47 protein-coding genes (1 of these 47 running past the window's edge) are annotated in these 57,671 nt (G+C 62.1%); 20 read left to right on the top strand and 27 right to left on the bottom strand.

Annotation, left to right across the window (positions count from 1 at the left end; genetic code table 11):
* From K5E37_RS13680 to rarD, 5 genes are all read left to right on the top strand, one after another.
* A protein-coding gene (locus tag K5E37_RS13680) for a ComF family protein (RefSeq protein ID WP_085609071.1) crosses the window boundary here: on the top strand, nt 1–501 show its 3' portion. 240 nt of this gene lie to the left of the window's left edge; only the last 501 of its 741 coding nucleotides appear in the window; the start codon falls outside the window, past its left edge; it ends in the stop codon at nt 499–501.
* Between the two features lie 58 nt (nt 502–559).
* Entirely contained in the window at nt 560–1,324 is a 765-nt protein-coding gene (locus K5E37_RS13675) for a TOBE domain-containing protein (protein ID WP_085609070.1), read from the top strand.
* A 69-nt stretch (nt 1,325–1,393) separates the two neighbouring features.
* Nucleotides 1,394–3,295 (top strand): PhoX family phosphatase, encoded by a 1,902-nt coding sequence (locus tag K5E37_RS13670; RefSeq protein ID WP_085609069.1) that lies wholly within the window; start codon nt 1,394–1,396, stop codon nt 3,293–3,295.
* A gap of 116 nt (nt 3,296–3,411) precedes the next feature.
* The gene (locus K5E37_RS13665) at nt 3,412–4,386 is read left to right on the top strand and encodes a serine/threonine protein kinase (RefSeq protein ID WP_221534103.1); all 975 of its coding nucleotides are present in this window, start codon (nt 3,412–3,414) and stop codon (nt 4,384–4,386) included.
* A 66-nt stretch (nt 4,387–4,452) separates the two neighbouring features.
* Entirely contained in the window at nt 4,453–5,340 is an 888-nt protein-coding gene (gene rarD, locus K5E37_RS13660; protein WP_007959831.1) for an EamA family transporter RarD, read from the top strand.
* Nucleotides 5,341–5,563: 223 nt separating this feature from the next.
* Here rarD and K5E37_RS13655 read toward each other — a convergent pair whose 3' ends face one another.
* Nucleotides 5,564–6,082 carry a glycine cleavage system protein R gene (locus K5E37_RS13655; RefSeq protein WP_007959830.1) on the bottom strand — a complete coding sequence of 173 codons (519 nt, stop codon included), beginning with the start codon at nt 6,080–6,082 and terminating at the stop codon, nt 5,564–5,566.
* A 454-nt stretch (nt 6,083–6,536) separates the two neighbouring features.
* Between K5E37_RS13655 and K5E37_RS13650 the strand changes: the two genes are divergently transcribed.
* The gene (locus K5E37_RS13650; protein WP_221534101.1) at nt 6,537–8,714 is read left to right on the top strand and encodes a malate synthase G; all 2,178 of its coding nucleotides are present in this window, start codon (nt 6,537–6,539) and stop codon (nt 8,712–8,714) included.
* Between the two features lie 70 nt (nt 8,715–8,784).
* On the opposite strand, the gene K5E37_RS13645 is transcribed toward K5E37_RS13650, so the two are convergent.
* A complete protein-coding gene (locus K5E37_RS13645; RefSeq protein WP_085609066.1) occupies nt 8,785–9,231 on the bottom strand; it encodes a response regulator in 447 nt (148 codons plus the stop codon).
* 253 nt (nt 9,232–9,484) lie between these two features.
* Here K5E37_RS13645 and K5E37_RS13640 point away from each other — a divergent pair, with 253 nt between their 5' ends.
* From K5E37_RS13640 to K5E37_RS13605, 8 genes are all read left to right on the top strand, one after another.
* The gene (locus K5E37_RS13640) at nt 9,485–11,425 is read left to right on the top strand and encodes a putative nucleotidyltransferase substrate binding domain-containing protein (RefSeq protein ID WP_045121910.1); all 1,941 of its coding nucleotides are present in this window, start codon (nt 9,485–9,487) and stop codon (nt 11,423–11,425) included.
* Nucleotides 11,422–12,129, top strand: a complete 708-nt coding sequence (locus tag K5E37_RS13635) for a PolC-type DNA polymerase III (RefSeq protein ID WP_221534099.1) — start codon at nt 11,422–11,424, stop codon at nt 12,127–12,129. Before K5E37_RS13640 ends, K5E37_RS13635 begins: the two co-directional genes overlap by 4 nt.
* Before the next feature lie 110 nt (nt 12,130–12,239).
* A complete protein-coding gene (locus K5E37_RS13630; protein ID WP_045121909.1) occupies nt 12,240–12,758 on the top strand; it encodes an RNA polymerase sigma factor in 519 nt (172 codons plus the stop codon).
* Nucleotides 12,755–13,726, top strand: coding sequence for a FecR family protein (locus tag K5E37_RS13625; protein WP_085609064.1), 972 nt, complete (start codon nt 12,755–12,757; stop codon nt 13,724–13,726). Before K5E37_RS13630 ends, K5E37_RS13625 begins: the two co-directional genes overlap by 4 nt.
* Before the next feature lie 201 nt (nt 13,727–13,927).
* A complete protein-coding gene (locus tag K5E37_RS13620; RefSeq protein ID WP_221534097.1) occupies nt 13,928–16,354 on the top strand; it encodes a TonB-dependent siderophore receptor in 2,427 nt (808 codons plus the stop codon).
* A gap of 74 nt (nt 16,355–16,428) precedes the next feature.
* Nucleotides 16,429–17,559: a PepSY domain-containing protein gene (locus K5E37_RS13615; protein ID WP_221534095.1), complete on the top strand. Its 1,131-nt coding sequence runs from the start codon at nt 16,429–16,431 to the stop codon at nt 17,557–17,559.
* Entirely contained in the window at nt 17,556–17,735 is a 180-nt protein-coding gene (locus tag K5E37_RS13610) for a hypothetical protein (protein WP_085609062.1), read from the top strand. Before K5E37_RS13615 ends, K5E37_RS13610 begins: the two co-directional genes overlap by 4 nt.
* A 64-nt stretch (nt 17,736–17,799) precedes the next feature.
* Entirely contained in the window at nt 17,800–18,429 is a 630-nt protein-coding gene (locus tag K5E37_RS13605) for a glutathione S-transferase (protein ID WP_039768114.1), read from the top strand.
* A gap of 87 nt (nt 18,430–18,516) precedes the next feature.
* On the opposite strand, the gene creD is transcribed toward K5E37_RS13605, so the two are convergent.
* The 4 genes from creD to K5E37_RS13585 all read right to left on the bottom strand — a co-directional run bounded on the left by creD (nt 18,517) and on the right by K5E37_RS13585 (nt 22,643).
* Nucleotides 18,517–19,887 (bottom strand): cell envelope integrity protein CreD, encoded by a 1,371-nt coding sequence (gene creD, locus K5E37_RS13600; protein WP_221534093.1) that lies wholly within the window; start codon nt 19,885–19,887, stop codon nt 18,517–18,519.
* A gap of 82 nt (nt 19,888–19,969) precedes the next feature.
* Nucleotides 19,970–21,385 (bottom strand): two-component system sensor histidine kinase CreC, encoded by a 1,416-nt coding sequence (gene creC / locus K5E37_RS13595; RefSeq protein ID WP_221534091.1) that lies wholly within the window; start codon nt 21,383–21,385, stop codon nt 19,970–19,972.
* Entirely contained in the window at nt 21,385–22,065 is a 681-nt protein-coding gene (creB, locus tag K5E37_RS13590) for a two-component system response regulator CreB (RefSeq protein WP_007959816.1), read from the bottom strand. Before creB ends, creC begins: the two co-directional genes overlap by 1 nt.
* A 74-nt stretch (nt 22,066–22,139) precedes the next feature.
* Entirely contained in the window at nt 22,140–22,643 is a 504-nt protein-coding gene (locus K5E37_RS13585) for an ATP-dependent zinc protease (RefSeq protein WP_007959815.1), read from the bottom strand.
* A gap of 265 nt (nt 22,644–22,908) precedes the next feature.
* Between K5E37_RS13585 and K5E37_RS13580 the strand changes: the two genes are divergently transcribed.
* Nucleotides 22,909–23,796 (top strand): acyltransferase, encoded by an 888-nt coding sequence (locus K5E37_RS13580; RefSeq protein WP_221534088.1) that lies wholly within the window; start codon nt 22,909–22,911, stop codon nt 23,794–23,796.
* A gap of 1 nt (nt 23,797) precedes the next feature.
* Here the strand turns inward: K5E37_RS13580 and K5E37_RS13575 are convergent, their stop codons facing one another.
* The 9 genes from K5E37_RS13575 to K5E37_RS13535 form a co-directional block, all read right to left on the bottom strand.
* Entirely contained in the window at nt 23,798–24,355 is a 558-nt protein-coding gene (locus K5E37_RS13575; RefSeq protein ID WP_007959813.1) for a DUF2780 domain-containing protein, read from the bottom strand.
* 247 nt (nt 24,356–24,602) lie between these two features.
* On the bottom strand, nt 24,603–25,802 hold the full coding sequence (gene fdhA / locus K5E37_RS13570; protein ID WP_007959809.1) for a formaldehyde dehydrogenase, glutathione-independent: 1,200 nt from the start codon (nt 25,800–25,802) through the stop codon (nt 24,603–24,605).
* 205 nt (nt 25,803–26,007) lie between these two features.
* Nucleotides 26,008–26,865 carry a formyltetrahydrofolate deformylase gene (gene purU / locus K5E37_RS13565; RefSeq protein ID WP_007959808.1) on the bottom strand — a complete coding sequence of 286 codons (858 nt, stop codon included), beginning with the start codon at nt 26,863–26,865 and terminating at the stop codon, nt 26,008–26,010.
* Nucleotides 26,866–26,878: 13 nt separating this feature from the next.
* Nucleotides 26,879–27,511: a sarcosine oxidase subunit gamma gene (locus tag K5E37_RS13560; protein WP_064599941.1), complete on the bottom strand. Its 633-nt coding sequence runs from the start codon at nt 27,509–27,511 to the stop codon at nt 26,879–26,881.
* Nucleotides 27,512–27,643: 132 nt separating this feature from the next.
* A complete protein-coding gene (locus tag K5E37_RS13555) occupies nt 27,644–30,661 on the bottom strand; it encodes a sarcosine oxidase subunit alpha (protein ID WP_221534087.1) in 3,018 nt (1,005 codons plus the stop codon).
* Nucleotides 30,658–30,987: a sarcosine oxidase subunit delta gene (locus K5E37_RS13550; protein WP_007959805.1), complete on the bottom strand. Its 330-nt coding sequence runs from the start codon at nt 30,985–30,987 to the stop codon at nt 30,658–30,660. The genes K5E37_RS13555 and K5E37_RS13550 overlap by 4 nt, the downstream gene beginning before the upstream one ends.
* A 13-nt stretch (nt 30,988–31,000) precedes the next feature.
* Nucleotides 31,001–32,251, bottom strand: a complete 1,251-nt coding sequence (locus tag K5E37_RS13545) for a sarcosine oxidase subunit beta (RefSeq protein WP_003206307.1) — start codon at nt 32,249–32,251, stop codon at nt 31,001–31,003.
* Between the two features lie 20 nt (nt 32,252–32,271).
* On the bottom strand, nt 32,272–33,525 hold the full coding sequence (gene glyA / locus K5E37_RS13540) for a serine hydroxymethyltransferase (protein WP_007959804.1): 1,254 nt from the start codon (nt 33,523–33,525) through the stop codon (nt 32,272–32,274).
* A 156-nt stretch (nt 33,526–33,681) separates the two neighbouring features.
* On the bottom strand, nt 33,682–34,392 hold the full coding sequence (locus K5E37_RS13535) for a TraX family protein (RefSeq protein WP_221534085.1): 711 nt from the start codon (nt 34,390–34,392) through the stop codon (nt 33,682–33,684).
* A 128-nt stretch (nt 34,393–34,520) separates the two neighbouring features.
* Here K5E37_RS13535 and K5E37_RS13530 point away from each other — a divergent pair, with 128 nt between their 5' ends.
* Nucleotides 34,521–35,561: a low specificity L-threonine aldolase gene (locus K5E37_RS13530; RefSeq protein WP_085608919.1), complete on the top strand. Its 1,041-nt coding sequence runs from the start codon at nt 34,521–34,523 to the stop codon at nt 35,559–35,561.
* A gap of 122 nt (nt 35,562–35,683) precedes the next feature.
* On the top strand, nt 35,684–36,508 hold the full coding sequence (locus tag K5E37_RS13525) for an NAD(P)-dependent oxidoreductase (RefSeq protein ID WP_221534083.1): 825 nt from the start codon (nt 35,684–35,686) through the stop codon (nt 36,506–36,508).
* Nucleotides 36,509–36,561: 53 nt separating this feature from the next.
* Here K5E37_RS13525 and gbcB read toward each other — a convergent pair whose 3' ends face one another.
* A complete protein-coding gene (gbcB, locus tag K5E37_RS13520; protein WP_007959796.1) occupies nt 36,562–37,662 on the bottom strand; it encodes a glycine-betaine demethylase subunit GbcB in 1,101 nt (366 codons plus the stop codon).
* 293 nt (nt 37,663–37,955) lie between these two features.
* Between gbcB and gbcA the strand changes: the two genes are divergently transcribed.
* Nucleotides 37,956–39,248 (top strand): glycine-betaine demethylase subunit GbcA, encoded by a 1,293-nt coding sequence (gene gbcA, locus K5E37_RS13515; protein WP_127800304.1) that lies wholly within the window; start codon nt 37,956–37,958, stop codon nt 39,246–39,248.
* 49 nt (nt 39,249–39,297) lie between these two features.
* Here gbcA and K5E37_RS13510 read toward each other — a convergent pair whose 3' ends face one another.
* From K5E37_RS13510 to K5E37_RS13470, 9 genes are all read right to left on the bottom strand, one after another.
* Entirely contained in the window at nt 39,298–40,542 is a 1,245-nt protein-coding gene (locus K5E37_RS13510; RefSeq protein ID WP_085608916.1) for a metallophosphoesterase, read from the bottom strand.
* 25 nt (nt 40,543–40,567) lie between these two features.
* The gene (locus K5E37_RS13505; protein ID WP_221534081.1) at nt 40,568–42,436 is read right to left on the bottom strand and encodes a hypothetical protein; all 1,869 of its coding nucleotides are present in this window, start codon (nt 42,434–42,436) and stop codon (nt 40,568–40,570) included.
* A 163-nt stretch (nt 42,437–42,599) separates the two neighbouring features.
* Nucleotides 42,600–46,052, bottom strand: a complete 3,453-nt coding sequence (locus K5E37_RS13500; RefSeq protein ID WP_221534079.1) for a GMC family oxidoreductase N-terminal domain-containing protein — start codon at nt 46,050–46,052, stop codon at nt 42,600–42,602.
* A gap of 992 nt (nt 46,053–47,044) precedes the next feature.
* A complete protein-coding gene (locus tag K5E37_RS13495) occupies nt 47,045–47,815 on the bottom strand; it encodes an electron transfer flavoprotein subunit beta (RefSeq protein ID WP_064380237.1) in 771 nt (256 codons plus the stop codon).
* Nucleotides 47,816–47,824: 9 nt separating this feature from the next.
* Nucleotides 47,825–49,045 (bottom strand): electron transfer flavoprotein subunit alpha/FixB family protein, encoded by a 1,221-nt coding sequence (locus K5E37_RS13490; protein ID WP_221534078.1) that lies wholly within the window; start codon nt 49,043–49,045, stop codon nt 47,825–47,827.
* The gene (gene dgcB / locus K5E37_RS13485) at nt 49,045–50,994 is read right to left on the bottom strand and encodes a dimethylglycine demethylation protein DgcB (protein WP_074692124.1); all 1,950 of its coding nucleotides are present in this window, start codon (nt 50,992–50,994) and stop codon (nt 49,045–49,047) included. The genes K5E37_RS13490 and dgcB overlap by 1 nt, the downstream gene beginning before the upstream one ends.
* A gap of 159 nt (nt 50,995–51,153) precedes the next feature.
* Nucleotides 51,154–53,214 (bottom strand): dimethylglycine demethylation protein DgcA, encoded by a 2,061-nt coding sequence (gene dgcA, locus K5E37_RS13480; RefSeq protein ID WP_011336289.1) that lies wholly within the window; start codon nt 53,212–53,214, stop codon nt 51,154–51,156.
* Between the two features lie 15 nt (nt 53,215–53,229).
* Nucleotides 53,230–53,760, bottom strand: a complete 531-nt coding sequence (locus tag K5E37_RS13475) for a DUF5943 domain-containing protein (protein ID WP_007959778.1) — start codon at nt 53,758–53,760, stop codon at nt 53,230–53,232.
* A 77-nt stretch (nt 53,761–53,837) separates the two neighbouring features.
* Nucleotides 53,838–54,815 (bottom strand): dipeptidase, encoded by a 978-nt coding sequence (locus tag K5E37_RS13470; RefSeq protein ID WP_039768004.1) that lies wholly within the window; start codon nt 54,813–54,815, stop codon nt 53,838–53,840.
* Nucleotides 54,816–55,049: 234 nt separating this feature from the next.
* Here K5E37_RS13470 and K5E37_RS13465 point away from each other — a divergent pair, with 234 nt between their 5' ends.
* Nucleotides 55,050–55,451, top strand: a complete 402-nt coding sequence (locus K5E37_RS13465) for a lysozyme inhibitor LprI family protein (RefSeq protein ID WP_039768003.1) — start codon at nt 55,050–55,052, stop codon at nt 55,449–55,451.
* A gap of 47 nt (nt 55,452–55,498) precedes the next feature.
* Nucleotides 55,499–55,915 (top strand): DUF3010 family protein, encoded by a 417-nt coding sequence (locus K5E37_RS13460; protein ID WP_221534077.1) that lies wholly within the window; start codon nt 55,499–55,501, stop codon nt 55,913–55,915.
* On the opposite strand, the gene K5E37_RS13455 is transcribed toward K5E37_RS13460, so the two are convergent.
* Together K5E37_RS13455 and K5E37_RS13450 are read right to left on the bottom strand one after the other, a co-directional pair.
* Entirely contained in the window at nt 55,916–57,088 is a 1,173-nt protein-coding gene (locus K5E37_RS13455; RefSeq protein ID WP_221534076.1) for an ATP-binding protein, read from the bottom strand.
* A 68-nt stretch (nt 57,089–57,156) separates the two neighbouring features.
* The coding region (locus K5E37_RS13450; protein WP_221534075.1) for a GlxA family transcriptional regulator at nt 57,157–57,671 on the bottom strand (515 nt) is incomplete at its 5' end.

Raw genomic sequence — 57,671 nt, 5'->3', positions numbered from 1 at the left:
GTTTATGGCTTTCCGGTGGACACGCTGATCACCCGTTTCAAGCACAACGGCAAATGGCCGCTTGGCCACTTGCTCGCCGACGTTCTCGGCGAGTTCCTGCAACATCGCTTCGAAGAAGACCTGCCTCGCCCGGACGCCCTGCTGCCGGTACCGCTTGCACCGAAACGCCTGCGCCAGCGCGGCTTCAACCAAGCAGCGATGCTGGCGCAGTGGCTGGGCAAGTCACTCGACCTGCCTTGCGAGGAACACAGCCTGTTGCGCGTGCAGGATACCGACGCCCAGCAGGCCCTCAACGCCAAAGCGCGTAAACGCAATCTGCGACACGCCTTCGCCTTGAGCCCCGATGCCCAGGTGAAAGGCCGGCACCTGGCCCTGGTCGACGACGTGCTGACCACCGGCGCCACCGCCCAGGCGCTGGCCCGGTTGCTGATGGACGCCGGCGCCGCGCGGGTGGATGTGTACTGCCTGGCCCGCACGCCAAAACCCGGCGACGCGGCTTGACGGATACGCCTCGAGCCGCCAACGTCCTCCCTCAACCTTTCAGCACAAAGCGTCCGCCATGTCCCTGCCCTCTCTGTTGTCCCAGCACATCGTCCGCCGTCCGCAGCGCATCGCCTTGCTGCAACACATCGCCGAACAGGGTTCGATCACCCGCGCTGCGAAAAGCGCCGGCCTGAGTTACAAGGCGGCGTGGGACGCCATCGATGAGCTGAACAACCTCGCGCAAAAGCCTCTGGTCGAGCGCGCGGTCGGCGGCAAGGGCGGCGGTGGCGCCAAGCTGTCGAGCGAGGGCGAGCGAGTGCTGCGTCTGTATCAGAAGCTGCAAGCCTTGCAGGCCCAGGTGCTGGAAGCGGCCGAGGACGCCAGCGATCTGGACCTGCTCGGTCGGCTGATGCTCAGGACCAGCGCGCGCAATCAGTTGCACGGCAAAGTTGTGCTGATCGAAGGTCAGGGCCGCAACGATCTGATCCGCCTCGAACTGGCCGAAGGCCTGTCGATCGACGCACAGATCACCCACGACAGCACCTTGCACCTGGAGCTGCAACCGGGCACCGAAGTGGTGGCGCTGATCAAGGCCGGCTGGCTCGAACTGCTCGCGCCAGAGGCCACGCCCGCCGTCGGCCATAACCTTCTGAGCGGTCGGATCGAGGCGATTCTCGACGCCGAAGACGGCCCGAGCGAAGTGCGCATCGCCCTGCCCAACGGCCAGACCCTGTGTGCGCTGGCAGAACCGCTGGACTTGCGCACTCGTGGCCTGACGGTCGAGCAAGCGGTGCAGGTGCAGTTTTCCCCGTCCAATGTGCTGCTCGGAACACCGCTCTAAACAGCGCTGCAACGAAAGCGTCATCGACCCGCATTAAGGTGGCTGCCAAAACCATGCAGGGAGCCTGATGTGAGCCTATTAGAAGAAAACCAATCCACAGACCTGGAAAAAATGGTCGGCCTGAGCCGTCGCGGTTTCATCAGCGCCGGCGCGCTGTGCGGCGCGGCGATGTTCCTCGGCGGCAACCTGCTGAGCCGCAGCGTACTGGCCGCCAGTGTCAGCGCCGGCAACAGCCGTCTGCTCGGCTTCGACAGCATTCCGGCTGCCACCACCGACACCATTAGCCTGCCCAAAGGCTACAAGTCGTCGGTGCTGATCAGCTGGGGCCAGCCGTTGCAAAAGAACGGCCCGGCCTTCGACCCGAGCGGCAACGGCACAGCGGCTGCGCAGGAAGTGCAGTTCGGCGACAACAACGACGGCATGAGCCTGTTCGAATTCCCGGGCGAGAAAAACCGTGCGTTGATGGCGATCAACAACGAATACACCAACTATCGCTACCTCTATCCGCACGGCGGCATGCCGCAGTCGGCCGAGGACGTGCGCAAGGCCCTGGCCTGCGAAGGCGTGTCGGTGATCGAAGTCCAGCGCAAGAACGGCCAGTGGCAGTTCGTCCAGGGCTCGCGCTACAACCGGCGCATTCACGGCAACTCGCCGCTGCGTATCAGCGGCCCGGCAGCCGGTCACGAGCTGATGAAAACCAGCGCCGACAAGCACGGCAAGAAAGTTCTCGGCACCTTCCAGAACTGCGCCAACGGCAAGACGCCGTGGGGCACTTATCTGACCTGCGAAGAGAACTTCACCGACTGTTTCGGCAGCAGCAACGCCCAGCAACAGTTCGACCCGGCGCAGAAACGCTACGGCGTGTCGGCCGCCAGCCGCGAGATCAACTGGCACCCGTTCGATCCGCGCTTCGACATGGCGAAGAACCCCAACGAACTCAACCGCCACGGATGGGTCGTGGAGATCGATCCGTTCGACCCGCAATCGACCCCGGTCAAACGCACCGCGCTGGGCCGCTTCAAACATGAAAACGCCGCACTGGCCGAGACCGACGACGGTCGCGCCGTGGTGTACATGGGCGACGACGAACGCGGCGAGTTCATCTACAAATTCGTCAGCCGCGACAAGATCAACCACCGCAACGCCAAGGCCAACCGCGACATCCTCGATCACGGCACGCTGTACGTGGCCAAGTTCGATGCCGGCGACGGCAACCCGGACCATCCGAAAGGCCAGGGCCAGTGGATCGAACTGACCCACGGCAAAAACGGCATCGACGCCAGCAGCGGTTTCGCTGATCAGGCTGAAGTGCTGATTCACGCGCGTCTGGCGGCGAGTGTGGTCGGCGCCACGCGCATGGACCGTCCGGAATGGATCGTGGTCAGCCCGAAAGACGGCCAGGTTTATTGCACCCTGACCAATAACGCCAAGCGCGGCGAAGACGGCCAACCGGTGGGCGGGCCGAATCCTCGGGAGAAAAACGTCTACGGCCAGATCCTGCGCTGGCGCACCGACCGCGACGATCACGCGTCGAAGACTTTCGCCTGGGATCTGTTCGTGGTGGCCGGCAACCCGGGCGTCCATGCCGGTACGCCGAAGGGCGGTTCGTCGAATATCACCCCGCAGAACATGTTCAACAGCCCGGACGGCCTCGGTTTCGACAAGGCTGGCCGACTGTGGATTCTCACCGACGGTGATTCGAGCAACGCTGGTGATTTCGCCGGGATGGGCAACAACCAGATGCTCTGCGCCGATCCTGCGACCGGTGAGATTCGCCGGTTCATGGTCGGGCCGATCGGCTGTGAAGTCACCGGGATCAGTTTCTCGCCGGATCAGAAAACCCTGTTCGTCGGGATTCAGCACCCGGGCGAGAACGGCGGTTCGACCTTCCCCGAGCACCTGCCGAACGGCAAGCCACGCTCATCGGTGATGGCGATTACCCGTGAGGATGGCGGGATCGTCGGCGCCTGATTTGACGACGCTCTGATCGTTCCCGTGCGCTGCACGGGAACGATCCCACTCAAGACAGCCCGTCTGCGCTACCATGCTGAGCCGGACGCGGCAGCCTGCTGCGCGCAGGAGTCAGCATGGCCCACCCGTTTGAAACCCTCACCCCAGACCTCGTGCTCGATGCCGTCGAAAGCATCGGCTTCCTGAGCGACGCGCGCATTCTGGCGCTCAACAGTTATGAAAACCGCGTCTATCAGGTCGGCATCGAAGACTCGGAACCGCTGATCGCCAAGTTCTATCGCCCGCAGCGCTGGACCAACGAAGCGATCCTGGAGGAGCACCAGTTCACCTTCGAACTGGCCGACGTCGAAATCCCGGTGGTGGCGCCGCTGATCCACAACGGCGAAACCCTGCACGAACACGCCGGTTTTCGTTTCACCCTGTTTCCCCGTCGCGGTGGCCGGGCGCCGGAGCCGGGCAATCTCGACCAGTTGTATCGCCTCGGCCAGTTGCTCGGGCGCATGCACGCGGTCGGCGGGACCAAACCGTTCGAGCACCGCGAAGCGTTGGCCGTGAAGAACTTCGGCCATGACTCGCTGACCACTTTGCTGGAAGGCAACTTCATCCCGAAAAGCCTGCTGCCGGCCTACGAATCGGTCGCCCGCGATCTGCTCAAGCGTGTGGAAGACGTCTACGCCAACACGCCGCACCAGAACATCCGCATGCACGGCGACTGCCACCCCGGCAACATGATGTGCCGCGACGAGATGTTCCACATCGTCGACCTCGACGACTGCCGCATGGGCCCGGCGGTGCAGGACATCTGGATGATGCTCGCCGGCGATCGTCAGGATTGTCTGGGACAACTGTCGGAGTTGATGGACGGCTACAACGAATTCCACGACTTCGATCCGCGCGAACTGGCGCTGATCGAACCGTTGCGCGCCCTGCGCCTGATGCATTACAGCGCGTGGCTGGCCCGACGCTGGGACGATCCGGCGTTCCCCCGCAACTTTCCTTGGTTCGGCAGCGAGCGGTATTGGGGCGATCAGGTGCTGGCGTTGCGCGAGCAACTGTCGGCGCTGAACGAAGAGCCGTTGAAGCTTTTCTGACACGACACGTCTATACAACTGCCCGTACAATCGCTGCTTTGTTAGCTGCCTAAGCAAGGATTCTGCATGCAAGCCGCCAACCCGCGTCGCGGGTACATTCTGGGCCTTAGCGCCTACATTATCTGGGGACTGTTCCCGCTCTACTTCAAAGCCATCGCCGAAGTGCCGGCGGTGGAAATCATCATCCACCGGGTGCTGTGGTCGGCGCTGTTCGGCGCGCTGCTGTTGATGGTGTGGAAGCATCCCGGCTGGTGGCAGGAACTGCGCGACAACCCGAAACGCTTGGCGATTCTTGCGCTCAGCGGCACCTTGATCGCGGCCAACTGGCTGACCTACGTCTGGTCGGTGAACAACGGCCGGATGCTGGAAGCGAGCCTCGGTTACTACATCAACCCGCTGGTGAACGTGCTGCTGGGCATGCTGATCCTCGGCGAACGCCTGCGGCGCATGCAGTGGCTGGCGGTCGGTCTGGCGGCGGTCGGCGTTGCGCAGCAGGTCTGGCAGGTGGGCAGTCTGCCGTGGGTGTCACTGGTGCTGGCGCTGACCTTCGGTTTCTACGGGCTGATCCGCAAGCAGGCGCCGGTCAAGGCGCTGCCGGGGCTGGTGGTGGAAACCTGGATGCTGGTGCCGATCGCGCTTGCGTGGCTGCTGTTCAATCCGACCGCAACCAGTGCTCAGGCCGAGTTCTGGACCACCTCCGAAGCCTGGTGGCTGGTGGCAGCCGGTCCGGTGACGCTGGTGCCGCTGGTCTGCTTCAACGCGGCGGCGCGGCACCTGCCCTACACCACCCTCGGTTTCCTGCAATACCTGGCGCCGACGCTGGTGCTGCTGCAAGCCGTGCTGCTGTTCGGCGAGCACTTATCGTCCAGCACGCTGATCGCCTTCATGTTTATCTGGGCCGGTCTGGCGGTGTACAGCGTCGATGCGTGGCTGAGTCTGCGCCGGCGCAGCTGATCAAAAAACGCACAAACCTCCACAGGCCACGGTTCTCGTGGCCTGCATCGTTCCTTCCCAAGGTTATCCACAGCGTGATCCCCGCCGTTTGTGCGCAAGTCACTGAATGCTGGCGGTTTTTTGATCAATCTTCGCCAAGCCACGGCGGACGTGGTCTGGCGCTCAGTCTCTACAGGTTATCCACAGGCAGGTGCACGTTTAAACTGGATAACCCGATCCGTTCTCAGGGATCGGTGCGCAGCACCAGTTCCACCATCAAGTCATCGGCAAGGGTTTCCAGGCGCGATTGCAGCACGTCCAGCGACAAGGTCAGCGGCACCGCGAGAATCGCCTCGGCGTGGAACAGCGGTTCACTGCTCATCGGTGCCGGGCGCACTTCGGTTACCAGCCGTTCGAGGTTGACGCCCTGCTCGCTCAGCAACCGGGTGATGTCACGCACGATGCCTGGTCGGTCATTGCCCACCAGTTCCATGGCGATCGGTTTCCAGGTGCAGGCCTGCTCGATACCGCTTTCGGCCACCAGCACGCGAATGCCCTGTGCCGACAAAGCTTGTAGGGCATCGACTAATTCGTCGTAAGCCTCCGCCGGCACACCGACCCGCAGGATCCCGGCGAACTGCCCGGCCATGCGTGACATGCGGCTTTCCAGCCAGTTGCCGCCGTGTTCGGCGATGCATTGGGCGATGCGCTCGACCTGCCCGGGCTTGTCCGGTGCGAAGACGGTGAGTACGAGGTGATCCATGGCGCAGCCCTCTTGTCATGACTTTTGTTATAGAAAAGCAAGTATAGGCAAGCGTTCGACAGACGCCTCAGACGCTCGAAATCACAAATCGTGTACAACTTTTTATATTTAACTGGAACAATCCATTGGTTTTTTGAGAACATCCCGTTCCGCGCCGTGACCGCAATGCGTCATGGGGTCGCAGAACGACGTAATTAGTCTGATTTTCACAACCGCAACTCATCATGTAGTATGCCGCAGCGCGCACTACATAACGCTGGATCGATGTCTGCCCAAGGCACGTTCGCAACCCTGAAAGCCCCGTCAGCAAGGCCCCCAAGCCGTTGATTGGTCCCAGCCCAGCCGCCAGCGATGGCATGTACTGGTCGAGGGGTTTGTGGTTTAAATGGCCAGAGGCTTCATTGTTAAATTGAAGAGCTGAAAAGCGAAATAGCTGAGCAGAGTGAGGCAAGCAATGACTGAACACGTTCAAGTCGGTGGCCTGCAGGTCGCCAAAGTCCTGTTCGACTTCGTGAACAACGAAGCCATTCCCGGTACCGGCCTCACCGCCGACAAATTCTGGGAAGGTGCCGACAAGGTCATTCACGACCTGGCGCCGAAGAACAAAGCCCTACTCGCCAAACGCGATGACTTCCAGGCTCGTATCGATGGCTGGCACCAGAGCCGTGCCGGTCAGCCGCACGACGCCGTGGCCTATAAAGCCTTCCTGCAAGAGATCGGTTATCTGCTGCCAGAAACGGCTGATTTCCAGGCAACGACGCAAAACGTCGATGACGAAATCGCCCGTACCGCCGGCCCGCAACTCGTGGTTCCGGTGATGAACGCCCGCTTCGCCCTCAACGCCTCGAACGCCCGCTGGGGTTCGCTGTACGACGCCCTGTATGGCACCGACGCCATCAGCGAAGCCGGCGGCGCGGAAAAAGGCAAAGGCTACAACAAGGTACGTGGCGACAAAGTCATCGCCTTCGCCCGTGCGTTCCTCGACGAAGCCGCGCCACTGGCGACCGGCTCCCACGTCGACTCCACCGGCTACAAGATTGCTGACGGCAAACTGGTCGTCACCCTCAAGGGCGGCAGCACCAGCGGCCTGCGCAACGAAGCTCAGTTGATCGGCTTCCAGGGCGACACCAATGCGCCGATTGCGATCCTGCTGAAAAACAACGGCCTGCATTTCGAAATCCAGATCGATGCCAGCACCCCGGTCGGCCAGACCGATGCCGCCGGCGTCAAAGACATCCTGATGGAAGCGGCGCTGACCACCATCATGGACTGCGAAGACTCCGTCGCTGCCGTCGATGCCGACGACAAGGTTGTGATCTACCGCAACTGGCTCGGCCTGATGAAGGGCGATCTGGCGGAATCCGTGTCCAAGGGCGGCCAGACCTTCACCCGTACCATGAACCCGGATCGCACCTACACCAAGGTCGACGGCAGCGAACTGACCCTGCACGGCCGTTCGCTGTTGTTCGTGCGTAACGTCGGTCACCTGATGACCATCGACGCGATCCTCGACAAGCACGGCAACGAAGTGCCGGAAGGCATCCTCGACGGCCTGGTGACTTGCCTGGCGGCGATGCACAACCTGAGCGGCAACACTTCGCGCAAGAACACCCGCACCGGTTCGGTATACATCGTTAAACCGAAGATGCACGGCCCAGAAGAGGCGGCGTTCACCAACGAGCTGTTCGGTCGCATCGAAGACGTGCTGGGCCTCAAGCGCAACACCCTGAAAGTCGGGATCATGGACGAGGAGCGCCGTACCACGGTCAACCTCAAGGCCTGCATCCAGGCCGCCAGCGAGCGCGTGGTGTTCATCAACACCGGTTTCCTCGACCGCACCGGCGACGAAATCCACACCTCCATGGAAGCCGGCCCGATGGTGCGCAAGGCTGACATGAAGGCCGAGAAATGGATCGGCGCCTACGAGAACTGGAACGTCGATATCGGTCTGAGCACCGGCCTGCAAGGTCGTGCGCAAATCGGTAAAGGCATGTGGGCGATGCCCGACCTGATGGCAGCGATGCTCGAACAGAAAATCGCTCACCCGCTGGCCGGCGCCAACACTGCCTGGGTTCCGTCGCCGACCGCCGCTGCGCTGCACGCGCTGCACTACCACAAGGTCGACGTGTTCGCCCGTCAGGCCGAGCTGGCCAAACGTGCCCGCGCTTCGGTCGATGACATCCTCACCATCCCGCTGGCGGTCAACCCGAACTGGACCCCGGAGCAGATCAAGAACGAACTGGACAACAACGCCCAGGGCATTCTCGGTTACGTGGTGCGCTGGATCGACCAGGGCGTGGGTTGCTCGAAAGTGCCGGACATCAACGACGTCGGCCTGATGGAAGACCGTGCGACGCTGCGTATCTCCAGCCAGCACATCGCCAACTGGCTGCGCCACGGCGTGGTGACCGAAGCACAAGTGATGGAAAGCCTCAAGCGCATGGCGCCGGTGGTGGACCGTCAGAACGCCAACGACCCGCTGTACCGTCCGCTGGCCCCGAACTTCGACAGCAACATCGCCTTCCAGGCGGCGGTCGAACTGGTGATCGAGGGCACCCAACAGCCGAACGGCTACACCGAGCCGGTCCTGCACCGTCGTCGTCGCGAGTTCAAGGCTGCGAACGGCCTGTAACCTGCGCTGATGCCGGACATGAAAAAGCCCTGATCTTTGGATCAGGGCTTTTTTGTTTGCGCCGGATTGGCTAGGGCTCGATGCCCAGCTCATGTCTGACGAGACCGAGCAACTTGGCGGTATCGATCGGTTTGAGCAGGAAATCCACCACGCTCAGATGCATCGCCGCAATCGCGTCCTTCACGTCCGCATCGCCCGAGACAATGATGATCGGCATCGCTGCCCTTACCGACTCGCGCACCTGCCGGATCAAGTCCAGCCCACCGACATTGCCCATCCGCAGATCGGTAATCACCAGGCCAATGGAAGGTTTTTCTTCGAGCATCTTCAGGGCGGACTCACCGCTGGCCGCGGTCAGGCAGCGAATGCCATCCAGTGCCAGGATCTCCGACAACAACTCGCGGGCATCCTTGTCGTCGTCGACGATCAGTACCCGCTGCGGTGGCAGGTCGGGTTCCAGCATGACGGCGCTGAGCGCTTCGCGCTCGGCGTCGCTCAAAATATCGTGGTCGGACATGGCGTTCTCTACGTTTTCAAATCGATCCCCTGGCACAGTGGTCAGACATCGCTGGGCAGAGCTTCAATGTGCACTTCGTCGGATTTTTTTCCAAGGGGCGAACCGAAGAATTTCCGACTGATTTTGTAGGGCATATCCGAAAACTCCCCAACGGCATGCCCAACCTAGACTTACGTCCAATGGGCACCCCGCGCGATGGGGTCGACCATGGCTGCAACGATCCGACAACAACAATTCGAAAAAGACTGCGGTAATGGTTATGAGTAAAGCGGACGCCTTCACCCAGGCAGGGAAAACCGCGGTGTTGCAGAACATTCAGGGCACTTTGCAATTCCTCCAGCGCTTCCCCCCTTTCAATCAAATGGAACACGCCCACCTGGCCTATCTGGTGGAGCAATGCCAGCTGCGCTTCTACGGTCAGGGCGAAAGCATCATCAAACCCGCCGACGGGCCGGTCGAACACTTCTACATCGTCAAGCAGGGCCGGGTGGTCGGCGAACGTCCGCACACGGCCAAGGGCGGCACCGAAACCACGTTTGAAATCACCACCGGCGAGTGTTTTCCCCTCGCCGCGCTGCTCGGCGAACGGGCGACTCGCACCGAACACCTGGCCGGCGAAGACACCTTCTGCCTGCAACTGAACAAACTGGCGTTCATCAAGCTGTTCGCCCTCTCCAGCACCTTCCGCGATTTCGCCCTGCGCGGGGTCAGCAGCCTGCTCGATCAGGTCAATCAGCAGGTCCAGCAAAAAGCAGTGGAAACCCTCGGCACTCAATACTCGCTGAACACTCGCCTCGGCGAATTGGCCATGCGCCATCCGGTGACCTGCAGCCCGTCTACGCCTCTGCGTGAAGCGGTGAAATTGATGCACGAACAACAGGTCGGCAGCATCGTCGCGGTGGACGAGCAAAAGGCGCCGCTAGGGATTTTTACCCTGCGCGACCTGCGCCATGTAGTGGCTGAAGGGGTTGGCGATTTCAGCGAGCCGATCGAACGCCATATGACCCGCTCGCCGTTCTATCTGTCGCCGGATCACAGCGCCTTCGACGCGGCGATTGCCATGACCGAACGGCACATCGCCCATGTGTGTCTGGTCAAGGATCGACGCCTGTGCGGTGTGGTTTCCGAGCGGGATCTGTTCTCGCTGCAGCGGGTCGATCTGGTGCACCTGGCGCGGACTATTCGCAGCGCCCAGCGGGTCGAACAACTGGTGACCCTGCGCGGCGAGATCGGCCAACTGGTGGAGCGCATGCTCGCTCACGGCGCCTCGTCGACCCAGATCACCCACATCATCACCCTGCTCAACGATCACACCGTGTGCCGGGTAATCGAACTGACCCTCGCCGAGAAAGGCGACCCCGGCGTACCGTTCAGCTGGCTGTGCTTCGGCAGCGAAGGCCGGCGCGAGCAGACGCTGCACACCGATCAGGACAACGGCATTCTGTTCGACGCGCGGGATGCGGCCCATGCGGCGGAGATTCGCGGCAAGCTGCTGCCCATCGCCCAGCAGATCAACAACAGTCTGGCGCAATGCGGTTTCACTCTGTGCAAGGGCAACGTCATGGCCGGTAATCCGCAGCTGTGCCTGTCCCGCGCCGAATGGGCCAGACGCTTTGCCGCGTTCATTCGCGAGGCAACGCCGGAGAACCTGTTGGGCTCAAGCATCTATTTCGACCTGCGCGTGGTCTGGGGCGATGAACAGGGCTGCGAGCAATTGCGCCGGGGGATTCTCGATCAGGTCGCTGATAACCGACTGTTCCAACGGATGATGGCCGAGAACGCCTTGCGCAACCGCCCACCAGTGGGGCGTTTCCGTGAGTTCGTGCTCACGAAAAAGAACGGCGAGAAAGCCACGCTGGACCTGAAAATTCAGGGCCTAACCCCGTTTGTCGACGGTGCCCGCCTGCTGGCGCTGGCCCATGGCATCGATGCCAACAACACCCTCGAACGCTTCCGCCAGTTGGTGGATAAAGAAGTCATCGACCGACTGGATGGCGCCGCGTACGAAGAGGCGTATCACTTCATCCAACAGACGCGCATGCAACAGCATCAACTGCAGACCCGGGAAAACCTGCCGTACTCGAACCGGGTCGATCCCGACAGCCTCAATCATCTGGACCGACGCATCCTGCGTGAATCCCTGCGCCAGGCTCAGCGCCTGCAAAGCAGCCTGACCCTGCGGTATCAGCTATGAGCCTGTTTTCGTGGCTGCGTCCGGCCAGTCCCGTCGTGCCGGACGACCTGCAACAGCGCCTGACGAAACTGCCGGCCATTGGCGAACTGCGTGAATGCAGTTTGCGCGAGCAGCGTTGGGTGGTGCTGGATCTGGAAACCACCGGGCTGAACCTGAACAAGGATCGGGTGGTGTCGATCGGCGCGGTGGTGGTTGAGGACGGCGCGATCGACTTCAGCCAGCAGTTCGAACGCACCTTGCAATGTCGCGAGCTGAAACTCGGCCCGAGCGTGTTGATTCACGGCCTGGCACCGAGCGCGATTGCCGCCGGCAGCGAGCCCACCGAAGCCTTGGTCGAGCTACTGGAGTTTATCGGCGACAGTCCGGTGCTGGCGTTTCACGCTTCGTTCGACCAGCACATGCTCGGCCGCGCACTGAAGGAACATCTGGGGCACAAGTTGCAGACGGTGTTCCTCGATGTGGCGCAGATCGCCCCGCTGGTTTGCCCGCAGGCGCAGATTCGCGAGGCGGGGCTGGACGAGTGGATCGACTGGTTCAAGCTCGAAGTCTTCGAGCGCCACCATGCGAGCGCCGACGCTCTGGCCACGGCGGAACTGGCGCTGATCCTGTTCAGCCGGGCACGCCAGCAGCAGATCCACAGCCCGCTGAATCTGCAGCAACGCCTGAGTCAGTGGAAACGCCGCCAGCAGACGCATTCGTTCTGAATCCGGGTTGTCGGCCGACAACCCGACCGGTGGCCAATTGCTAACCATTCCCACCTCTGCCACAATCGCGAACAATTCTCGTTAGTTAACACTTCCCAATCGGTGTCGTCGTGTCTTCAGCCCAAAGCCCTCACAGTGAGCTCGTCGGTGCGTTGTATCGCGACCACCGCGGCTGGCTGCTGGCCTGGCTGCGCCGCAACGTCGCCTGCCCGCAACGGGCCGAAGACCTGAGCCAGGACACCTTCGTCCGCCTGCTCGGCCGCGATGAGTTGCTGACGCCCCGCGAACCCCGGGCGTTTCTGGTGGCGATCGCCAAAGGCTTGTTGTTCGACTACTTCCGCCGGGCGGCGCTGGAACAGGCGTATCTGACCGAACTGATGCTGATCCCTGAGGGCGAACAACCCTCGGTCGAAGAGCAGCAACTGATCCTCGAAGATCTCAAGGCCATCGACCGCATGCTCGGCAAGCTGTCGACCAAGGCTCGCGCCGCTTTCCTCTATAACCGCCTCGACGGCCTGACCCACGCCGAGATCGCCGACAAACTCGGCGTGTCGGTCCCGCGCGTGCGTCAGTACCTGGCCCAGGGCATCCGCCAGTGCTACGTCGCGTTGTACGGTGAGCCGACATGAGCCCGGCCAGTTCCCGACCGGTCCCGGCCCATGTGCTGGATGCGGCGATTGCCTGGCAATTGACCCTCGATTCCAGCACGCCGCTGGAGCGCGAAGAGTTCGCCAAATGGCACGCGGCCAATGAAGAACACGCTCGCGCCTGGCGTCAGTTGGGCATGCTCGACCAGCGTTTCAGCGTGGCCAACGGCCCGGCACGCAGCGCGTTGCTGCAATCGCGCGAAGGCATCCGCCGCCGCGTGCGCAAGCTCGGCAGCGGGCTGGCCAGTGTCGTGGCGGTGGTCGGTCTGGCGTTGTTTGCCGGCGAACGTTATCTACCGCTGGATTACTGGCTCGCCGATCAACGCACCGCCACCGGCGAACAGCGCACCGTGCGCCTGGCCGATGGCACCGTGCTCAACCTCAATACCCACAGCGCGGTGGATGTCCGCTTTGATGAGAAGCGGCGGCTGATCGTGTTGCAGGAAGGCGAAATCCTCGTCGAAACCGGTCACGGCGATGCGCGGCCGTTCATCGTCGAAACCGCCGAGGGCAGCATGCGCGCCCTGGGCACGCGGTTCCTGGTCAAGCGCGAAGACGCCGGCACGCGCCTGAGCGTGTTGCAGTCGGCGGTCGCGGCGCATCCACAATCCGATCCCAAGGAACAGATCCTGCGCGAAGGCCAGCAAGTGCTGATCCGCAATAACGGTCTGGATTCGGTGGTGGCGCTCAACCCCGGCGCCGATGCCTGGACCCGCGGCATGCTGGTGGTGGACAACGCGCGCCTGGAAGACCTGGTGCATGAACTCGGTCGTTATCGCCGCGGCCATCTGGGCATTGCGCCGGAAGTTGCCGACCTGCGCATCACCGGCAGCTTCCCGCTGCACGACACCGACAAGGCGCTGAACGCCCTGCTGCCGACCCTGCCGGTGCAGATCGAGCAGCACACGCCATGGTGGGTGACCGTGGCCAAGGCGGATCCGAAGCCCTGACATTCAGCGCTGCCTGAGCAATCGCTGTCGCGAACAGGTCGCGACAGAAACACCCATCACACCCCATGAAAACGGACTTTCTGCTGACTTGTGCAGCGATGTCGTTCGTTAATCGAAATTATTTTCATCCAGCCCTATCACTTTTCGAATCTCGTCCGGCACACAGGCAATTGAGAAATATTTCCATTCAGGAGCCGCCGTATGTCCCGTTCGCTAGACACCTTGTTGCGCCCCAGTTTGCTGGCGGTCGCCATTGCCCTCTGCACCCCGCTGGCCAGCAGCCAACTGATCGCCGCTGAACAGGCGTCGAGCGTACGCGCCTACAACCTGCCGGCGGCTCCGTTGTCGACCACCCTGAACCAGATCGCCAGTCAGGGCGGCCTCACGCTGTCGCTGAACCCGTCGCTGGCGGCGGGCAAGACCTCGGCGCCGGTCAACGGCCAATATGACGCGGCCGGCGCCCTGCGCGCGGCCCTGCGCGGCACCGGTCTGCAACTGGAACAGAGCAGCGCTGGCACTTACACCCTGGTCGCCGTGCCGGAAGGCGTAATGGCCCTGCCGGAAACCTCGGTGATCGGCGTGGAAAACTATGAAAGCGCCTGGGGCCCGGTCGAAGGCTACACCGCCACCCGCACCGCCGCCGGCACCAAGACCGACACCGCGCTGGTCGAAGCACCGCGTTCGATTTCGGTCGCCACTCGCCAGCAAATGGAAGACCGTGGCGTGCACAGCCTCGATGACGCCGTGCGCTACATGCCGGGTATCACCGCCAGCAGCTACGGCAGCGACACCCGCGCAGACTGGCTGCGCGTTCGCGGTTTCGAACCGACCCAGTTCCTCGACGGCCTGCCGCTGCCAAAAGGCGTGTACGCCAACCCGAAACAGGAAACCTGGAACCTCGACCGCCTCGCCCTGCTGCGCGGCCCAGCCTCGTCGGTTTACGGCCAGACCCCGCCGGGCGGCCTGCTGGACATGGTCAGCCGTCGCCCGAGCGATGTGCAGAGCAGCGAAATCCAGCTGCAATACGGCAGCGACAACCACCGTCAGATCAACTTCGCCAGCACCGGCAAGATCGACGACGCCGGCCAGTTTCTCTATGGCCTCAGCGGCGTGGTGCGTGACAGCGGCACGCAGATCGACCACGTCGACAACAAGCGCTACAACATCGCGCCAAGCCTGACCTGGAACATCGACGACGACACCAAGTTCACCCTGCTGACCCAGTTCACCCGCGACGATACCGGCATCACCAGCCAGTTCCTGCCGGTGCAGGGCACCAAAATCGACATGCCGTTCGGCAAGGTTTCCCACCACAAGAATCTGGGCGATCCGGACTGGGAATACTACGACCGCACCTACTACGCGCTGGGCTATGCCTTCGAACATCGCCTGAACGATGTGTGGCAGTTCAAACAGAACCTGCGCTACACCAAGTCGGATCTGTCGTTCCAGGGCATCACCGTCGGCTCCTACCCGTTCACTCAAGTGGACAATGATGGCAACGTCGGCCGCTCGACCACCATCGTCGACGAAGACATCAGCCAGTTCGCCGTGGACAACAACTTCCAGGCCGACTTCGCCACCGGCGACATCCGCCATACCCTGCTGCTGGGTCTGGATCACCAGCGCAGCAACACCAACTACACCTCGATCTTCGGCAGTGCGCCGGACATCAACGTGAACAACCCGATCCATGGTCAGCCGATCGTGCGTCCGGCGCGCTCCACCGCGTTCTATGACTACAACCAGAAGACCTACCAGACCGGCCTCTACGTCCAGGACCAAATGGCCCTGGATCAATGGCGCCTGACCCTCGGCGGTCGTGAAGACTGGGTGCACACCGGTACGAAGTTCATCAACAAGGCCGATGCGACCAACACCGACCGCGACAAGGCCTTCAGCGGCAACGCAGCGATCAGCTACGTGTTCGACTCCGGTTTCGTACCGTACCTGTCGTACGCCGAATCCTTCCAGCCGACCAGCGGCGCCGACGCCTCTTCGACCGAATCGCTCAAACCGACCGAAGGCAAGCAGTGGGAACTGGGCATCAAGTACCAGCCACCAGGCAGCAAGACTTTGCTGACTGCGGCCGTGTATGACCTGACCCAGAAAAACGTTTCGGTCAGCTCGTTCGTCAACGGCGTATCGATCACCAGCCAGACCGGCGAAGTGAAGGTCAAAGGCCTGGAGCTGGAAGCCGTCTCCGACGTCACCGACAACCTGAAGGTCATCGCCGCGTACACCCTGGCCAAGTCCGAAGTGCAGAACGGCGCCGACAAGGGCAACCGCCTGCAACTGATGCCGAACCAGCAAGCCTCGCTGTGGGCCGATTACACCTGGCACAGCGGCGTGCTCGACGGCTTCGGCATCGGTGCCGGCGCGCGCTACACCGGCAACACTTACGGCGACAAAGCCAACACCTGGCTGGGCAAGGCGGACGCCTACACCGTGTTCGACGCCGCCGTGCATTACGACCTCGGCCGTCTGGACAACAGCCTCAAAGGCGCGTCGCTGGCACTCAACGCCACCAACCTGCTGGACAAGGACTACATTTCCACCTGCGACAGCTTCTACTGCTACTACGGCGACCAGCGCAGTGTCGTCGCCAGCGCCACCTACAAGTGGTAAGCGCCTGAGCTGAAACAGGCCCTGCAACCAGGCCGTCCCTCGTGGACGGCTTTGGTGTTTTTGAAGGTCATGAAATGAAAAGTAAAACAATTCGTCGCTGGTCCTTCGTCCACACCTGGACCAGCCTGATCTGCACCGTGTTTTTGCTGCTGCTGGCCCTGACCGGCCTGCCGCTGATTTTCCATCACGAAATCGACCACCTGCTGGGCGATGCGCCCGAGTTGCGGGTGATGCCGGCGGACACGCCGCATCTGAACCTGGCGCAACTGGTCGAAGCGGCGGAAAAGCATCGGCCCGGTGAAGTCGTGCAGTACTTCGGCTTCGAAGACGACGAGCCGAATGCCGTGCTGACGATCATGGCCAAGACTGCCGGCACCGAGCCCAATTCCTCGCACACCTTCATGCTCGATGCGCGCACTGGCGAAGCCCTGGAAATGCCTTCGGCCAACGGTGGCCTGATGCTGTTCATCCTGCGTCTGCACGTCGACATGTTCGCCGACCTGCCAGGCAAATTGCTGCTGGCGTTCATGGGTTTGCTGTTCGTGATCGCGATCGTGTCCGGCACGGTGTTGTACCTGCCGTTCATGCGCCGCTTGAAGTTCGGCACCGTGCGCCAGGACAAATCCACCCGCCTGCGCTGGCTCGACCTGCATAACCTGATCGGCGTGGTCACCCTGACCTGGGCGCTGGTGGTTGGTGTGACCGGCGTCATCAGTGCCTGCGCCGACCTGCTGATCGCCGCATGGCGGGCCGAAGCCCTGACGACCCTGATCGCGCCCTACCGCGACGCCCCGCCGCTGACGCAACTGGCCCCGGCCACCCGGGTGCTGGACATCGCCGGCAGCGTGACACCGGGGATGAAGCCGGACTTCATCGCCTTCCCCGGCACCCGCTTCTCCAGCGAGCATCATTACTCGGTATTCATGAAGGGCGGCACCCACCTGACTTCGCACCTGCTGACTCCGGTGCTGATCGACGCCAGCACCCTGCAAGTCACGGCGGTAGCAGAACGACCGTGGTACATGGACGCCATGGGCATGTCGCAGCCACTGCACTTCGGTGACTACGGCGGCATGCCGATGAAAATCCTCTGGGCCACGCTGGACGTGCTGACCATCATCGTCCTCGCCAGCGGCGTGTACCTGTGGGTGGTGCGGCGCAAGGCCGCGAAACCGGTACTGGAAACGGCGGAGGCCTCTGCATGAAGCCGCGTCAGTCGAATTTCTGGAAGGTCTTCAGCACACCGCTGGTGATCGCGCTGCTGAGTGCCGCGGGCCTGTTCGCCGCGCTGCTGGGCGACGGAATCTGGGATGGTTTGAGCTGGATTGGTCTGGGCATTCCGGCCGCCATTGCCCTGCGCGGACTGCTGCAACGTCGCTGAACGGCTTGAGCCTGACGGGCAACGCGCTATGCTGCCCGTCTTGCCCTTGACCGAGACCCTGCCGATGTCCGCTCCCAGCATGACCCTGTTTCACAACACCCTGTCCCCGTTCGTGCGCAAAGTCATGGTGCTGCTGCACGAGACCGGCCAGCAGGATCGCGTCGCGCTGCAGGACTGCGTGCTCAGCCCTGTCAGCCCGGACGCCGCCCTCAACGAAGACAACCCGCTGGGCAAGATCCCGGCCCTGCGCCTGGCCGACGGCAATGTCATCCATGACAGCCGGGTGATCCTCGATTACCTCGACCACCAGCACGTCGGCAATCCACTGATTCCCCGCGACGGCTCGGCCCGCTGGCGGCGCCTGACCCTGGCCTCGATGGCCGACGGGATCATGGACGCCTCGGTCATGGTGCGTTACGAGCAAGTGCTGCGCGCCCCGGAAAAGCACTGGGACGAATGGCTCGAGGCCCAGCGCGAGAAGATCCGCCGAGCCCTCGCCCTGCTGGAGCGCGACGCGATTGCCGAACTGACCTGCCACTTCGACGTCGCTTCGATCAGCGTGGCCTGTGCCCTGGGTTATCTGGATCTGCGCTTCCCGGATCTGGGCTGGCGTGACGCCAACCCGCAACTGGCCAACTGGTTCTTTGAAGTGAGCCAGCGCCCGTCGATGATTGCGACGATGCCGAAGGCTTGACGCACCGGGCGGGAGGCAACGAGGCAAAGATCAGCGTCATCAACACCTCAGCCTCCCGCTGCTCCTCACGCAATCCCACGATCCGGCTCATTGCACCGCTCCGATATCGAATTCCAGCGGTTTGGCCGGTTTCTGCCCGATCCCGTACCAGTCCAGATTGCGGGTCAGCACCATGAACACACCGAGCAGACCGAACAGCAGCAGCGAGCCCATCAGCAGCGCGTAATCCTCGGCGCTCAGCAAGCCGTAAAGCAAGCCGTACAACGCCGCCAGCCCCGCCGAAAAGCTCAAGCCATGCCGCACGCTGCGCAGCACGTGGCAGACATAGAACCCGATCAACAGCACACAACCGCTGGCGGACAACAGATACGCCATGGCAAAACCGATGTGCTCCGACAACGACAGCAGCAACAGATAAAAGAACGCCAGCGCCACGCCCACCAACGCGTATTGCACCGGGTGCACCGCCAGGCTTTTCAGCACTTCGAACAGGAAGAAACCGGCGAACGTCAGGACGATGAACAACAACGCATATTTGATCGCCCGGTCACTCTTCAGATACTGATCCACCGGATCGATGAAGCTCACGCCGAAACTGCGCCCGTTGAAAGCCTCGCAATCATTGCCCGACACGCAACGGCTCATCGCTTCTTGCAAATTGGTGGAGAAAAACGAGGTCTGCCAGTCGGCGGTGAAACCCTGATCGGTGATCTCGCGCTTGGCCGGCAGGAAGTTGCCGATGAAGCTTGGGTGCGGCCAGTTGGCAGCGAGGTTCACGCGGCTGGTCTTGCCCACCGGCAGCACCTGCAACGAGCCGGTGCCTTGCAGGCGCAGGTCGAAGCCGAAGGCCAGTTCCGTGGTCTTGCTGGTGTCCAGCGCCGGCAGCGTCACTCGCACACCCTCGCCCAGCCAGCCGACCTGAGTGCCAGGCACGAAGTCCAGACGCTGCGCGCCCAGTTCCAGCTTCAGCGCGTTTTCGATCCCGCGAATGTCGCTGATGCCGACCGCCAGGAACGGCGCATCGAAGGTGTAATCGACGAAGTCTTCCTTGATCCCCAACTGCGCCGGCACCGTGAAATGCCCGCTGATGCGGTTATCGGCATGGAACAGCCGCGCCTCGTAAATGCCACGGGCGCGCAGTTCGGTCTGCACCTGGCCGTCGAGTTCAAAGCGCTCCGGGAGGAAATACAGGCGTCCACGTTCCTCACCGATTTCCTGGTAACGCTCGTCGCTCTTCTCTTTGGTTTTCCAGGTACGCACCACTTTGCGATACGGCACAACCATCACCGGCCCGCTGAGTTGCTGGCTGTAGCTTGAGCTTCTGGCAATGTCTTCCAGCACACCGTCACGCAGTTGCTGGCGATCATCGATGATGCCGTCGATCATCAACAGCGGCACCAGCAATACCAGGATCAGCAGGGCAATGGCCCCGAGTTTTATCGTCAGACTTTTGTTCATGGGACTCTCCCTGTTTCGATGGGCAGAGTCTGCAAAGGGGATGTGGGGGTTTTGTGGGAGGAATGTGGAGTTTGTGTGGAGACTACAACTGCAGAACGACTTCCACCCCACCTTCGACGTTACCGATGCGCATCGAACCACCGTGCAACTTGACCACCTCTTCGACGAAGTTGAGCCCGAGTCCGGTGCTTTTTCGCCCGCTGTCCGGGCGTGGCAAAGAGTAGAAACGCTCGCTCAAACGGGGCAAGGCATAGTCGGGAATCGGCGTGGTTTCGTTGAACAGACGAAGCTCGACCTTCTCGCCGATCCGCTCGGCACTGAAGCGCAGCAAACCGTTTTGCGGCGTGAAATCCAGCGCATTTTCCAGCAGATTGCCCAATGCCTGACGCAGCAGAAACGGCTCGCCGATCAACGCCAGATCCGGCGCGATGGTTTGCTCGATCCGCAGTTGCCGGCCTTCGATGCGTGACATCTGAGCCTGTAGCAGCTCGCTCAGCAGCGCCGCCAACGGCACGGCGACACGCTCCTCAAGGCCCTGCCGCTGTTCAACTTGTGCAAGGTTCAGCAGGCGCTCGATCAACTGCTGCATGCGTGCACTTTCACTGTCGATGTTGCCGACAAAGCGCAATCGCTGATCCGCCGGCATCTCGCCCTGCAACAACTCGGCGGCACCGCGAATCGCCGCCAGCGGACTCTTCAATTCATGGGTCAGCGTGTGTACATAGCGCTCGACGTAGGCTTTGCCTTCGAGCTGGGTGCGCATCTGTTCCACGGCGGTCGCCAACTGCTCCAGCTCGCCGCCGCGATAATGCGGCACCGCCACCCGACGGCCCTCGCTCACGGCCTGGGCGTACACGGTCAAGCGGTGCAACGCGCGGCTCAGCCACCACGACAGCACGGCGCCTAGCAGCAGGCCGAGGCCGATCAATCCGGCGCCGTACCCGAGCAAACGGCGTTCGGTGCGATCGACATAGGGTTGCAGTGAACTGTTGGGTTTGGCCACGGTGACCACACCGATGATCGCGCCGTTGTCGCGGATCGGTGCGCCGACGTGCATCACCGAAGAGTTCGGGTCATTCGGGTCACTGCGGCTGGAGCGTGCGCCGTATTCGCCGCGCAGGGTCAGGTAGACGTCGTTCCAGCGCGAGTAGTCCTGACCGACGGCCAGACCACTGGAGTCCAGCACCACGATGCCCTTGGCGTCGGTGACGTAGATGCGGTGGTTGACCTGGTTTTTCGCCAGTCCCCAGATCGTCGCCTTCGGCTGGCGATCGCCATAGGCGCGGAGCAGCTCCGGCCAGCGATTCTGGTTGAGGAGGCCGGCCTTGAAATCATCCCGCAGGATTTCCGCCATCAGGTTGGCGGTGTCGACCAGGGTTTCTTCGGTGGACTGGCGCACACCGGGACGGATTTCTTCCATCACGGTGTTGAGCACGAAATACCCGGTCAGGCCGATGAACAGCACGTACACCAGGAAAATCCGCAGCCCCAGCGACATCAGCTGTGCCCCGGGCTGTAGCTGTAACCGAGGCCGCGATGGGTCTGGATCGGCTCGGCCTCGGCGCGCACCAGACGCAATTTGGCGCGCACGCTTTTGATGTGGCTGTCGATGCTGCGTTCGTAACCGGCATCCGCCGCCACGCCCAGCGCATCGAGCAGTTGCTCGCGGCTGAATACCCGCTCGGGTTGTTCGAGCAGGCATTGCAGCAGACGGAATTCGTGGCGGGTCAGGCTCAGAGGCTGGCCGCGATAGCTGATCTGCACGCGTTCGGGATCGATGCGAAACAGCGCCGAGGAGGCTTCGATGACCGGACGTGGCGCCATGCGCTTGAGAATCGCCCGGACCCGGGCTGCCACTTCCCGTGGGCTGAACGGCTTGACCACATAATCATCGGCGCCGATTTCCAGGCCCACCACGCGATCGATCTCTGCATTGCGCGCGCTGAGGAACAGCACCGGCACTTCACTGAACCGACGCAGCTGTTTGCAGGTCTCGAAGCCGCTGATGTCCGGCAGGCCGATGTCGAGGATGATCAGATCCGCCGGGGTCTGGCGCTGATGCTCCAGCGCCGCCGCGCCCAGGCTCAGCCAGGTCGTGGTGAAGCCCTCGCCCTGCAAGGCAAAAATCAGCGTGTCGGCAATCGCCGCTTCGTCTTCGACAATCAGGATATGAGGCATGGCGTCCGAGCCTGTGGGTTAAGTGCGCGAACGGTGCCCCAAGCCCGGCGTTACGTCAATGAGACCACTTGGTTTCAGCAGTCCGGCTTATCCGCTGTGAAGCGCCGAGCCGGGTTCACGGCCGCGCCGAACTCGCGCAGGGCCTTGGCACCGATCAGCAACGGGTAGTTGAAGTTGCTGCGGTCGGTCAGGTTGACCTCCACGGTACGCTTGACGTCGCCCAGGCACAGCTCCAGATCGACCACCGGGCGCTTGGCCACTTCGGTGCTTTCGCCCTCGTCTTCTTCATCCGAGCGACTCTTGATCTTGCTGATCCGCGCGACCTTGTGTTCGTACACCTTGTTGCTGGCGTCTTTGGTAGCCAGGCGGAAACGCACCCAGTCTTCACCGTCGCGCTTGAACGTCTCGATGTCCTTGGCCGACAGCGAGGCGGTCAGTGCGCCGGTGTCCATCTTGGCCTTGAGCACCTCGCCGCCGATTTCCGGCAGCGCGATGTATTCGTAACGACCGTACAGGGTCGGTTCGGCGGCGAGCACCGGCAGGGCGACGAGGGAAAGCAGTGCAAGGAGGGATTTCACGTAAGGGGCTTCCTTGGGAAATGGGGGCGTCAGACGCGAGACTTTAGACCGTTGTTTACTTGATCGTTCCCACGCTCCGCGTGGGAATGCATCAGGTGACGCTCCGCGTCACAGGGACGCAGAGCGTCCCCGGCGGCGTTCCCACGCAGAGCGTGGGAACGATCAGACTAACGCGCCACAGGTGAAACATTCGTCATCGGCGGATTTGGCCTGCCGGCCGAAGCCACTTATCATGGCGCGCCCATCCGTTTTCCAAGAGTTGCTTATGCGCCGCCTGCTCACCGGCTGTTTCGTCACCCTGCTGCTGTTGTCCAACACCCTCGTGCTGTTCGGCCCGCTGATGGTGTTCGCCCTGCTCAAGCTGATCCTGCCGGGGCGCTTTCGCGACTACGCCTCGTGGGCGGTGATGTGGATCGCCGAAACCTGGGCGGAAATCGACAAGCTGATCTTTCGCCTGTGCATCCCCACCCGATGGGACATTCGCGGCGGCGAAGACCTGCGCAGCGACACGTCTTACCTGGTAATCAGCAACCATCAGTCCTGGGTCGATATCCCGGCGCTGATCCAGACCCTCAACCGACGCACGCCGTTCTTCAAGTTCTTCCTCAAGAAAGAGCTGATCTGGGTGCCCTTCCTGGGCCTGGCCTGGTGGGCGCTGGATTACCCGTTCATGAAGCGCTACACCAAGGCGTTCCTGGCGAAGAACCCCGAGCTGGCCGGCAAGGATCTGGAAATCACCAAAACCGCCTGCGAGCTGTTCAAGCGCCAGCCTGTGACAGTGGTGAATTATCTGGAAGGCACGCGTTACACCGCGGCCAAAAGCACTCAGCAACAGTCACCGTTCAGCCACCTGCTCAAGCCCAAGGCCGGCGGCGTGGCGTTCGTACTGGCGGCGATGGGCGAACAGCTGGACGCGATTCTCGATGTGACCGTGGTTTATCCACAGCAGAAGATTCCGGGGTTCTGGGACCTGATCAGCGGCAACGTGCCGCGCGTGATCATCGATATCCAGACCCGCGAGCTGGATCCGGCCCTGTGGCAGGGCGATTACGAAAACGATCCGGTGTTTCGCGAGAAGGTCCAGAACTGGGTCAACCAGCTCTGGACTCTCAAGGATCAGCGCATCGCCGAACTCAAGGGCGAGCGCCGCTGAGTCAACCGTTGGTGCCGGTGCCCCAGATGCTGCCCAGGCTTTGCAGCAACGAGCCGCCGACACCCTGCTGACCGAGGTATTGCAGGAGGATCGGGGCAAACTGGCCGACCATCCCGCTGTCCATGCCCAACGCACCGAAGGCGTTGTTCAGGTCATTGGTGTCCTTGACGTTGCCCAGCGCATTCTCCAGCCCGGCGGACTTGCCGGACGAGCCGAGCAAGCCGCTCAACGCCGCCAGATTACCGCTGCCGCCCGACAGCTTGTCGATGCCCGGCACTTCCTTGGCCAGTTCGGAATAATCCGTGTTGCTGAGCTGGTTTTTCGCCAGGCCCAACATGGCACTGGTGCCGCCGACCGCTTGCTGCGGCGTGACATTCAGCGCGCTCAAGGCACTCAACAAACCGGCGGTTTCCGACGTCGGCGCCGCAGCAGCAGCCTTGTCCCCGCCTTGCATGCCCGACACCGCACCGGCCACGTCATTCAAACTGAAACCGGCAAACACCGGCCCTGCCGCCAGGGTCAGGAGCGATGCCAGGGCAAAACCGCGTGAAATCTTCATTCAGACATCCTCTTGTGGCGTGAAGACCTTCCGTCAAGGGAGGGTCAAACTGCCCGGTTTGACCGGGCATCCGCCGGCATGTTCCGGCGCGGGCCAGCCATTTTCATACCGGAGGCGTGCATGAAACGTGAAAGCCCGAACGCCGGGCGATGAATGGCACATCCGCGGTTTTGGAACGCGAGGGGCAGTTATATAAACCTCATAAAAAACGGCGACCCAGGGTCGCCGTTTTTTATTGCCTCATCGCTTACGCCGCACTGAACAACTTGTGCGGATCGATCACAAACTTCTTCGGCACGCCGGCATCGAACTCGCCGTAGCCTTCCGGCGCCTGGTCGAGGCTGATGACCTGCACGCCCACCACTTCGGCGATGTTGATGCGGTCCCACATGATCGCCTGCATCAGCTGGCGGTTGTACTTCATCACCGGAGTCTGACCGGTGTGGAAGCTGTGGGATTTGGCCCAGCCGAGGCCGAAGCGGATGCTCAGGCTGCCCATTTTCGCGGCGGCATCGACAGCGCCCGGATCTTCGGTCACGTACAGGCCCGGAATGCCGATCTTGCCGGCTACGCGCACCACGCCCATCAGCGAGTTGAGCACGGTGGCCGGGGCTTCGGATTTGACGCCGTCGTGGCCATGACCACGGGCTTCGAAGCCCACGCAGTCCACCGCGCAATCCACTTCAGGCTCGCCCAGCAGCGCGGCGATCTGTTCGTGCAGCGGGGTGTCTTTCGACAGGTCGACCACTTCAAAACCCTGAGCCTTGGCGTGGGCCAGGCGGATGGTGTTGACGTCGCCGATGATCACCACCGCAGCGCCGAGCAAGCGGGCGGAGGCGGCAGCGGCCAGACCGACCGGGCCCGCGCCGGCAATGTAAACGGTGCTGCCCGGGCCAACGCCAGCGGTAACGGCGCCGTGGTAACCGGTCGGCAGAATGTCGGAGAGGCAGGTCAGGTCACGGATTTTCTCCATGGCCTTGTCGCGGTCCGGCAGTTTCAACAGGTTGAAGTCGGCGTACGGCACCAGCACGTATTCGGCCTGGCCACCGGTCCAGTCGCCCATGTCGACGTAACCGTAGGCACCACCGGCGCGAGCCGGGTTGACGGTCAGGCAGACGCCGGTGTGTTGTTCCTTGCAGGAACGGCAGCGCCCGCAAGCCACGTTGAACGGAACGGAGACCAGGTCGCCGATTTTCAGGTTCTCGACGTCGGAGCCTTTTTCGATCACTTCACCAGTGATCTCGTGGCCCAGCACCAGACCGGTCTGCGCCGTGGTCCGGCCGCGCACCATGTGCTGGTCGGAGCCGCAAATGTTGGTTGAAACCACACGCAGGATGACACCGTGCTCGATCTTCCTGCCGCGCGGATCCTGCATTTTCGGATAGTCGATTTTCTGTACTTCGACCTTGCCAGCGCCGAGATACACCACACCACGATTGCCAGACATGCTTTCACCTCGCTGTTGTTTTTATGGAACCGCGCCGCCCAGGCAGGCAGCGCGTTAAATGCTCGGGTTATTGCTTGTTGGTTTTGCGTTGTCAGTTATGGCCCTTTCGCGAGCAAGCCCGCTCCCACATTGGCTCCCTTGGGTGCATGCCATCTTGCTCACACCACAAATCCCCTGTGGGAGCGAGCTTGCTCGCGATAGCGATCTAAAGAACGACGGTTCTGTTGGCGTTCAAAAAAACCCTTCTTTCGATGTGATATCCCACGGCCCGGGCCAGGGTCAGGCCTTCGATGTCGCGGCCCTTGGCGATCAGGTCTTCGGGGTAATGACTGTGATCCACCGCCTCGACGCCCTGGGCGATGATCGGCCCCTCGTCGAGGTCGTTGTTGATGTAGTGCGCGGTGGCGCCCACCAGTTTCACGCCCTTGTTGTAGGCTTGGTGATACGGCTTGGCGCCCTTGAAGCCCGGCAGCAGCGAGTGATGAATGTTGATCGCCTTGCCATCGAGCTTGCGGCACAGCTCCGGCGACAGCACCTGCATGTAGCGGGCGAGGATCACCAGTTCGGCACCGGCCTCCTCGATCACCTGCCACACCTGCCGCTCCTGAGCCGGTTTGTCATTGGGGTCGAGGGGGAAATGGTAGTAGGGAATCTGGTGCCAGTCGGCCAGCGGCTTGAGGTCCGGGTGGTTCGACACCACCGCCGCCACGTCCATCGACAGCTGGCCGATGCGCTGGCGGTAGAGCAAGTCGTTGAGGCAGTGATCGGCCTTGGAGACCATGATCACCACTTTTGGCCGGTAGTTTGGCGCAGTCAGCTCGAAGATCATGCCGAACGCCTGACCGCGTTCAGCGAGGCCGGCGCGGAAGGATTGCTCGTCGAAACCGTCGGGCTGGCGGAATTCCACACGAATGAAGAACCGGCCCGAGAGGCGGTCATCGAACGAGTGGTGCTCGGTCACGTAGCAACCCTGCTCGAACAGAAAACGCGTCACCGCGTCCACGGTGCCGAGAACGCTGGGGCAGTCGGCGGTCAGAATCCATGTATCCGGGGCGCGGCTCATCGTTTTCTCCTGATCAGGCCTGAACGCTAAGGCCGTATTCGGCGGACGCATCCTGCAACCACAACCACCAGTAATCCGAGAAGCTGCGACGGATCAGCAGTTCCCAGGTGTCTTCGGCGGTGTGGCGGATCATCAGCTGCGACTTGGCGAACACCGTGCCGACAGCCTTGCCGACCGGGAAGTTGTTCGGGTGCACGTCGTAGCTGGTGGATTTCATCAGCACCTGACGCACGTTCGGGCCGCTCAACTCCAGCACCTGCTGGCCGCCGCTGACGTTGACGATTGCGATGTGCAGATCGCCCAGCGCTTCGCGCAGTTTCTGCTCGGCAGCGAACTCTTCACCGCTCGGCACGATCAGCAGCCACTCGTCAGGGCCCATCCATTGCAGGCTGGTTTCGCCTTTGACGATCACGCTCAGGGCGCCCGGCAATTCAATGCCCAGCGCCTTGTGCACACCGGCGGCGAATGCGGCATCGTGGCCGTCGCCACGGATGGTCAGATGGCCGAGGAGTTTCTTTTCGCGCACGGTCACGCCGGCGGTCTTGCGGCCCTTGCCGACCAGGCTGGCGAGGTCGGCGTGATGCAGCGACGACTCGGCCTTGGCCCCGGTGGTCGGGCGTTGTTGGTAAACGTTGGCTGCGGTCATAAAGCACCTATTCTTTTGTTTGATCGTTCCCACGCTCTGCGTGGGAATGCCGCCATGGACGCTCTGCGTCCGCTCTTGGGACGCGGAGCGTCCCGGGATGCATTCCCACGCAGAGCGTGGGAACGATCAGTGTCAAATGTTCTGGCGATCGCCTTTCGGATCGAAGAACACCGAAGAAACGATTTCCGCCTCGATCACGCTGCCATCCGCCAGCGGTGCGAACACCCGCTCGCCCAGACGCTTCAGACCGCCCTTCACCACGCCCATGGCAAACGAATAGCCGAGGGAGTTGTGCGCGTAGCTGGAGGTCACGTGGCCGACCATGGTCATCGGGATCGACTGCTTGGTGTTGAACACCAGCTGTGCACCTTCCGGCAGCCAGACGTTCGGATCGATCGGCTTCAGGCCGACCAGCTGCTTACGCTGGTCACGCACGCAGTCTTCACGGTTCATGCCGCGCTGGCCGATCCACGAGAACGGTTTGGTGCGACCGACGCACCAGCCCATGTTCAGGTCGTCCGGGGTCATCGAGCCGTCGGTGTCCTGGCCGACGATGATGAAGCCCTTCTCGGCCCGCAGAACGTGCATGGTTTCAGTGCCGTACGGCGTCAGGTTGTACTGCTTGCCCGCCTCGACGATTTTTTCCAGCACGCCCATCGCGTAGTCGGCCTGTACGTTGACTTCGTACGACAGCTCACCGGTGAACGAGATGCGGAACACCCGCGCCGGCACACCGCCGACCAGACCTTCTTTCCAGGTCATGAACGGGAACGCTTCGTTGGCCAGGTCGATGTCGGTCACGGCGCTGAGCAGCTTGCGGCTGTTCGGGCCGGACAGGGTCATGGTCGCCCAGTGGTCGGTGACGGAGGTGAAGTACACCTTCATGTCCGGCCATTCGGTCTGGTGGTACAGCTCCAGCCATTGCAGCACGCGAGCCGCACCGCCGGTGGTGGTGGTCATGACGAAATGGTTGTCGGCCAGACACGCCGTCACACCGTCGTCGAAGACCATGCCGTCTTCCTTGCACATCAGGCCGTAACGGGCCTTGCCCACGTCGAGCTTGGTCCAGGCGTTGGTGTACACGCGGTTGAGGAACTCGCGGGCGTCCGGGCCCTGGATGTCGATCTTGCCCAGGGTCGAAGCGTCCAGCAGACCGACGCTGTCGCGCACGGCCTTGCATTCGCGTTTGACCGCGGCATGCATGTCTTCGCCGTTTTTCGGGAAGTACCACGGACGTTTCCACTGGCCGACGTCTTCGAACTCGGCGCCGTTTTTCAGGTGCCATTGATGCAGTGCGGTGTAACGCACCGGTTCGAAGATGTGCCCGCAGTGACGGCCGGCTACCGCGCCGAAAGTCACCGGCGTGTAGTTCGGACGGAACATCGTGGTGCCCATCTGCGGGATGGTCACGTTCAGCGAACGGGCGGCAATCGCCAGGCCGTTGACGTTGCCGAGCTTGCCCTGATCGGTGCCGAAGCCCAGCGCGGTGTAGCGTTTGACGTGCTCGACCGACTCGAAACCTTCGCGGGTCGCCAGTTCGATGGCGGCGGCGGTCACGTCGTTCTGCAGGTCGACGAATTGCTTCGGCGCCCGTGCAGTGGCTTTTTCGTGCGGCACCTGGAACAGCGCCAGTGTCGGTTCTTCCAGACGGCTCAGGGCTTTCGGCAGGACCGCTTCAACGCTCTGGAACCCGGCTTCGGACGCAGCGCGCACGCCGCCTTCAAAACCGTCAGCCAGCGAATCGCCGAGACCGTAGACGCCGTTGATGCCGCCGACGCACACGCGTTTCTGCGGTGCTTCGCCCGGTACGAAACCGAGGATGTCTTCGCGCCAGATCGGCTTGCCGCCAAGGTGCGATGCCAGGTGAACCACCGGGCTGTAACCGCCGGAGCTGGCGATCAGGTCGCAGTCGAGCCATTCGCCCGGGCTGGTGACCTTGTGGCCTTTGACATCGATCGCCGCCACACGGGCAGCGGTGACGTGCTTGCTGCCACGGGCCTCGATCACGGCGCTGCCGGTGAGGATGCGAATGCCTTTGGCGCGCGCTTCTTCAACCAGTGCGCCACGAGGATTGCTGCGGGCGTCGGCAATGGCGACGACTTGCAGGCTGGCGTCGAGCCAGTCCAGCGCCACGCGGTAGGCGTGATCGTTGTTGGTCGACAGCACCAGTTTTTTGCCCGGCGCCACGCCGTAACGGCGTACGTAAGTCGACACAGCGCCGGCCAGCATGTTGCCCGGCACGTCGTTGTTGCCGTAGACCAGCGGACGCTCGTGAGCGCCGGTCGCCAGCACCACGCGCTTGGCGCGGACACGGTGGATGCGCTGACGCACCTGGCCGATCGGAGCGCGGTCGCCGAGGTGATCGGTGAGGCGTTCGTGAATGGTCAGGAAGTTGTGGTCGTGGTAACCGTTGACCGTGGCGCGCGGCAACAGCAGCACGTCCGGGGTGTTCTTCAATTCGGCAACGACACTGGCAACCCACTCCACGGCTGGCTTGCCGTCGAGGCTTTCGCGGGAGTCGAGCAGGCTGCCGCCGAACTCTTCCTGTTCATCGGCGATGATCACCCGGGCACCGCTGCGCGCAGCAGCCAGTGCTGCGGCCAGACCGGCCGGGCCGGCGCCGACGATCAGCACGTCGCAGTGCTGGTTCATGTAGTCGTAGGTGTCCGGATCGTTCTCGGTCGGCGAGCGGCCGAGGCCGGCGGCCTTGCGAATGTATTTCTCGTAAGTCATCCAGAACGATTGCGGATACATGAAGGTTTTGTAGTAGAAACCCGGCGGCATCAGCTTGCCGCCGACCTTGCCGAGAATCCCCATCATGTCGTTGTTGACGCTCGGCCAGCCGTTGGTGCTGGTGGCGACCAGGCCTTGGTACAACGCCTGTTGCGTGGCGCGCACGTTAGGAATCTGGGTGGCTTCGGTAGCACCGATCTGCAGCACCGCGTTCGGCTCTTCGGCACCGGCAGCAAAGATGCCGCGCGGACGCGAATACTTGAAGCTGCGGCCAATGATGTCGACGCCGTTGGCCAGCAGGGCTGCGGCTAGCGAGTCGCCTTCAAACCCTTTGTAGGTCTGGCCGTTGAAGGTGAAGCTCAGCACTTTGTTGCGGTCGATCCGTCCACCGTTGGACAGGCGATTGGTCTGGCTCATACCTTCTCTCCCAGCGCCGTCGTGGCTGTTTTCGCAGTGTCAGCCTTGTCGGTGAATTGCGGCTTGGTGCCGATCTTGTAGGTTTCGAGAATCTCGTAGGTCACGGTGTCGCGGGTGACGTTGAAGTACTGGCGGCAACCGGCGACGTGATCCCACAACTCGTGGTGCAGACCGCGCGGGTTGTCGCGGAAGAACATGTAATCGCCCCACTCCTCGTCGGTGCAGCTTGCAGGGTCCAGAGGACGCGGGATGTGCGCCTGGCCGGATGCGTGGAATTCCTCTTCGGAGCGCAGTTCGCCGCAGTGAGGACAGAAGATATGCAACATGGGATTTCTCCTGTTAGTGGGCGACAGCCGCAGCGCCGTGTTCGTCGATCAACGCACCGTTGTGGAAACGGTCGATGGAGAAAGGTGCGGCCAGCGGGTGCATTTCACCCTTGGCCAGGCTTGCGGCAAACACGTTGCCCGAGCCAGGTGTGGCCTTGAAGCCGCCGGTGCCCCAACCGCAGTTGAAGAACATGTTCGGCACCGGGGTTTTCGAAATGATCGGGCAGGCGTCCGGCGTGGTGTCGACGATGCCGCCCCACTGACGGTTCATGCGTACTCGCGACAGCACCGGGAACATCTCGACGATGGCCTGGATGGTGTGCTCGATCACCGGGTACGAACCGCGCTGGCCGTAGCCGTTGTAGCCGTCGATACCGGCGCCGATCACCAGGTCGCCCTTGTCGGACTGGCTGATGTAACCGTGCACGGCGTTGGACATGATCACGCTGTCGATAATCGGTTTGATCGGCTCGGACACCAGCGCTTGCAGCGGGTGCGATTCGATCGGCAGACGGAAACCGGCGAGTTTGGCCATGTGCCCGGAGTTACCGGCGGTGACCACGCCGACGCGCTTGGCGCCGATGAAGCCCTTGTTGGTTTCGACACCGATGCACACGCCGTTTTCCTTGCGGAAACCGATCACTTCGGTCTGCTGGATCAGGTCCACACCGAGGGCGTCGGCGGCACGGGCAAAGCCCCACGCCACGGCATCGTGACGGGCCACGCCACCGCGACGCTGAACGGTTGCGCCCATCACCGGGTAGCGGGTGTTTTTCGAGCAGTCGAGGTACGGAATTTCGTCCGCGACTTGCTTGGCGTTGAGCAGTTCGCCGTCGACGCCGTTGAGGCGGTTGGCGCTGACCCGACGCTCGGAATCACGGATGTCCTGTAGGGTGTGGCACAGGTTGTAGACGCCGCGCTGGGAGAACATCACGTTGTAGTTCAGGTCCTGAGACAGGCCTTCCCACAGTTTCATCGCGTGTTCGTACAGGTGCGCCGACTCGTCCCACAGGTAGTTGGAGCGAACGATGGTGGTGTTGCGCGCGGTGTTACCGCCGCCCAGCCAGCCCTTCTCGACCACGGCCACGTTGGTGATGCCGTGCTCTTTGGCCAGATAGTAGGCCGTCGCCAGACCGTGCCCGCCGCCGCCGACGATGACCACGTCGTAGACCTTTTTCGGGGTCGGCGTGCGCCACATGCGCTGCCAGTTTTCGTGGTGGCTGAGGGAGTGTTTGAAGAGGCCGAAGCCCGAATAGCGTTGCATAGTCATGTACTCCAGAACGCTCAGCGATAAACCGGGAAGTCAGCGCACAGGGCCGAAACCTGCTGGGCGACGTTGGCCTCGACATCGGCATCGCCGAGGTTGTCGAGGATGTCGCAGATCCAGCCGGCCAGCGTCACGCACTGGGTCACCTTGAAGCCGCGAGTGGTCACCGCCGGGGTGCCGATGCGCAGGCCGGAGGTCACGAACGGCGACTGCGGGTCGTTCGGTACGGCGTTCTTGTTGACGGTGATGTGAGCGCGACCGAGGGCGGCGTCGGCGTCCTTACCGGTGAGGCCCTGACGAATCAGGCTGACCAGGAACAGGTGGTTGTCGGTGCCGCCGGACACTACATCGTAGCCACGTTTGATAAATACGCTCGCCATCGCCTGGGCGTTGTCGATCACTTGTTGCTGATAGGCCTTGAAGCCAGGCTCCAGTGCTTCCTTGAAGCACACGGCCTTGCCGGCGATGACGTGCATCAGCGGGCCGCCCTGGGCGCCGGGGAATACCGCGGCGTTGAGCTTCTTCTCGATTTCTTCGTTGGACTTGGCCAGGATCAGGCCGCCACGCGGACCGCGCAGGGTCTTGTGGGTGGTGGTGGTGACCACGTCGGCATACGGCAGCGGGTTCGGGTACAGACCGGCAGCCACCAGACCGGCGACGTGGGCCATGTCGACGAACAGCAGCGCACCGACCTTGTCGGCGATCTGACGGAAGCGCGGGAAGTCGAGGGTTTTCGAGTAGGCCGAGAAACCGGCGACGATCATCTTCGGCTTGCACTCGACAGCCAGACGCTCGACTTCGTCGTAATCGATCAGGCCAGTCTTGGTGTCGATGCCGTACTGCACGGCGTTGTACAGCTTGCCCGAGGACGACACCTTGGCGCCGTGGGTCAGGTGACCACCGTGGGCCAGGCTCATGCCGAGAATGGTGTCGCCCGCTTGCAACAGGGCCAGGTACACGGCGCTGTTGGCCGAAGAACCGGAGTGCGGCTGGACGTTGGCGTAATCGGCGCCGAACAGTTGCTTGGCGCGTTCGATGGCCAGGGCTTCAACCTTGTCGACGTGCTCGCAGCCACCGTAGTAGCGCTTGCCCGGATAGCCTTCGGCGTATTTGTTGGTCAGGCCGCTGCCTTGCGCTTCCATCACGCGTTTGCTGGTGTAGTTCTCCGACGCGATCAGCTCGATGTGATCTTCCTGACGTTGCTCCTCGGCATTCATCGCCGCCAGCAGTGCATCGTCGTAACCCTGGATCTGGTCTTGCTTGCTGAACATCGCGTCTCTCCCAGCGGCATCTGTGCGCCATTCGTCTCGGTAAGGCACGGCGTTCAGCCAATGCCCTTTGATGCGATGGTATGGCCGGCGCAGGGAGGTCAAATGCCTACGGACGCCACGCAAAGGTGCGTTTACGACATGACGGGGACGACGGACTCAAACAAGCAGCTGGCGCAAGGCCAGAAGAACCACGAAATGCGCGGAATAGAGCGCATACGCCCAGCGCCGCATGGGTGGCGCGTGGAGGCAAGTGGCGTGTCGCAACAGGAACATTCCGAGCAGTGGCGCGATCAGGCAGGTCGCAATCCCGAGGATTGCGACAATGTTGCCGAACTGCGCGGATTCGTAGAGCACCCGCCACTGATTCGCCGCCAGACACACCAGCCCCGGCAGCAGGCTGAAAAACCAGGGTTTGCGAAACACCAGCAACATCGCCAGCGGCAGCAGGACGCCGAACAGACCGAACATCAGTCGCTCCGGGAACAGCGCGGCGACCAGCAAAGCACTGACACCCAGCAGTCGCGAAATCAGCGTTGGGTCCTGCCAGCCCCGCGCCACCAGCAAGCCCAGCGCCAGCGTGGGCATCACGTTCAAGGTGTCGGGCTCGGGAATGTACAAACGATAGGGAATCTCGCTGAGCAGGCTGAACAGTAACAACCAGCCCAGATAGCGCCATTCGGTCTTGCGCGCGCCGTCCCGTGCCAGATTCGCCGCCATCGCCAGGCAGAACCACGGGAACGCCAGCCGCCCCGGCACATACAGCCAATCGGCGCCGATCCCGACATATCGCAGGTGATCGAGCAGCATGCTCAGCAGCGCCAGCCACTTGAGCAGATCGAGTGCGCCGTCGCGCTGGCTCAGGTGCATAATCGGCTCGCATCCTTGTAAAGTTCTGACAGCGACATCCCGTGTGCTCCCCGGATGATCTTCGGTACAGTGCGCACCATCATTGACCCCACGAAGCGCCACAAGCGCCTCGATCACGGAAGCCGGCCATGACCGACAAGAGCCAACAATTCGCCAGCGACAACTACTCCGGTATCTGCCCTGAAGCCTGGGCTGCCATGGAACAGGCCAACCACGGCCACCAGCGCGCCTATGGCGACGATGAGTGGACAGCACGCGCCGCCGATTATTTCCGCAAGCTGTTCGAGACCGACTGCGAAGTGTTCTTCGCGTTCAACGGCACCGCCGCCAACTCCCTCGCGCTGTCGTCGCTGTGCCAGAGTTACCACAGCGTGATCTGCTCGGAAACCGCCCACGTCGAAACCGACGAATGCGGCGCGCCGGAATTCTTCTCCAACGGTTCGAAACTACTGATTGCCGGCACCGAAAACGGCAAGATCACCCCGGCCTCGATCCGCGAAGTCGCGCTCAAGCGCCAGGACATTCACTACCCGAAACCGCGCGTCGTGACCCTGACCCAGGCCACCGAAGTCGGCAGCGTCTACACCCCGGAAGAAGTCCGCGCCATCAGCGACACCTGCAAGGAGCTGGGCCTGAACCTGCACATGGACGGCGCGCGTTTCTCCAACGCCTGCGCATTCCTCGGCTGCTCGCCCGCGGACCTGACCTGGAAGGCCGGCGTCGACGTGCTGTGCTTCGGCGGCACGAAGAACGGCATGGCGGTGGGTGAGGCGATCCTGTTCTTCAACCACAAACTGGCCGAAGACTTCGATTACCGCTGCAAACAGGCCGGGCAACTGGCCTCGAAAATGCGCTTCCTGTCGGCGCCGTGGGTCGGCATCCTGGAAAACGACGCCTGGCTCAAATACGCCCGCCACGCCAACCACTGCGCGCAACTGCTGGCCGAACTGGTCAGCGACATCCCGGGCGTGGAGCTGATGTTCCCGGTCCAGGCCAACGGCGTGTTCCTGCAACTCTCGGAGCCGGCCATCGCCGCCCTGACCGCGCGCGGCTGGCGCTTCTACACCTTCATCGGCAAGGGCGGCGCCCGCTTCATGTGCTCGTGGGACACCGAAGAAGAACGCGTCCGCGAACTGGCACGCGACATCCGCGAAGTCATGTCGGCCTGATCGCCTCCCCGTGGCGCGGGAGCCTGCTCCCCCGCCACCGCTCCTCCCCCTCCCGTTTCAGCTCCATCGTCTACATTGTCTGTCGAGCCATCGCTCACATAACAATAAGCAGGAGCTTGCGCATGTCGCTAAAAGGCAAAACCTTGTTCATCACCGGCGCCAGCCGTGGCATCGGGCGCGAGATTGCGCTGCGGGCTGCAAAAGACGGGGCCAATATCGTGATCGCGGCCAAGAGCGCCGAGCCGCACGCCAAGTTGCCCGGCACCATCCACAGCGTCGCCGCTGAAGTCGAAGCGGCCGGCGGCAAGGCCCTGGCGCTGCAGCTGGATGTGCGTGATGAAGACGCGGTGCGTCAGGCGCTGGCCCAGGCCAATGAACATTTTGGCGGGATCGATACGCTGGTGAACAACGCCGGGGCGATCAAGTTGACCGGTGTGCAGCACATAGAACTCAAGCGTTTCGACCTGATGCATCAGATCAACACCCGCGCGGTGTTGCTGTGCAGCCAGGCGGCGCTGCCCTATCTGAAGAAATCCTCCGGGCACATTCTCAACCTGTCACCGCCGCTGAATCTGGCCAGTAAATGGTTCGCGCAGTACAGCCCCTACACCGTGACCAAGTACGGCATGAGCATGCTGACTGTCGGGATGAGCGAGGAGTTCGCCAACTATGGGATCAGCGTCAATTCGCTGTGGCCGCAGACCATGATCGCCACGGCGGCGATTGAGTTTCAGTTGGGCAATCGTGAGTCGTTCAAACATGCGAGGACGCCGGCGATCATGGCGGATGCGGCGCATGTGATTCTAAGTAGCAGCGAGCGGCGGATTACCGGGCGGTTGTTGATTGATGAGGAGATCTTGCGGGAGAGCGGCGTGACCGAGTTTGATCATTACCGCTTTGAGCCGGGGAGTGATGCGAAGTTGATGACGGATTTGTTCGTCGATTGAACGACCAACCTGTAGGACCGAGCCTGTTCGCTCCCACAGGTTTCATGCCGGCATCAGTACTCGATACGAACATCCCCCTTCGGCACGCTGCAGCAAGAAAGGATGTACCCCTCCGCCTCGTCGTCCTCGGTGATCCCGCCGTTGTGATCCATCTCCACTTCGCCGCCCAGCTTGAGCACCTTGCACGTCCCGCAGATCCCCATGCCGCAGGCTTTCGGGATCATCAGGCCGACCTTCGCGGCCGCCGCATGCACGGTCTCGCCCGGGGCAACGCGGATGCTCTTGTCCGATGAGGTGAATTCCACCAGGTGCAGATCCGCCGCCGGCACTTCCGGTGCTTCCGCTGCCTGTTCCGCCTGCTCCACCGCATCGGCGCGGGCTTCCGGTGGCGTGGCGCCGAAGGATTCCTCGTGATAGCGCTTCATGTCGTAGCCGGCGTTTTCCAGCAGGCGCTTGACCGCGGTCATGTACGGCGTCGGGCCGCAGCAGAAGACTTCGCGCTCGAGGAAGTCCGGCACCATCAGTTCCAGCATCTTGTGGTTGAGGTAGCCGCGATAGCCGGCCCACGGCTCGCCCAAGCCGTGCTTCTCGCAGATCAGGTGCAGGCTGAAGTTGTCGATCCGCGACGCCATGTGTTCCAGCTCGCGGTGATAAATGATGTCTTTCGGCGAGCGGGCGCTGTGGATGAACGTCATGTCGACGTTGCCGTTGGTGTCGTAGAACCAGCGCGCCATGGACATGCACGGCGTGATGCCGACGCCACCGCTCAGGTACAGCACTTTCGGGCTCGGGAAATCGATGGCGTTGAACAGCCCGACCGGCCCGTGCACCGCCAGCTCCTGGCCTTCATGCAGGGTGTCGTGCAGCCAGTTGGACACCTTGCCCCCCGGCACCCGCTTGATGGTCACCGAAAAGCTGTACGGCACCGACGGCGAGCTGGAGATGGTGTACGAGCGCATGATCGGCTGGCCTTCGATTTCCAGCTCCAGGGTCACGAATTGCCCGGGCTTGAAGAAGAACAGGATCGGCTGGTCGGCCATGAAGCAGAAGGTGCGCACATCCCAGGTTTCCTGGATGACTTTGACGCAACGGACGATGTGTCGGCCATTGGCCCAGGTCTGGGTGGTGACCGGATTCAGGAAGCTGTTCGACATGCTGTTCTCCACGGCCGACTGTCGGCCTTCATGTGGCGATTCTGCGTATAGCGCGAACGCCCCGTTTACCTATCCGCGACATTGACATACTTATCGCGACCAGCCCCCAACCACCGGGGGTTGCGCGTCGGGAACAGATTGCACCATGTCGCCCATGGATAAGGTTCTCGCCTGCGCCGGCCCCACACTCGCCCCAACACAAACAGATTCTTTACACCTTGCGTAGCACCCCTTAGCCGCACACCCGATCAGCCACTTTCGCGGCCACGCAGATGGCCTTGAGGATTACATCGATGGACACCGCAAAAATCAGCCTGGGCGACCCGCTGGAACCCGCACGCAAGGCCACCGCACAAATGCTGCAGGAGCGCGAGCGCACCTATTCCCTGCCGCAACCGTTCTACAGTGACGAGCGGCTGTTCGATATCGACATGCAGGAGATCTTCCAGAAGGAGTGGTTGATCGCCGGCATGACCTGCGAAATCCCGGCCAAGGGCAACTACATCACCCTGCAGATCGGCAAGAACCCGATCATCGTGATTCGCGGTGCCGAAGGCGTGGTGCACGCATTCCACAACGTCTGCCGCCACCGTGGCTCGCGCCTGTGCACCAGCGACAAGGGCAAAGTCGCCAAACTGGTCTGCCACTACCACCAGTGGACGTATGAGCTGGACGGGCGCCTGCTGTTCGCCGGCACCGAGATGGGCGCCGACTTCGACATGAAGCAGTACGGCCTCAAACCGGTGAACGTGAAGACCGCCGGCGGCTACATCTTCATCAGCCTGGCGGAGAATCCGCCGGCCATCGATGACTTCCTGTCGACCCTGAACCACTACATGGAACCGTACGACATGGAGAACACCAAGGTGGCGATTACCACCACCTTGATGGAAAAGGCCAACTGGAAACTGGTGCTGGAAAACAACCGCGAGTGCTACCACTGCGGCGGCTCGCACCCTGAGTTGCTGAAAACCCTACTGGAATGGGACGACGTCACCGACCCGCGCGCCGATCAGGCGTTCAAGGACCACGTCGCCGCCTCCGCCGCTGCCTGGGAAGCCGAGAAGATCCCTTACGCCCACGCCAGTTTCGGCCTGCGCAACCGCATCGTGCGCATGCCGCTGCTCAAAGGCACCGTGTCGATGACCATGGACGGCAAACAGGGCTGCGCCAAGCTGATGGGCCGGATCAAGAACCCGGACCTGGGCTCGATGCGCATCCTGCACTTGCCGCACTCGTGGAACCACTGCATGGGCGACCACATCATCGTGTTCACCGTGTGGCCGATCAGCGCCCAGGAAACCATGGTCACCACCAAGTGGCTGGTGCACAAGGATGCGGTCGAAGGCGTGGACTACGACGTCGAGCGCATGCGCCAGGTGTGGGACGCGACCAACGATCAGGACCGTCGTCTGGCTGAAGAAAACCAGCGCGGGATCAACTCCACCGCTTACCAGCCGGGCCCTTACTCCAAGACCTATGAGTTCGGCGTGGTCAACTTCGTGGATTGGTACAGCGAGCGGATGCTGAGCAACCTCGGGGCCGAGCCTGCTCCGTACCTCAAGGGTGTTCCGGTTCAGGGCTGATTCGCATCATTGATCGTTCCCGCGTCCTGCGCGGGAACGATCAAACGGATCACTTCGATGACCACCTCACCGATCCATCCTCGCCAATAAACTCCTCGAAAATCTCCTCCCCCACCAACCTGATCTTCGCGTACCCGTTCAAAACCCTTAGCGGATAGTCCGGATCGTTCGCATCCTTCGTCTCCGAAAACAGCACCCGCGAATGTCCGTTCAGCTCGCTGGTGGTGCCGTAGGGAATCGCTCCGTGGCCGGCACAACGCGCATGCAGCCCGCCCTGGGTCGCGTAGACGATGCCGTTGTGCAGATGCCCCCAATACCAGTAATCCGGCTCACGCCCCAGCGCATCGCACACCGGTTGATACAGCGCGGTCTTGTTGTGCCCGGTGATGTCGAAGCCCTGATGGTGGCTGAGCACCATGAGTTTCTTGCGTTTCGGCAGGCCCTTCATCCACTCGATCTGCGGCTTGTTCAGCGTTCCGTCCATGTACAGGTTCATGACGTCCGAGGCGTACGCCGTGTCCAGCCCGACAATCAGCCAGTCGTCGTTGATCAGGGCGAAGTAGCTGGTGCCCTGCTGCCCCGGAAAACGCGCGGCCAGTTCCTTGAAGTAACCGTGGGCGCCGCTGTACATCTCGTGGTTGGAATTGAGGGTGAACGAGCCGTGGGTGCCCATCGGCCAGCCCGCCATGTCGGTGTCTTCCTGGGAATGGGTGCCGGCGTAATAGACATCCCCCAGGTGAATAGTGAAATCGGCATTGGCCAGTTGCATCTGGTTGGCCACCGATACCGCCGGCGCGTGGCTGTTGAACGGCCCGGTGCCCCAGTCGCCGGCAATCGCCAGCGTCACTTCGCGCTCCATTTTCACCAGCGCCGGATCGGTGCCGAAGGTTGCGTGATGGCGCAGGTTTTCGATCCACTTGAGCAGTGCCTCGCTCCACAGCAGATCCAGCAGCTCCCATTTGCGACAGCCCAGCAGCGTGCCGTCCTTGAGTACCTTGGTTTGCAGTTGATCGGGCGATTGCGGCAGCGGCGTCGCGTTGCCGATGCGCAAGATCGACAGGCCGTGGGACAACTCCCACGGCACCGCCGGCTCGTCGTCCGGCAGCTCGCCGTGCTTGAGCACGTATTGCGCCTGATCGTGACCGCGCTGGAGCAACTTGATGATGGCTTGAAACTCCTGCGGCTCCAGCTCGCTGATGAGCTTCATCCAGGCCATTTCGATGCGCGTGAACAAGCCGTGCAGGCGTACCTTGACCTTGTCGTATTCGTGCTTCAGATGTCCGACCGCTGACATGACGTAATCCTCTATCCGTAAGGGTTCACAGGGTTTTCATGAATTCGATCAGCGCACGCTTGTCGTCGTCCGACAGCGTCGTGCCGTACAGGTGACCGCTGTTGTGGTTGCCTTCCAGGCGCGTGTCGTAGGTGAAATCCGCCGAAGCTTTGGCCTGGGCGCCACTGGTCACGAAGCCGACGTTGACCGGGTCGTAGACATCGGAGCCGGTGATGAACACCTGCGGACGTTTTTCCGGCGGTTGCAGCAAGTCCCACAACGTCGGCACCGAGCCGTTGTGCAGGTACGGCGCACGCAGCCAGATGCCGTCGGTGGGCGTGTTGCTGTAGCTCTGGGTCTTGCGATAGGCGCCGAAATCGAACGGCGGTTTCTTGAAGGTGTGAAACGCCGCCACCAGCCCGGTGGTGAACGAGTTCAGCCGGTGCGGATCGGTGCCGAGCTGGTCGATGTTGGTGGTGACCTGCCCGGTATCGACGCGACCGAAATCGTGACAACCGGCGCAGTTAGCCTCCCACACCGGTTTGCCCTGGGCGACTTTTGCCTGATCCAGTGCCCACGGCCACGCCGGCGCCTTGTGCCCGAGCAGCCAGTTGGTCACCCGGTTGAAACTCGGCGGCAGCACCGATTCCGGCGTCGCGCCCACGGCCATCGCAGCGGCGTAGTTGCGCTCGTGGATCTTGTTGTTATTGCCGTCCCAGTGCAGGTACATCGATTCCCGGGGTTTCTGGTTCCACACTTGCGGCAGGTCGACGGTGCCAATGGTCGAGTCATCCGGGAAGCCGAACACCACCATTTTCGTCGGGTTGAAGGTGTCGGTGCGCCCCGGCCCCTGTTGCGGGCGCAGTTTCTGCCAAGCGTAGGCCTGCTTCTGTTTGAGCAGCGCGGTCTTGGCCATCGGGATGATCAGGTAACGGTTGTAGATCTTCTCGAAGAAGCCGAGCTGGAACTTGCTGTTGATCGCCGCCATCACCGCGTCGGTGGTGAATTTCGGATCGCTGGCGCAATCGTAGGCAAACCACTGGAAAGCCTGCAGTTGCAGGGTATTGGCCGGTGCGCTCGGCACATTCACCGCGACGTCGCTGGCATTGGCCCGGTAGGAACCGGTGTGGCACAGCGCGCAGTTCGGCTCGACGGTCGGGTAACCGATCTGTCGCTTGGCCATGCCGATCGGCAGGTCCTTACCGTTCTCGAACAGGAACCCGAAGACTTCCCAGCCGCCGGGTTTCGGCAGTTTTTCCGGGCACATCTGCGGCAATACCGAGAACAGGTAATACGGAATCCGCGCTTCGATACCGAGGCCGATGGCGGCGTATTTGTAGTGGTCTTCGTCGGAGGCGTAATCCTGCTCCGGCACCACGCGCAGCATCTGATACCAGGTCTGGTAACCGATGAACGCCAGTAGCGCCACAACAACCAGCGTGCCGACCTTGAACGCGTGACTCTGCCACTGCCGCGCCCACGCGGCGCGCCATTCGCGCCAGCCGTCACAGAGTAGGGCCAAGGGTCGGTTTTCAGGCGTGGTACCGAGGTACAGCAGGATGCCTAGGATCAGGAAAAAACTCAGGTCGCCCATCAACATCGGCACGAACACCGAGCCCTGGCTGCTGGTGTTGATCAGGTAGATCCAGAACGCCACGGCGATCAACCGCGTCAGCACGCACAGCCAGGAATGCACCACGTAGCGCGGCGCGTTGAAGCCCGACGGCATGTAGAACACGCTGATGCCCACCAGCAGCATCCCGGCGTTTTCCAGCCACGGGTCGGAGAGTTGCGGCGGCAGGCCGACCACCGATGTCAGCAACCCCGGCGCAAACAGCGCCGGAATCGCGAACACCATGTTCATCGCAATGCCGAGCCAGATGAAGCGTTGAAACCAGCGGATGTAGCTGTCCATGTCATCCATTTCCTTGTGCAAACCCGAGAGATGTATTGCCTGACCTACCGCCTTCGCGAGCAAGCCCGCTCCCACATTGGACTGGGGTGTCTGCTGACTTTGTGTCTGGCACAAAACCCTGTGGGAGCGGGCTTGCCCGCGAAGCGGACGACTCGGTCTGAGATCAACCGAGGGCCGTTTTCTCCAGATGCTCAAGGATGATCGGATACACATCGACCACCGCGTTCTTGCCGAACATGCAATCGATGTGGCCGTAACCCGGCACCACATGCCGGCTGTAGCGTTCCGGCCCGTGCTGCTCGCAAACCCGCTGATAAGTCTTGAGCGTGCTTTCCGGCAGATAACACTGGTTGTCGGCGCCGCTGATAAAACAGATCGGCATGGTCAGCCGATCAAAGTGCGGCATGTAGACGTCGTGCCCTTTGAAATCCACCAGATGCCCTTTGCGCACGATCAGCGCCAGGTGCTCGAAGGTCTCGATGTTCGACTCGCCGAACAGCTCGTGCAGGTTGTCGTGCAGGGTTTCGTTGAGGGTGTCGTGGCGATACAGCGAGGCGTACATGAAGGTGATGCGGTGGCACACCGGGTTGGTGCAATAGCCCTGGGCTTCGATCCGCGCGTAGCCGTTGAGCGCCTTGTCGTAGAGCCGGTTGAACCAGTTCTCCTTGCTGTCGGCGTAGGCGGTCATGGATTTGATGCCGATCGCGTCAAGCATTCCCGGCAAGTGCAGACCGGCCTTCAACCCCGTTGCCGTCGCGACCACCGTGTCGGCGGCAATCTGCGAGCAGACCACCGAACGCACGCCCTGCAAACCGGCGAGCAGCGACATGAAGAAGGTCGTGGCGCCGTAGCAATGCACCACGCACTGCACGTCCCTGGCTTGGGTTTCCTGCTGGATCTGTGCGATGGCGGCCTTGAAGTCGTACTGGGCGATCTGGTCGCCGTTCCATTCCTTCTTGCTCGCTGGCAGCAGGATGCTCACCCGGAAATCCAGCAGCCACACGTCGTAATCGTGCTTGCAGAGAAACTCCAGCAGGTTGGTCTGGATCGTATCGGTGGAAAAGATGTTCGAGCCCACACCCAGACCATGTACCAGCATCACCGGCCCTTTGCTGCCGGCCTGATAACGGGTCAGGCGCAACTGCACGCCGTCTTCGGTGGAGAAGAAATGCACGGCAGGCGTCGGCGCATCCAGTGGCCGTTTCAGCCGTGGCGGCGCGTCGGGATTGAAGTATTTGTCACCGGCAAACACCCCGCCATAACTCTCCCAGAGAATCCCGGCGAAGAACTTGCCGAACCGCGCCAGCCCTTCGATGCGCTCACGCTCGTTGCGCGCATTGAGGACTTTCATGGTGGTCATCTGCTTGGCGAAATCGGTCGGTTTGATGTGCATCACCCCGGAGCCGATCACTTCGCCGGTCTTGTCCGGCCCGCGATACAGCGTGACGTAGAGGGTGCTGGTGTCGTGCCAGATATTCAGCACGCCGTTATCTTCCGGCACGGTCTTGAAGGCGCTGAAGAAATAGTCGTTGCCGTCCTCGGCGGTCAGTTTCATGTCGTATTTCATGTGGCGCGTATCGACCTGCTGCTCGAACTGCTCGAACAGGTTGAACACACCGTTGCTGGCGGTCAGCGGCTCCGGCGACAGCGCCGGGGCGATCACCGTGCCGACGATGGTCGCAGCGTGTTCGGGCTCCTTGATCATCCGGTTGAGGTCATTCGCGGTGATGGTCAGGGTGAAGTCGATCGGCGAGTTGTCCGCCTCGCCGCGTTTGGCTGCCGCCTCGTAAACCTTCAGGTCGGTGCTTTGCGCGGCGGTGAAGGCGCGAGAGAAGTAGCCCTTCATGGTTTCGGTGAACTGCACGCCGAGGGTCGGCGGCGCGGTCTGTTTGCGCGGGGCCGACGGCAACATGTAGTCGATCGTCCAGCCACGATCGGCGGCCAGCAGGCCCATGTTGCGCTCGCTCACGGCGGAGATGGTCAGCAGCGGGTTGACCGCCAGTGACGTCGGGATCACCGCGCCGTCGGTCACGTACAGGTTGGCGTAGACATCGGTGCCACTGGCACCGCTGAACACCTGGCCCTTGTGGTTGACCACGCCTTGCGCGGCGTCTTCGCCCATCACGCAACCGCCCAGCGGATGCACCGAGACGATGCTGTGCTTGAGCAGCTTGGTCCAGATCGGATTCTCGACCCAGATCCCGCCCAGGGCTTTGGTGCTCTGGTACAGGCGTTCGTTGCCGATCTTGAAGTTTTCCTGCTCGCCGACGCCCGGCCAGTCGATGCGCAGCTGATCCTTGCTGTCGAGGACCATGCGTCCCTGACCGCTGTCGTGGCTCATGATCAGGTAGGTCTGCATGTTGTGCAGCGCGCCGTGATACGGGCCGCGCAGGAAGCTTTCGGCTTCACGCTCCTTGTACTTCACTTTGCCGCTGAAGCTGTCGTCGGTGGGCTTGCCGATCATCTCGGCGAACCCGGCCATCGCCGGCACCATCGGCCGGCCGAGCGCGCCGGGGATCGAACCTTCCTCGATGACCATGCGACTGCTGCGGTCACCCTCGGTGCGCATGTCGATGATCGAAGTGATGCAGGGGCCGACCGGTTGCATTTCCTTGGCCGAATGCGCGCCGAAACCGATGCCGTTGATGGTCTGCTCGCAGTTGTGGCCGAAGCCGAGGATGTCGCCGTTGCCGCTCATGTTCTCGCCGAGCTGCCCGGACATCACCAGGCCCTTGTCCCGCGAGCGCAGCAGAATTTCGGTGGAACCGAGGGTGCCGGCAGAAACCACCACGATGTCAGCCTTCACGAACAGCGTCGGCGCGTCGAATTTCTCGCGACCGCTGTCCAGATACTGGAAGTGCACGATCCAGCCATTGCCGTCGCGCTCCAGATGCCGCACCTGGGCCTGACAGAAAATCTCCGCGCCGTGGTTGGTGGCGTCCGGCAGGTAGTTCATCAGCGTGGTGTTCTTGGCCTTGTTGTTACAGCCCGATACGCAGTCGCCGCAGTGGTTGCACGGCAGTTGCTCGACGCCGACGTGATTGAGGTTGTTGGGCAGTTTGTCGAAGGTCACGTTGATCGGCGGCTTGTAGAAATGCGCGCCTTGCTTGAGGAAGTCTGCGGATTTTTTGTTGGCATCAAGCTTAGGCAGGTTCGGCGAGGTGCTCGGGTAGGGATTGGGTTTGAGCATCTCCCGGGCTTTTTCGTAACCCGCCTTGAGCAGGCCATCGTTATCCTCGCGCACCGCCAACGGCCAGCGTGGATCCTTGAACACATCGGCTGTCGGTTCCAGCGAGACGTTGGCATTGATCAGCGACGTGCCGCCGAGGCCGCAACCGACCACCACGTTCTGCTGCGCGTTGACATGCAGATCGAACAACCCGGTACGCGAGCCGATGTGGCCGTCCGGATCGTGTACCTGCAATTCCTCGGTCGCGGCGATCATGGTGTTGGGGTATTCGCCGGGCTGGATCTCCCGACCGCGTTCCAGCAGGCAGACCTTCTTACCGGCCCGGGACAGGCGCGACGCGGCAATGCCGCCGCCGTACCCGGAGCCGATGACGATCACGTCGTAGTGTTCTTTTATTTCGCTGATGGGCGTTGCGATCCGTGTCATGAGGGGGTTCCTCTCTCAGGCAGATGGGGCAACTCTGCGGTTGCCTGCAATCGATGGGCGAACGGGCACCTGGCCTCCGGGAAATCCCGACGGCAGTACAACGGTTTAGGCAGGAATCAAGCGCTACAGGCGGGCGTGCTGATTGGCGGCACGACGCAACGTGCGCTTTCGCGGCGAAGGTGCCGGCAGCGCGCGGAGCGTGCAGGGACTGAGGGGTAAGCGGTGTGGCTGGGTATCCATCACGCGTTCTCCCTGAACCAGATGTGGATAAGTGACGGCTGTCCTTGTGCCATTGCAGTGAAGACAGGCACCGGATCGAAGTCAAGGCAGCCTCTTAGAACTGTATGAAATCTGATCAATTGCCTTTTGGACTAAGCCCGCCGGGGGTTGCAGGGTTTGGCGAACAAGTTATCCACATAGACACCCACAGCTAATGGGGACAACTGTGGATGACCTGGAAAAATAATCGGGATTTTGCGAAGAAAAACTGTGACTTATTCAGAAGCAGGGTTTCCATTAGCGATTGATTGTTTTTTGATCAAGCCGCTACACGGCACGGAATACGTGGCTTGCAGAGGATGGCGAACACCTTATCCACAGAAGCGCCAACAGAGTTCGGGGGTAACTTGGCGGGCGCTGTGGAAAAACGCTGGAGGCGTTGATAAATGGGGGTTTGCGTGGGGATTAGCGGGTTAAAAGGCTGAATTGAGCGTTTTTTGATCAGATCTTTGTAAGCCACGGTTTATATGGCTCTTAGCGGATAGCGAACATCTTATCCACAGAAGCGCCAACAGAGATTGGGGGCAAGTCCGGGAATTGTTCTGGGGAAAAACTCAGAAAAAACCGCAAGTTAGGCTGGTTGTTTTTTGATCTGGGGGCTGGAGGGCTTGATTGGCGTGGGATTCAGGGAGGGGCGAACACGTTATCCACAGATCCGCCAACAGGGATTGTGGGTAAACCGCCCTCTCCCGAAGGGAGAGGGTCAACAAGTTTCAGCGGACAACACCTTCTTCGATCAACAACTTCAAAATCGCTTCAGCACCGGCCTGCGCCGTCACGCCCTTGAGCACTTGCCCCCCGCCCCCACTGGCCTTGGCCGTAGCCGCCTTCATCCGGTCAGCCCCGCTCTTGGCCTTGATCACCTTCAAGCGTTTCGGCCGAGGCTTGGCCGGTTGCAGGGTCGCCACCGCAAGCAGTTCGTCATCCACCACTTCCACGTCTTTAGCCTGAAGAGCTCCACGCCGCGCAGGTCCGTAAGCACTTTGCCGAGGCTTGGGCGCAGCGTTATCCACAGTTGCCAGAAACGGCAGGCGCACCTTCAGCCGGCGGCGCTGCCCACGGGGCAACGCTTGCAGCACCAGCGCAGAACCGTCGTTGATCGATTCGACCTGCGCCAGCCCCACCACCAGCGGCCAGCCCAGCCCTTCGGCCAGCAGAAACGGCAACATCCCCGAGCCCTCGCCGGTTTCCGCCTGGCTGCCGGTCAACACGACCTGTGCGCCAGCATCACGCAGATACTCGGTCAACGCCGGCAACGCGTCGGCACCGGCCGGTTGTTCCAGCACATGCATCTGCGCAAGCCCCATGCCCAGATAGGCGCGCAGCGCCGGTTCCGCGATGTCGCCGGCATGCAGCACTTGCAGGTTATCCCCCGCCAGTTGCAGGCCGAGTTCCACCGCGCGGGCGTCCTGATCGGCGCGGCGCGGGCGGCCGGAGGTCGGGTGGGCGCCGATTGAAACCAGACTGATGATCTTTGTGCTCATAACCGTTCCTTAAGCCGCATCGCGCTTGGCTTCGTTGCGGTAAGCCTCTACCGCCGCGATCAAGGCCTGAAGAATTTCCGCGCTTTCGCCGATCACCGACAGGTCGGCACGCTTGATCATGTCGCAACCCGGATCGAGGTTGATCGCCACCACCTTGTCGCAGGCACCGATGCCTTGCAGGTGCTGGATCGCCCCGGAAATCCCCACGGCCACGTAAACCCGCGCGGTGACCCAGGTGCCGGACGCGCCGACCTGACGGTCGCGGGCCATGAAGCCATCGTCCACCGCCACCCGCGAAGCGCCTTCGGTGGCGCCGAGGGCGGCGGCGGTCCTGTGGAAAAGATCCCAGTCCTTGACCCCGTTGCCGCCGGAGAAGATGAACTCGGCTTCGGCCATCGGAATCGCCGCCGGATCCACCGCCACCGCACCCAGATCCTCGATCCGCGACAGGCTGCGCGCGACAGGTGTGGATAACTCCACCGGCAGCGCTTCGTGACGGGTTTCGCTGACCGGTTCCGCGCATTCGGCGGACGCCAGAATCAAACGCGCCACCGGGCGGGCAAGATCCTGCAACCCGGCACCGGCGCGGCCGATGCACTCCTGATCCTTGACCTGCCACACCCGTGTCGCCGGGCGCTCGCCCAGTGCGGCGGCAAAGCGTCGACCGAGTTCGCCGCCACCGCTGCGGCTGTCCGGCAGGAGCCAGTGACGCGGGTTGAACTGGTTATCCACAGCCCGCAAGCCCTGGATCCGTTGCTCCGGTGCATAACCGCTGAATTCTTCGCCTTCCAGCACCAGCAAGCGGTCAACGCCTGCGGTGGCGAAAGCGTTTTCCTTGTGCTCGCCGAACACCACCGCCAGCACCGCACCTTCGCTGCCGGCCAGTTGATGAGCCAGGCCGAGCAAGTCGCGGTCGTGGCTGCTCAAGCGGCCACCGACCATGTCCGGCACCACGCTGATGTAGAACGCCGGGGCCGGCACCTGATGCAGCGGCAATTGCACTTCGACCGCGGCCGAACGTTTGACCGCCCCGCCCTGCTGGGCACCGCTGCGGTCGATGCGCTTGATGCCGTTCGGCCCGATGAAGCCGATGCCGTGCAGGTTCTTGCGGATGATCCCGTTAGGGCCCATCCAGCTGTGTTGCGCCGGTTGCATGGCCGCGTGCAGCGGGTGCAGGCGGTTGCGTGCGATCCATTCGGCGCGGGGGTCGCGGCGGATAATGTCGCTCATCAGTGGGCCTCCGCAGGTTCACGTTTGGCCGGGGTGGCAGGCTTGTTCGGCGCGGCGTCTTCGAGCAGCGCGTCGGCCACCAGTTCGGCGATGTCCTTGATCAGCGGACGCGGTTCGACCACGCCTTCGAGCATCGCCGTGCACTGTGGACAACCGACGGCCACCAGTTCGGCACCGGTCTCGCGGATGTCCTCCATGCGCATGTCGGGGATCCGCTGCTTGCCCGGAATGTCGGTGATCGGCGCCCCGCCACCGCCGCCGCAGCAGCGTGAACGGAAGCCGGAACGTTGCATTTCCTTGATCTCGATGCCGAGGGCGCGCAGCACTTCGCGCGGCGCCTCGTACTCGCCGTTGTAGCGACCGAGGTAGCAAGGATCGTGATAGGTCACGCTGTTGCCTTTGTGCTGACCGAGGTTCAGCGCGCCGGCCTGGATGATTTCCGCCAGGTAAGTGCTGTGGTGCTGCACGAGGTAGTTGCCGTCGAAGGCGCCGTACTCGTTTTTCAACACGTGGAAGCTGTGCGGATCGCAGGTGACGATGCGGTTGAAGCTGTATTTGGCCAGGGTCTGGATGTTGCGTTTGGCGAGCAACTGGAAAGTCGCTTCGTCACCCAGACGTCGGGCCACGTCGCCGCTGTCGCGTTCTTCCAGACCGAGCACCGCGAAGTCGACCTTGGCCGCTTTCAGCACTTTGACAAACGCACGCAGAGTGCGCTGGTTACGCATGTCGAAGGCACCGTCGCCGACCCAGAACAGCACGTCGGTGGACTTCTTCTCGCTGAGCAGATTGAGGTTCAGGTCCGCCGCCCAGTTCATCCGGCCGCCCGGAGCAAAACCGCCAGGGTTGTCGGTAGCAATCAGGTTTTCCAGGACTTCGGCACCCTTGTTCGGGGTCGCGCCTTTTTCCAGGGTCAGATGGCGGCGCATGTCGACGATGGCATCGACGTGCTCGATCATCATCGGGCATTCCTCGACGCAGGCGCGGCAGGTGGTGCACGACCACAGGGTTTCGGCATCGACCAGACCGTTGACGATCGGTTGATGTGGATTGCCGCTGTGTTCGCCCACCGGTTTGCCCGGATACGGACTGCCGGCGAACTTGGCATCGGTGCCGCCGGCGAGGCCGACGACCATGTCCTGAATCAGCTTTTTCGGATTTAGCGGCTGGCCGGCGGCGAACGCCGGGCACGCCGCTTCGCACTTGCCGCACTGCACGCAGGCGTCGAAACCGAGCAACTGGTTCCAGGTGAAATCCTTGGGTTTCTCCACGCCCAGTGGCGCGGTTGGATCGTTCAGGTCCAGCGGTTTCAAACCGGTGGAACGACCACCACCAAAACGTTCGGCGCGACGGTGCCAGGCCAGGTGCAACGCACCGGCGAAGGCGTGTTTCATCGGCCCGCCCCAGGTCATGCCGAAGAACAGTTCCGACACGCCCCACAACACACCGATGCCGAGAATCGCTGCCAGCACCCAGCCGCCGAAGTTCTCCGGCAGGATCCCGGCCACCGGCAAGGTCACCAGGAAGAACGAGGCCGAGAACGCCAGCAGGCTTTTCGGCAGGCGCATCCACGGGCCTTTCGACAGCCGCGACGGCGGGTTGAGCCGACGCCGATAAACGAAGATCGCCCCGACGAACATCACCGCCGTCATCAGCAGCAACGCGTAGCCGAGGATCCGGTTATGCAGGCCGAAACCGTGCACCAGAATCGCCAGCACGATCGACGCCACCGCACCGCCCGCCGTGGCGACGTGGGTGTTGGCGATGTATTTGTCCCGCGCCACCACGTGGTGCAGATCGACCATGTAACGCTTGGGCATGGCGAACAGGCCGCCGATCAGATCGACCTTCGAGGCCCGGCCCCGGCGCCACATGGCCACCCGCCGCAACGCCCCCAGCACCGCGAGGGCCAGGGCTGCGAACAACAGGATTGGAAGAAGGGTGTTCAACATGGTGAAGCTCCCACCAGTACAGCCTGGAGAAACACGTGACGATCGTTCCCACGCTCTGCGTGGGAATGCCTCAATGGACGCTCTGCGTCCGCTTTGGGACGCGGAGCGTCCCGGGCTGCATTCCCACGCAGAGCGTGGGAACGATCAGTCCATCAGCGTTTAGAAGTCTTTGCACAACCGCAGGGCGTCGTAGATGGCGGCGTGGGTATTACGCTGCGCCACGCAGTCACCGATGCGGAACAGCAGATAACCGTCGCCGGTGCTGCTCAGCGAAGGTTGCGGCTGGATCGCGAACAGCGCCTCGACGTCGATCTGGCCCTTGTTGCGCGAGCCGTCCTTGAGGGCGTAGTAGATTTCCTCGTCCGGGCGCACGCCGTTCTCGACGACCACCTGATCCACTACCCGCTCCTCTTTGGCGCCGGTGTATTCGTTCTCCAGCACGGCGACGAGCTTGTCGCCTTCGCGGTAGACCTTCTCCAGCATCATGTCGCCGGTCATGATCACTTCTTTCGGGTACATGCTGCGGTAGTAGGTCGGGAACGACGTACCGCCGATGGCCACGCCCGGCTTGATGTCGTCGGTGACGATCTCGACCTGGCTGCCCTTGTCGGCGAGGAAGTCGGCCACCGACATCCCGGTGAACTCGCAGATGGTGTCGTAGACCAGCACGTTCTTGCCCGGCGCGACCTTGCCGTCGAGCACGTCCCAGCTGCTGACGACCAGCCCTTCAGCGGCGCCCCAGTGTTCGTTCTGCTCCAGGTACGGGTGGCCGCCGACCGCCAGCACCACGATGTCCGGACGCAGGTCCATGATGGTGTCGGCGTCCGCCGCAGTGCCCAGGCGCAGATCGACTTTCAGGCGTGCCAGCTCCAGCTGGAACCAGCGAGTGATACCGGCAATCTGGTCACGCTGCGGCGCTTTCGATGCGGTGGTGATCTGCCCGCCGATGAACTCCTTCTTCTCAAACAGGGTCACGTCGTGGCCACGTTCGGCTGCCACACGGGCCGCTTCCATCCCCGCCGGGCCGGCACCGACGATCACCACCTTGCGTTTCGGCCCGGTGGATTTCTCGATGATGTGCGGCACGCCCATGTATTCACGGGAGGTCGCGGCGTTCTGGATGCACAGCACGTCCAGACCCTGGTACTGGCGGTCGATGCAGTAGTTGGCGCCGACGCACTGTTTGATCTGGTCGATCTGGCCCATCTTGATCTTGGCGATCAGGTGCGGGTCGGCGATGTGGGCGCGGGTCATGCCGACCATGTCGACGTAACCGCCCTCCAGAATCCGCGTGGCCTGGTTGGGGTCCTTGATGTTCTGCGCGTGCAACACCGGAACCTTGACCACTTCCTTGATCCCGGCCGCCAGGTGCAGGAACGGCTCCGGCGGATAACTCATGTTCGGAATCACGTTGGCCAGGGTGTTGTGGGTGTCGCAACCCGAGCCGACGACGCCGATGAAATCGAGCATGCCGGTGTCGTCGTAATACTTGGCGATCTGCTTCATGTCTTCGTGGGACAGACCGTCCGGGTGGAACTCGTCGCCGCAGATGCGCATGCCGACACAGAAGTCGTCACCGACTTCGGCGCGCACGGCTTTCAGCACTTCCAGACCGAACTTCATCCGGCCTTCAAAGGTGCCGCCCCATTCGTCGGTCCGCTTGTTGACGCGCGGGCTCCAGAACTGGTCGATCATGTGCTGGTGCACGGCTGACAGTTCGACGCCGTCCAGGCCGCCGGCCTTGGCGCGGCGCGCGGCTTGCGCGTAGTTGCCGATCACCCGCCAGATTTCTTCCGGCTCAATCGTTTTGCAAGTGGCACGGTGCACCGGTTCACGGATGCCCGACGGCGACATCAGGGTCGGCCAGTGGAAACCGTCCCAACGCGAGCGACGGCCCATGTGGGTAATCTGGATCATGATCTTGGCGCCATGCTTGTGCATGGCGTCGGCGAGATTCTGGAAGTGCGGGATGATCCGGTCGGTGGACAGGTTCACCGAACTCCACCATTGCTGCGGGCTGTCGATCGCCACCACGGACGAACCGCCACAGATCGCCAGGCCGATGCCGCCCTTGGCTTTCTCTTCGTAATATTTGACGTACCGTTCGGTGGTCATGCCGCCGTCGGTCGCGTAGACCTCGGCGTGCGCGGTGCTGAGCACGCGGTTGCGGATGGTCAGTTTGCCAATTTGAATTGGCTGAAACATTGCTTCGAAAGCCATGGCGGGTTCCTCGACTTACAACGGCTTGACGGTGAACAGGCCGTCGTCGTGGCCTTCTTCGGAGCCACCGTAAACCTGCTCGGCCACGGTGCGGATCTTGCTGCCGCGAGCGGCAAGGATCTGGTCCATTGCACCGGCAAACCAGCCGGTGAACATGTAGTCGACCTTGCGCCCGACCTTGCCGTAGACGTAGACGAACGCCGAGTGTTCGAGCTTGACGCTGCAGGTGCCTTTATCGAGGTCGATGTCCTGGATCTTGAACAGGCCCCAGCCGCGCTGCGACAGGCGCTTCATGTAGTGCTCGAACACCGCGACGCCTTCCAGACCGTGGCACTCGGCTTCTTTTTCACACCAGTGCCAGGCGGATTTGTAGCCGGCCTTGTAGAGGATCTCGGCATAGGCGTCAGCGCCCAGTACTTCCTCGATGCCCATGTGGTTGTTGACGAAGAAATGCCGTGGCACATACAGCATCGGCAGGGCGTCGGAGGTCCAGACACCGGTCTCGCTGTCGACTTCGATTGGCAATTGCGGGGCGATCTTGGCCATGGAAACTTAACTCCAGAAAAATTTTGGTGTTGCCCCCGACGCGGACGGCCGGGGGAAAGTATTCGGGAAGCGGCGGCTTACTCGCCCCAGACGTCCTTGAGGACGTTGACCCAGTTTTCGCCCATGATCTTGCGCACGACTCGTTCGGAGTGGCCGCGCTTGAGCAGGGTTTCGGTCAGGTTCGGGAACTCGCCGACGGTGCGGATGCCCAGCGGGTTGATGATCTTGCCGAAGTTGGTCAGACGGCGGGCGTAGCCCTTGTCGTGGGTCAGGTATTCGAAGAAGTCCTGGCCGTGACCCTGGGTGAAGTCGGTGCCGATGCCGATGGCGTCTTCGCCGACCAGGTTCATGGTGTATTCGATGGCTTCGGCGTAGTCGTCGATGGTCGAATCGATACCCTTGGCCAGGAACGGCGCGAACATGGTCACGCCGACGAAACCGCCGTGGTCGGCGATGAATTTCAGCTCTTCATCGGATTTGTTGCGCGGGTGCTCTTTCAGCCCCGACGGCAGGCAGTGGGAATAGCAGACCGGTTTTTTCGATTCGAGGATGACTTCCTCGGAAGTCTTGGAGCCGACGTGGGACAGGTCGCACATGACGCCGACACGGTTCATTTCGGCGACGATTTCGCGACCGAAGCCCGACAGGCCGCCGTCACGTTCGTAGCAACCGGTGCCCACCAGGTTCTGGGTGTTGTAGCACATCTGCACGATGCCGACGCCGAGCTGCTTGAACACCTCGACGTAGCCGATCTGGTCTTCAAACGCATGGGCGTTCTGGAAGCCGAAGAGGATGCCGGTCTTGCCCTGCTCCTTGGCCTTGCGGATATCGGCGGTGGTGCGGACGGGGATCACCAGGTCGCTGTTTTCGCGAATCAGTTTCTGGCTGGCAGCGATGTTGTTGACCGTGGCCTGAAAGCCTTCCCACACCGACACGGTGCAGTTGGCCGCCGTTAGACCGCCCTTGCGCATGTCTTCGAACAGCTCGCGGTTCCATTTGGCAATGATCAGACCGTCGATAACGATGCTGTCGGCGTGTAATTCGGCTGGGCTCATCAGGCGTCCCCTTATTGGCGATTCATGCGCCGAATCGTCTGCCGGCGCTTTGGGGCCAGCATATGCCTCGGTGCGCGACCAGCCGGGTGCAAAAACGACAGGGGAATTGCCGAAAGCGTCAATCCGCGACAAAGGGTCGCCAACCGGTCCGACCGGCCACCTGTTCAAGCCCGCGAGCTTGAGCCAGAATCTGCCGCATCCCGGAAACACCACTGGATTAGAGCGGCGACATCAATGAAATCGATCTTCCTGGCCCTGGCCCTGATTGCGACCGGCGTACACGCCGCCGAAGAGTCCGACAACAACCCGTGCGACGCGGTGGAAAACGACATCCAGACCCTGGAATGCTCGACCTACAGCCGCACCACCGCCGAGGACCTGCTCAAGGACAACTACGCCAGCCTGAACGAGCGCATGCAGACGGCCTACGGCAAGAACCCGGCGCAACTGGCCGACATCACCGCCAAACTCAAGGCCGCCCAGCAACAATGGCTGAAAACCCGCGACGCCGACTGCGCCGTCGAAGCCTTCCCGGCGACGGACGGCAGCAAGGCGTTCAAGATTGCGCAGAACGACTGCGTGGCGCGGATGAGTGACGAGCGGTCGGAGTTTTTGGAGTCGATCGGACAGGAGTGAGGGCTTGAGCTGTAAGCTGCACCTCTTCAGCCAATCAAGGGATTCACATGAACATCTGCGGTATCGAAATCAAAGGCAGTGAAGCGATCATCGCCGTGGCGTCCCTCGACGGTTCGGTGCTGAGCCATGTCGCTCTGAACACCAAGAAAATCGCGCTGGACGATGACGACGAGGCAGCCAACGTGAAGCTGTTCGCGGCTCAGGTGGCGTCGTTCGTGCGCGAGAACTCGATTGATCGCATCGCGATCAAGAAGCGCAGCAAGAAGGGCGAGTTTGCCGGTGGGCCGACCACGTTCAAGATCGAGGGCGTGTTTCAGTTGCTGGACGGTTGCGAGGTGACGCTGCTGTCGCCGCAGACGATCAATGCCCAGGCCAAGAAGCACAATTTCGAGCTGCCGGGGACGCTGAACAAGTATCAGCATGAAGCCTACAAGGCAGCGTGCTCGGCATTGATGAAGAAGTAACTAGCCCTTTTTACGCGCGCTCAGCCAGTCACCGAAGGATTTGTCTTCCAGCGCATAGCCCCCACGGCTCGACTTCCACACCAGCTCCTTGTCACGCAGGGCATCGATGCAGGCCTGAATGGTCTGGGTGCCCGGCACCACGTCGCTGCCCAGGTTTTCCAGTGCCTTGCTGACCGCGATGAGCGTGCTGTCGGTGAACGGTGCAAAAGGCTCGTTGTTCTGTGAGCGCTCCACCATCACTTCCAGCACGGCGCGCTGAGGGATGGTCAGAGCGTTCCAGGCGCTCTCGAACTCGGTCCACACGCCTGCGCGCAACAATTCGGCACGGCTTTGCAGCAACTGCCCCAGATTGCTGGCCTCGCCCAGTTCCAGCGCGACTTCGCCGATGATGGTGCGCAACATTTCCGGGCGCCGCCCCACCAACTCAAAGGCGTCGTCGATATCGGCCGCACTGAACTGGTTGGTCTCGGCCAGATGGGCGTTGAGGTGCAAGGTATACGCCTGGGTGAACTCTTTTCCCAGCAATGGAAAGGGCGTGATGCTCGAGCCGAAGAACGGTTGGCTCTTGCCCAGCACCAGGTGCGCGAGTTTGTCGCGATTGGAACCGGTGAACACCAGATGCAAACCGCTGCCCTCGCCTTCACGACCCTGGTTGAGCTGATCCCGCGCTGCCTTAAGGGCAAACATCGCGTTGATCCCCGCGGCGGTGGTGAGCGCGTGCTGGGCCTCATCGATCACCAGCACTACGGATTTTCCAGCGGCACTGTGGAGCAGTTCCAGCGCTTGCGTCAGGGTCGCGCCCGCCGGCAGTTGCGGCTTGGTGAAATCCCAGGACAAGGTGCGCAGAAAGCTGAGTTTTTCGATGCCGATATTCTTCGCCAGTTTGCGGATGCCCTTTTCAAAGGGGACCAACGCGCCTGCAATGGCACTGGCGATCAAGTCAGCAGGGTCTTTTTCCTTGTCGGCCCACAGGTCGACGTAGACCGTCAGCCAGCCTCGGGACTGGCATTCCGGGATCAGATCCTCGCGCAGAAAGGTACTTTTGCCGGTGCGACGCGGCGCTGCCAGAAAAAGGCCGGAGGTGAAATCCTGCAGGCCTGCACCCACCAGACCATCGGCAACGCTGCGGGCCAGAGCGGGGCGGCGGAAGACGAAGCCGTTGTTTCGGGACATGGTTTTACACTCAATTATTCAAACGACTGTAATTTATACCTCAAAGTATAATTAACTATAATCGTCCGTCAAACGGCCTCCCGTCGCCGATCCTCTCGCGGACACCGGGCAAACTTCGCCCGGTAGCTTCGGGTGAAATACGACGGTGATTCAAACCCGCAGGCGATGCTGACTTCGAGCACGCTCATGTCGGTCTGGCGCAACAGCTGCCGGGCCTTTTCCAGTCTCAAGCGCAGATAGAAATTGCTCGGCGTGTCGTTCAGGTGCAGGCGAAACAGGCGCTCCAGTTGCCGCCGCGTCACCTTGATCGACTCCGCCAGTTCCAGGGTGGTCAGCGGCGGTTCGCTGTGCTGCTCCATCTCGCCGATCACATGCACCAGCTTCTTGTTACTGATGCCGTAACGCGTGGCGACTTCCATGCGCTGGTGGTCCTTGCGCGGACGAATCCGCCCCAATACAAACTGCTCGCTGACCTGGATCGCCAGTTGCGGGCCGTGGGCCTGGGCGATCAGGTCGAGCATCAGGTCAATCGATGCGGTGCCGCCGGCAGACGTGATGCGTCGGCGGTCGATCTCGAACAGCT

Origin of the sequence: Pseudomonas sp. RIT778, assembly GCF_019718735.1 — a bacterium.
In the GTDB taxonomy this organism is placed as follows: domain Bacteria; phylum Pseudomonadota; class Gammaproteobacteria; order Pseudomonadales; family Pseudomonadaceae; genus Aquipseudomonas; species Aquipseudomonas aphyarum.
The sequence above is the reverse complement of the archived record's forward strand: the minus strand, read 5'-3'. Positions and strand labels throughout refer to the sequence as shown.

Excerpts from the sequence above, each read along its gene's own strand:
- K5E37_RS13455 (WP_221534076.1), bottom strand. The coding sequence starts at position 57,088 with ATGTCCCGAAACAACGGCTTCGTCTTCCGCCGCCCCGCTCTGGCCCGC.
- rarD (WP_007959831.1), top strand. The coding sequence starts at position 4,453 with ATGCAAGCCGCCAACCCGCGTCGCGGGTACATTCTGGGCCTTAGCGCC.
- K5E37_RS13550 (WP_007959805.1), bottom strand. The coding sequence starts at position 30,987 with ATGTTGCATATCTTCTGTCCTCACTGCGGCGAACTGCGCTCCGAAGAG.
- K5E37_RS13650 (WP_221534101.1), top strand. The coding sequence starts at position 6,537 with ATGACTGAACACGTTCAAGTCGGTGGCCTGCAGGTCGCCAAAGTCCTG.
- gbcB (WP_007959796.1), bottom strand. The coding sequence starts at position 37,662 with ATGTCGAACAGCTTCCTGAATCCGGTCACCACCCAGACCTGGGCCAAT.
- K5E37_RS13580 (WP_221534088.1), top strand. The coding sequence starts at position 22,909 with ATGCGCCGCCTGCTCACCGGCTGTTTCGTCACCCTGCTGCTGTTGTCC.
- K5E37_RS13500 (WP_221534079.1), bottom strand. The coding sequence starts at position 46,052 with ATGACACGGATCGCAACGCCCATCAGCGAAATAAAAGAACACTACGAC.
- gbcA (WP_127800304.1), top strand. The coding sequence starts at position 37,956 with ATGGACACCGCAAAAATCAGCCTGGGCGACCCGCTGGAACCCGCACGC.
- K5E37_RS13460 (WP_221534077.1), top strand. The coding sequence starts at position 55,499 with ATGAACATCTGCGGTATCGAAATCAAAGGCAGTGAAGCGATCATCGCC.
- creC (WP_221534091.1), bottom strand. The coding sequence starts at position 21,385 with ATGTCGCTGGGGCTGCGGATTTTCCTGGTGTACGTGCTGTTCATCGGC.
- K5E37_RS13625 (WP_085609064.1), top strand. The coding sequence starts at position 12,755 with ATGAGCCCGGCCAGTTCCCGACCGGTCCCGGCCCATGTGCTGGATGCG.
- dgcA (WP_011336289.1), bottom strand. The coding sequence starts at position 53,214 with ATGGCTTTCGAAGCAATGTTTCAGCCAATTCAAATTGGCAAACTGACC.
- K5E37_RS13525 (WP_221534083.1), top strand. The coding sequence starts at position 35,684 with ATGTCGCTAAAAGGCAAAACCTTGTTCATCACCGGCGCCAGCCGTGGC.
- K5E37_RS13620 (WP_221534097.1), top strand. The coding sequence starts at position 13,928 with ATGTCCCGTTCGCTAGACACCTTGTTGCGCCCCAGTTTGCTGGCGGTC.
- K5E37_RS13560 (WP_064599941.1), bottom strand. The coding sequence starts at position 27,511 with ATGACCGCAGCCAACGTTTACCAACAACGCCCGACCACCGGGGCCAAG.
- K5E37_RS13665 (WP_221534103.1), top strand. The coding sequence starts at position 3,412 with ATGGCCCACCCGTTTGAAACCCTCACCCCAGACCTCGTGCTCGATGCC.
- K5E37_RS13635 (WP_221534099.1), top strand. The coding sequence starts at position 11,422 with ATGAGCCTGTTTTCGTGGCTGCGTCCGGCCAGTCCCGTCGTGCCGGAC.
- creB (WP_007959816.1), bottom strand. The coding sequence starts at position 22,065 with ATGCCTCATATCCTGATTGTCGAAGACGAAGCGGCGATTGCCGACACG.
- K5E37_RS13470 (WP_039768004.1), bottom strand. The coding sequence starts at position 54,815 with ATGAGCCCAGCCGAATTACACGCCGACAGCATCGTTATCGACGGTCTG.
- fdhA (WP_007959809.1), bottom strand. The coding sequence starts at position 25,802 with ATGTCTGGCAATCGTGGTGTGGTGTATCTCGGCGCTGGCAAGGTCGAA.
- K5E37_RS13545 (WP_003206307.1), bottom strand. The coding sequence starts at position 32,251 with ATGCAACGCTATTCGGGCTTCGGCCTCTTCAAACACTCCCTCAGCCAC.
- K5E37_RS13605 (WP_039768114.1), top strand. The coding sequence starts at position 17,800 with ATGTCCGCTCCCAGCATGACCCTGTTTCACAACACCCTGTCCCCGTTC.
- K5E37_RS13655 (WP_007959830.1), bottom strand. The coding sequence starts at position 6,082 with ATGGATCACCTCGTACTCACCGTCTTCGCACCGGACAAGCCCGGGCAG.
- K5E37_RS13465 (WP_039768003.1), top strand. The coding sequence starts at position 55,050 with ATGAAATCGATCTTCCTGGCCCTGGCCCTGATTGCGACCGGCGTACAC.
- K5E37_RS13555 (WP_221534087.1), bottom strand. The coding sequence starts at position 30,661 with ATGAGCCAGACCAATCGCCTGTCCAACGGTGGACGGATCGACCGCAAC.
- K5E37_RS13645 (WP_085609066.1), bottom strand. The coding sequence starts at position 9,231 with ATGTCCGACCACGATATTTTGAGCGACGCCGAGCGCGAAGCGCTCAGC.
- K5E37_RS13475 (WP_007959778.1), bottom strand. The coding sequence starts at position 53,760 with ATGGCCAAGATCGCCCCGCAATTGCCAATCGAAGTCGACAGCGAGACC.
- K5E37_RS13535 (WP_221534085.1), bottom strand. The coding sequence starts at position 34,392 with ATGCACCTGAGCCAGCGCGACGGCGCACTCGATCTGCTCAAGTGGCTG.
- K5E37_RS13640 (WP_045121910.1), top strand. The coding sequence starts at position 9,485 with ATGGTTATGAGTAAAGCGGACGCCTTCACCCAGGCAGGGAAAACCGCG.
- K5E37_RS13530 (WP_085608919.1), top strand. The coding sequence starts at position 34,521 with ATGACCGACAAGAGCCAACAATTCGCCAGCGACAACTACTCCGGTATC.
- K5E37_RS13505 (WP_221534081.1), bottom strand. The coding sequence starts at position 42,436 with ATGGACAGCTACATCCGCTGGTTTCAACGCTTCATCTGGCTCGGCATT.
- glyA (WP_007959804.1), bottom strand. The coding sequence starts at position 33,525 with ATGTTCAGCAAGCAAGACCAGATCCAGGGTTACGACGATGCACTGCTG.
- K5E37_RS13675 (WP_085609070.1), top strand. The coding sequence starts at position 560 with ATGTCCCTGCCCTCTCTGTTGTCCCAGCACATCGTCCGCCGTCCGCAG.
- creD (WP_221534093.1), bottom strand. The coding sequence starts at position 19,887 with ATGAACAAAAGTCTGACGATAAAACTCGGGGCCATTGCCCTGCTGATC.
- K5E37_RS13510 (WP_085608916.1), bottom strand. The coding sequence starts at position 40,542 with ATGTCAGCGGTCGGACATCTGAAGCACGAATACGACAAGGTCAAGGTA.
- dgcB (WP_074692124.1), bottom strand. The coding sequence starts at position 50,994 with ATGTTGAACACCCTTCTTCCAATCCTGTTGTTCGCAGCCCTGGCCCTC.
- K5E37_RS13495 (WP_064380237.1), bottom strand. The coding sequence starts at position 47,815 with ATGAGCACAAAGATCATCAGTCTGGTTTCAATCGGCGCCCACCCGACC.
- K5E37_RS13490 (WP_221534078.1), bottom strand. The coding sequence starts at position 49,045 with ATGAGCGACATTATCCGCCGCGACCCCCGCGCCGAATGGATCGCACGC.
- K5E37_RS13615 (WP_221534095.1), top strand. The coding sequence starts at position 16,429 with ATGAAAAGTAAAACAATTCGTCGCTGGTCCTTCGTCCACACCTGGACC.
- K5E37_RS13610 (WP_085609062.1), top strand. The coding sequence starts at position 17,556 with ATGAAGCCGCGTCAGTCGAATTTCTGGAAGGTCTTCAGCACACCGCTG.
- K5E37_RS13575 (WP_007959813.1), bottom strand. The coding sequence starts at position 24,355 with ATGAAGATTTCACGCGGTTTTGCCCTGGCATCGCTCCTGACCCTGGCG.
- purU (WP_007959808.1), bottom strand. The coding sequence starts at position 26,865 with ATGAGCCGCGCCCCGGATACATGGATTCTGACCGCCGACTGCCCCAGC.